This is a genomic window from Aeromonas sp. 62-46 (assembly GCF_001898585.1).
Taxonomy (GTDB): Bacteria; Pseudomonadota; Gammaproteobacteria; order Enterobacterales; family Aeromonadaceae; genus Aeromonas; species Aeromonas caviae.
Window position 1 is genome coordinate 1 of the sequence record NZ_MKUI01000040.1, and the last position, 57,671, is coordinate 57,671.

Sequence of the window (57,671 nt, forward strand, 5' to 3'; positions counted from 1 at the left end):
CCGGCTGACCGGATTGCGGATCGGTCGGCACGGTGACGACGTGCTGGAACTCTTGTACCAGCATCTCGTCTTCATGGCCCTGCACGAAGATGTTGCCGACGGAATCGGAGGTGAAAGCACCGGCAGTGATGTTGCCCTGGGTTTTACCTTCGATGCTGATATAACATGGGGTTGGCATGGAATTGCTCCTGATGGTTGAACGGTTATGACACTCGCCCGAATCCGTTAGCAGCGTCCATGCCACTCTTTTTACCCATTACATTTCAATCAGTTATAAAAAACACCCCCATAAGGCAGTACGCTTGGCGCAATAAGTTGTACTTTTCAACACGTTTGACCATCAGTCATTGCACTGGCAGTTCAATCTTCTGGTATGTGCGCAATTTTTTGCGCCAATCCGACGGGAACACTACTGCTCATCCACATTGGCAACGGCGGCCAGCTCTACGTTCAACCTCACCACCCCCTGTTTCAACGCCCAGGAGATCGCCTGGCACTTGCTGCTGGCCCCCAGCTTGGTGACCACATTGTTCAGATGAAAGGTCACCGTGCGCGGGGTGATCCCCAGGATCTGCGCAATATCGCTCGTCTGCTTCCCTTCCGCCGCCCAGCGGCATACCTCCAGCTCGCGCAGGCTCAGGGCATCATGAGAGGACTCCCCTACCAGGCAGACCCTCACCACCGCCTCGAAGATATGCATGGATAACCAGCTGAGAAAAGGCACCGCAGAGAGCCACTGCGCTCTGGTGCGAGGTGTGCTGGTGATCAGGGAGAGCAGGCCCACATGACCGTTGGCCCCGTGCCAGGGAAACGTAATGCCGTCGCGCAATCCCGCCTGCTGCGCGAGCAGCATCACAGCAAGGCGCTCATCGTCACAGACCCCCTGCACCATGAGATCCGCCCACAGGATGGGGGTGCTCTGCTCCATGCCGCGCTGGACGACGGGATCGATGGCAAAGAAGTTGGCCTGGGTATAGGCGTCAACCCACTCCTGAGGACAACCATTGAAGATGGTGACATCCGGTCGCTGTATGGTGCTGGGAGACATCAGGGCCAATCTGAAGTAGTCAAATCCCGCCTGTGTCGTCAACTGGCGCAGCAACGCCACTATGGTGTGCTCATCGTCGGCCTGTTCGAACCGGGAGATGAGATCTAACGCGTAGCTTGTATCCATGTTGTCGAATTGTTTTCAAATGGTGTCGGCATTGTTTTTCATGAAACCCAATGGGAGCTGAATCACGTGCCAACAAATAGAAACGGAACCCGTGAAACCCTGATCTCAGGGCCCGCCACGAGCCTCGGGGGCTCGCTCTCGGCGGGATGGAGGGCATGGCGCAGAGCGAAATACCAATAACCAGAACTTAACTGCATTAAAATCACGAGTTTTTGCAAAAAACATCGCAATCATATAACAGCACTCGGCGGGGAAGGGATAATAAACTTTCCAGATGAGACCTTGATCACTGACAGGCCAATCGTTTTGTGTCCCATCTCCCCGTTTCTGGCCCTTTCGGGCTTCCCCGGCCTGGCACCGGCTGTTAACATGCACCCCTTATGCCTGTTATGTGCTCTGGGGTGGCCGTCACGCCGCCCTGACCCTGCCCTGTGCGGCCTCTGCCACCTGACTCCGGTTATGCCGACCGGCCGGTTTACCGGCCATCAACAGCCAATCCAATCCTGTGATCCCCGCCATTCCCCCTGATTTGCGGGCCTGTGGCCATGGATCCTCATCGAGCGAGAAAATCCCCATGCTGGAACGTACAAGACAAGAGTGGTTCTCCAACATACGGGGCGATCTGCTGTCGGGCATCGTCGTCGCCCTGGCGCTGATCCCGGAGGCCATCGCCTTCTCCATCATTGCGGGCGTCGACCCCAAGGTCGGCCTCTATGCCTCCTTCTGCATCGCCGTGGTCATCGCCTTCGTCGGCGGTCGTCCCGGCATGATTTCTGCCGCCACCGGCGCCATGGCGCTCCTGATGGTGACCCTGGTCAAGGAACATGGCCTGCAGTATCTGCTGGCAGCCACCCTGCTCACCGGCCTCTTCCAGATAGCGGCGGGCTACCTCAGGCTCGGCAGCCTGATGCGATTCGTCTCCCGCTCCGTGGTGACCGGCTTCGTCAACGCCCTGGCCATCCTTATCTTCATGACCCAGCTGCCCGAGCTCACCAACGTCACCTGGCAGGTCTACGCCATGACCGCAGCCGGGCTTGGCATCATCTATCTGTTCCCGCTCGTTCCCGTGGTGGGCAAACTGCTCCCCTCCCCCCTGCTGTGCATCGTCATCCTGACGGCGGTGGCCATCACCCTGGGCATCGACATCCGTACCGTGGGCGACATGGGCGAGCTGCCCGATACCCTGCCGGTCTTCCTCTGGCCCGACGTTCCCCTCAATCTTGAGACCCTGGCCATCATCTTCCCCTACTCAGCGGGGCTGGCGGTGGTGGGACTGCTCGAGTCCATGATGACGGCAGCCATCGTCGACGAGATGACCGACACCCCAAGCGATCGCAACCGCGAGTGCAAGGGTCAGGGGATCGCCAACATAGGCGCCGGTCTGCTGGGAGGCATGGCGGGGTGCGCCATGATTGGCCAGTCCGTCATCAACATCAAATCCGGTGGCCGCGGCCGCCTCTCCACCTTCGTGGCGGGGACCCTGCTCATCCTGATGGTGGTCTTCATGGATGAGTGGATCCGTCAGATCCCCATGGCAGCCCTGGTGGCCGTGATGATCATGGTCTCCATCGGCACGTTTTCCTGGGAGTCGGTACGCAACCTGAAGAGCCACCCCCTCTCCACCAACCTGGTGATGGTGACCACCGTCGCCGTGGTGGTCGCGACCCACAACCTGGCACTCGGGGTCTTCGTGGGGGTGCTGCTCGCCTCCCTCTTCTTCGCCCACAAGGTTGCCCGCGTCATGGTGGTCAAGAGCGACAGCGAGCGCAGCGGCGCCGTGCGTACCTATCTGGTGCGGGGCCAGGTCTTCTTTGCCAGCGCCGAGCAGTTCCTGGCCGGTTTCGATTTCAGGGAGGAAGTGGAGAAGGTGGTCATCGACCTGACGCACGCCCACTTCTGGGACATCACCGCCATCACGGCCCTCGACAAGGTGGTCATCAAGTTCCGCCGTGAGGGGAAAGAGGTGGCGGTCATCGGCCTGAACGACGCCAGTGCCACCCTGGTCGATCGCTTTGCCATCCACGACAAACGCCAGGAGGGAGAGCCCCTGCTGGCCGAGCATTGATCCCGGCGCCCCATGAGGGCGCTGCCTGCAAGCCATAAAAAAGCCCGTCTCTCCCCATGAGATGGGCTTTTTTTGGGCTGTTGGATCACAGTCAACACACGCGCCTCGGCGCGCCCATCCCGAGCCGATGCGGCAACGCGGGGTCATGACCTGCCGTCAGGGTGCAAGAGGGGCCAGGAAAGCAGGAACAGGGTGCCGCCCCGCCCGCCGGATTGGCAGACCGCACTGCCGCCGTGGGCCTCGGCAATCGCCTTGACCACCGCCAGCCCGAGCCCGCTGCCGCCACTCTTGCGCGAGCGTGACGGATCCCCCCGGCGAAACGCCTCGAAGATATGGGCGGCGACCTCCTCGCTGATGCCGGGCCCTTCGTCTTCCACGCTCAGGATGCACTGGGTGCCAGAACGATGCAGGCGCACGGTCAGCATGCCCGGCACCGCGTGCTTCTGGGCATTTTCCAGCAGCGCCATCATGGCCTGACGGATGCGAAGTGCATCGCAACAGACCCAGAGCTCGGCATCGAGCTCCCGCTTGAGGGTGAAACCGCTCGCGGCCAGAGGGGTGGCAAACACCTCAAGCACCACAGCCAGCTCGTCGGCCAGCCTGATCTCCTCTCGTTGCAGCTCCAGGTGGCCGCTGTCGTTGAGACTGAGTACCCGCAAGTCTTCGATCAGGTGGGTCAATCCCTCCACCTGACGCAGCAAGCCTTCAAAGAGCGCACGCTCTGGCGGAAATACCCCTTCGGCTAGCCCCTGCAAGCGGCCACGCAAGATGGCCACCGGGGTGCGCAATTCGTGGGCGATGGCGGCATTCCAGAACTCCCGCTCACGGGTCATGCTCTGCAGCCGTTCGGCCATGGTGTTGAAGTCCCGCACCAGTTGCGCCGTCTCCCCGATCGCCTGTTCATCCAGCGGCACGCGCGCATCGAGTTTGCCCTCTGCCACCTCTCGCAGGCTGGTTGCCACCGAGTTGAGCGGGGTCAGGATGCGCCGAGAGAGGCGCACCGCCACGTACAGCGCCATCCCCAATGCAATGAGAATGGTCGAGCCAATCCAGGTCATCTCGACCCTGGAGGGCATCCAGCTCTCGGAGATGCTGCCAGGCACATAGGTCACGGCAATGGCGTAGAACACATAGGTGCCGATCACCGCGAGGCAGATGATGCCGAGCGCCATCAGCCCCAGGGAGCGGATGATTTGCCTGCGCAGACCGGGTGCAGATGTCACGCATCGCCCCCGAAGCGATAGCCGACGCCCCAGACACTGGCGGGCACCCCCTGGATGCCGTGTGCCTCCAGCTTCTTGCGCAGCTTGCTGATGTGGCTGTCCACCGTGCGCTCCTGGGTATCCCCCTCCGGCAGGCAGTGGGTCAGCAGTTCGGCGCGGCTGAACACCCGCTTGGGTGCCCGCATCAGAGAGGAGAGCAACTTGAACTCGGTCAGGGTCAGCTCCAGCACCTGCTGCCCCTCATCGCGGCAAATGCTGGCCTCGTGGCTCTCCAGATCGATCTGGAAGGGGCCGACCCGCAGCACCCGGGCCGTGCTCTGCTTCGCAGCCTGGCTGCGTCTGAGCACCGCCTGTACCCGAGCCACCACTTCGGCCGGGTTGAAGGGTTTGACCACATAGTCATCCGCCCCCATGCGCAGCCCCATCAGCTTGTCGAGGTCCTGATCCAGAGCGGTCAACATGATCACCGGCGTGTCGCCACGGGCCCGGATCTCGCTGAGCACCTGCCAGCCATCGAGCTGCGGCATCTGCACATCCAGCAGCAGGAGATCGGGTTTGCATGTCTGGTGCATGGCCAGGGCTTCGCGGCCATCGGCGGCATGCAGGGTGCGCAATCCGTGGCGTTGCAGGTAAGCGGCGAGGATGTCGGCTATCTCGGCTTCATCCTCTGCAATCAGTACCAGTGACTGGGCCGCCGGGTTGGCGGAAGCAGGAAGATACGACATGGTCGGACTCGAAAATGGGGGGCTTGAACTTTATCACCGCCTCCATGGATTCTCCACAAAGCCTCGAATCATTCGCAATAGCCCCTCTCCATAATGCCCGCTCGATGTGCTCTCGCGGCAACACCATGCCAGGGAGACGGTTTAACGAGGTGAGTATGATGTTTGTCAAACAGCGGTATGCGGGCGCCCTGCTCGCCGTCATTGCCGTATTCGGGTTGGCGGGTTGCGATGGGGCGTCGCAAGCGCAAGATGCGCCGGTCCTTCCTCAGGTGTCGGTGATGACGCTGGCAGGTCAGGACCTGGTCATCAGCGAGGATCTGCCCGCCCGGGTGGCCGCGCTGCGCAGCGCCGAAATTCGGGCCCAGATCAGCGGCATCGTGCAGCGCCGCCTGTTCGAGCAGGGCGCCGAAATCGGCGCAGGCACCGTGCTGTTCCAGATAAATCCGGCCCCCTTCAAGGCGGATGTCGACAGCGCCACCGCAGCATTGCAGCGGGCGGAGGCCGTGCTGGCCCGCGCCCGTATCCAGATTGACCGTCTGGTGCCGCTGCTGCGCACCGAGGCCATCAGCCGCCAGACCTATGACGATGCGGTCTCCCAGCGGGATCAGGCGGCCGCCGACGTGGCCCAGGCCAGGGCGACCCTGGCACGGCACAAGCTGAACCTGCAATTTGCCAGCGTGGAGGCCCCCATCGCCGGGCGCATCGATCAGGCCCTGGTGAGTGAAGGGGCCCTGGTGTCCCCCACCGATACCACCCCCATGGCCAGGATCCAGCAGATCGATCAGGTCTACGTCGATGTGCGTCAACCAGCCTCTGTGCTGGACACCCTGCGCCAGCAGGCTGGCTCGACGGCACCGGAACTGGCGGTGGAGATCCTCGGCAGCGACGGCAAGCCGCTCGGCATGCAGGGGCACATCCTCTTCTCCGGCATCGAGGTGGATGCCGGGACCGGCGACGTGCTGCTGCGGGTGCTGGTGGACAACCCGGAGCGGCGTCTCTTGCCCGGCCTCTACGTACAGGCGCGTATTCCCCGTGCCCGCTATGCCAACGCCCTGAGCGTGCCTCAACAGGCGGTGGTGCGCACATCGGGCCAGACCAGCGTGTGGGTGCTGGATGGCCAGGGGCAGGCACAACTGGTTCCGGTCAACACCGCTGAACTGGTGAATAGCCAGTACCGCATCACGTCCGGGCTCAACGCCGGACAGCGGGTGGTGATCGAGGGGATCGACCGCCTGACCCCGGGGACGCAAGTCATTGCCCATCCCTGGCAATCCCCCGCAGTCAGCCAGCAGGCTGACGCCGGTAACCGTTGAATCGGAGACATTTCATGCCGCAGTTTTTCATTCATCGCCCGGTGTTTGCCTGGGTGATCGCCCTCTTCATCGTGCTGGCGGGGGTCATCGCCATCCCCAAGCTGCCCATCTCCCGCTATCCCTCGGTGGCGCCGGTGTCGGTGACCCTCTATGCCACCTATCCGGGCGCAACGCCGCAGACCCTGAACGATGCGGTGGTGAGCCTTATCGAGCGCGAGCAGTCGGGGGTCAAGAACCTGCTCTACTTCGAGTCATCGGTAGATGCCTCCGGCAGCGCGCAGATCACCGCTACCTTCAAGCCGGGCACCGATCCGGAGCTGGCCCAGATGGACGTGCAAAACCGCATCAAGGCGGTCGAGCCTCGCTTGCCACAGGCGGTGCGGCAAACCGGCCTGCAGGTGGAGTCCGCCTCGTCCGGCTTTCTGATGATGGTCGGCATGACTTCACCGGATGGCCGCTTCGATGAGGTCGCGCTGAACGACTACATGGCGCGCAATATCGTGCAGGAGCTGCGCCGCATCGACGGCGTGGGGCGAGTGCAGCTGTTCGGCGCCGAGCAGGCCATGCGCATCTGGGTGGATCCGGGCAAACTCGCCGCCTACGGGTTGACCATCAGCGAGGTGGCGCAGGCCATCGAGCAGCAGAACGTGCAGATTGCACCGGGGCGCCTCGGCGACGAACCCGCCCTGCCTGGCCAGCGACTGACGGTTCCCCTCACGGTACAGGGGCAGCTGACCACTCCCGAGGCGTTCGCCGCCATCGTGCTGCGGGCCGGTAGTGATGGAGCCAAGCTGGTGCTGGGTGACGTGGCCCGGGTCGAGCTGGGGGCGCAATCCTACGCCTTTTCCAACCGCGAGAACGGGGTGGCTGCCACCAGCGCCGCCATCCAGCTCTCCCCCGGCGCCAACGCCGTGCGCACCGCCGATGCGGTGCGCACTCGCCTTGCCCAGCTCTCGCCAACCCTGCCGGCGGGCATGGCCTATTCGATCCCCTTTGACTCGGCCCCCTTCGTCAAGGTCTCCATCGACAAGGTGATCCACACCCTGCTGGAAGCCATGGTGCTGGTGTTCCTGGTGATGTTTCTCTTCCTGCAGAACCTGCGCTACACCCTGATCCCGGCCATCGTCGCCCCCATCGCCCTGCTTGGCACCTTCGCGGTGATGCTGCTGGCCGGTTTTTCGATCAACTCCCTCACCATGTTCGGCATGGTGCTGGCCATCGGCATCATCGTCGACGACGCCATCGTGGTGGTGGAGAACGTCGAGCGCCTGATGGCCACCCAGGGGCTATCGCCCAGGGAGGCGACATCGCGGGCCATGAAGGAGATCACCGGGGCGGTGATCGGCATCACCCTGGTGCTCACGGCGGTGTTCATCCCCATGGCGTTCGGCAGCGGCTCCGTGGGGGTCATCTACCAGCAGTTCACCCTGTCGATGGCAGTGTCGATCCTGATTTCCGCCTTCCTCGCCCTGACCCTGACGCCGGCGCTCTGCGCCACCTTGCTGCGTCCGGTCAGCCCGGATCACCATGAGAAGCGCGGCTTCTTCGGCGCCTTCAACCGGGGCGTCGAGCGACTCACCGCAGGCTACGGCGTTCGGGTCACCCGGCTGGTCGGGCGCAGCGGACGCATGATGGTCACCTTCGCCGCCCTCTGCGCCGTGCTGGCCATCGCCGCCACCCAGCTGCCCTCCTCTTTCCTGCCGGACGAGGATCAGGGCTACTTCATGACTTCCATCCAGCTGCCGACCGGCGCCACCAGCGAGCGCACCCTGGCCGTCATCAAGGAGTTCGAGGCCCATGTGGCCTCTCGCGAGGCGCTCGACACCAATCTGGTGGTGCAGGGCTTCAGCTTCTCCGGCGCCGGCCCCAATGCGGCCATGGCCTTCACCATGCTCAAAGAGTGGGATCAGCGCCATGGTGCCACGGCTGCCGAAGAGGCGGAGCTGGCACAGGCCGCCATGGCCAACAGCAAGGAAGGCACTGTGATGAGCCTGTTGCCGCCCGCCATCGACGAACTGGGCACCTCTTCGGGTTTCACGCTCTTCCTGCAAGACAGGGCCAACCAGGGGGAAGCCGCGCTGCAGGCCGCCCAGGCGCAGCTGCTGGCACTGGCCGCCCAAAGCGAGCTGGTGAGCGATGTCTATCCCGACAGCCTGCCCCCCGGCGAGAGCATTCACCTCGAGATCAACCGGCAGAAAGCCGAGGCCATGGGACTCTCGTTCACCAGCGTGAGCAGCACCCTGTCGGCGGCGATGGGATCGCTCTACATCAACGACTTCCCCAACGGCGGGCACATGCAGCAGGTCATTCTGCAGGCCGACGCCAAGGCGCGCATGCAGCTCGATGACGTGCTCGGCCTGCGGGTGCGCAATGCCAGCGGCGGCATGGTGCCCCTGCGGGAGGTGGTGACGCCGACCTGGCGCCAGTCGCCGCAACAGATGATGCGCTTCGAGGGCTTCCCCGCCGTGCGTCTCTCCGGGAGTGCCGCCCCCGGGGTTTCCAGTGGCGCCGCGATGGCGGAAATGGATCGCCTGGTGGCGCAATTGCCGCCAGGCTTCGCCCTGGCCTGGACGGGACAGTCGCTGCAGGAGCGCCAGTCGGCGGCCGAGGCCCCCCTGCTGATGCTGCTGTCGGCGCTGGTGGTCTTCCTGGTGTTGGCCGCGCTCTACGAGAGCTGGTCCATTCCGCTCTCCGTGATGCTGGTGGTCCCCCTGGGCCTGCTCGGCGCCGTGGCGGCGGTAATGCTGCGCGGCATGCCCAACGACGTCTTCTTCAAGGTGGGCATGATCACCATCATCGGGCTGTCGGCCAAGAACGCCATCCTCATCGTGGAGTTTGCCCGCCTGTTGCACGGCGAAGGACGCTCGCTGCTTGACGCTGCGGTGACCGCCGCACGCCTGCGTCTGCGCCCCATCCTGATGACGTCGCTCGCCTTCACCCTCGGCGTGGTGCCGCTGATGCTTGCCAGTGGTGCCAGCGCGGAGACCCAGCATGCCATCGGCACCGGCGTGTTCGGCGGCATGATCAGCGGCACCCTGCTGGCCATCTTCTTCGTGCCGGTCTTTTTTGTCTTCGTCATCGGCACCCAGGCGCGCATTCAGGCCTGGCGGGCACAGCGAGCACAGCACCGATCATGCTGACCGCTGCGCGGGTTTGCTGGCCCTGGGGAGGCGATGATCATGCAATGCATGCCTGGCACCATTTTGCGTTCCTTCGAAGAGGATGAGCGCGCCATGGTGCCGGGCCTGTGGTTCATGGTCGATGCTGCGGGGCGACCCTATCGCGGGTTGCCTCTCCAGGATTTGTGACCAGCCCTCCGTCACCGGTGCATCCTTGGTCTTCTCCAAGATGGCGATCTGCTATCTGGCACAGGGGGCTTGCACCATCCCGGGTCGGTGCCGACCCAGCAGGAACCCGGCCTCAGCATCGCTCTGACGACCGACTCCCTTGGCCTCATCGACTGCATGCTGTCTGCCATCACCAGTCAAGGCTGGACACTCCTGGTGCCTGAACCGCTGGAGAGGCCCCCGCAAGGTTGATGACAGCCTGAGTCTCATTCAATACACCATGAAATCGAAGTCAATTTAAGTGTTACTCAGAAATCGACACATCGCAATCACCTCCGATACATTGCAGATCTACTCCGATAATTTCCCTCTGATCGTCAGTCTCAAGATAAAAATAAAATAAACCATTAAAAACAACATCATGAGCTCTTTTTATTTAAAGATAACTCTTTCTTGCACATCCCATCAGCTGGTCATCAGGACACGTTTTCTGTGATTTGAAACACAAACTTTGATCATCACAGGGGATAAGCATTGCATTGGAAATCGATTTCAAGAAAATGAAGTCAGCATGATTTGTCTTGGCATCGATTGCATAGCGTCTGTTTGAGTCTTGACGGTTCATCGCGGTGGATATTTTTCCCATTGATTGGAGTGGTCAGTATGAATGCATCAAAAAAAGGACTTTTGGCGTCGTTGATCGCCGCTGCCCTGCTTGGCGGGTGTGGTGGGGCCGATAATATCGACTCGAATAGTGGCAACACCGGTGGTAATAACGGTGGCGACAACGGTGGCACCACGCCCCCTGGCGACAGCACCCTGATCCTGTTCGGGGTCGGTGCCAATGGGGGTACAACCCCCAGCATCCAGTCAGAGAAGGACAACTGGAGCTTGCAACCGGTCACCGCTTCTCCCGTCGCCATGACCAGCATCAGCGCCGTGCTCATCAACAATGCCGGTACCGATGACACCGCCGATGTGCAGGTAGCCGGTGACGGAGATGGCACCTTCATGCTCAAATCCGCCACCCCTCTGAACCTGAGCAAATACGCCTCCGGTTTCATCGAGTTCCAGTTGCGGACCAAGAGCAAGGTGCCGGAAGTGCTCAATGCCTCCATCGACAACGAATATCCCAACCGCAGCAGCCTGCCCATTGCCAGCGCCCTGACCGGTTCCGGCGACTGGGAAACGCTCACGCTGCCCATCAACTGCATGAAGCCCTTCCCCGGTGCCACGGCCATCAACCTCGCCACTGTGGGCACACCGTTCCACCTGGCCACCAAAGAAGCCTTCAACTACGAAATCACCAACATCAAGTACCTGCTCACCACCTCGGCCAAGCCCGTTGTCGACCCGGTCACCTGTGAAGCGCCTGGCGGCGCTACCGACCCGGGCACAGACCCAGGCACCGACCCGGGAACCGATCCCGGTACCGATCCTGGCACCGATCCAGGTACCAATCCGGACACAGGCTCCGGCGTCAACAATGCCCCCGCGCTGGTGGCCACCGATGCCGCACTCTACTACTCCGGTGACAAGAGCCAGGCCTTGGACCGCAGCGCCGATTACCCGGCAGCCAGCTTCGGCGGCACCCTGACCGATGAAAACCAGGTCATCACCATGGACCTGCCAGGCAATGGCGCCGCCTTCCTCGGGACCGACAGCGCCAATGGGGATCTCTCCGCCTATCAGGACGGCGCCATGCTGCTCGACCTGAAAGTCTCCAGCTATGGTGACTCCCCCAACATCCAGATCCGCATGGACGGTACCGCAGGCCCGGACTTTGGCACCTTCTTCACCATGGACAGCAACATCGTGCCCGATGACGACACCTGGTACCGCTGCATCCTGCCGGTCGCCTCTCTCATTCCGGCTGCCAACACAGGCTCGGTGCAAAAGGCGCTCTACCTGAGCGGGGCCTGGGACTCCATGGCCGGTCTGCGCTTCGCCTTCACCAACGTGGCCCTGAAAACAGCCATCCCGGCAGACTTTGACAGCAATCAGCCCTGCCAGCAGATCAAGTGACAAGGCATTGAATCTTCGAGAAATCGATTGAAAATAATTTTCTACGGATTGGAGCAATAAGATGAAATTGAAGTCACTCGCCTTGTTTGTCGGGGCATGTTGCGGGCTGGCAATGCCCGCAGTATCGAATGCCGCCGAGAGTTTTGGCTTCCACGGTTACATTCGTGCCGGCTCGATGTTTGACGCCAAGGACAACTTCGCCAAGGCGGGGTACGAATATGAGATGGACAAGACCATGGGGCGCCTGGGCTCCGAGCTGGACAACAGCTGGGAAGCGGGCCTGAACAAGTTGTGGGATCTGGGCAGCAACAAGTCGGTCAACATCCACTTCAAGGTGGAGTCCGATGCCGACGGCCTGCAAACCCGTGCCGCGCCTCGCGAAAGCGGTGTGTCAGAAACCTATGTGGAGCTGGGTGGCATCACCCCGACCGGGACCATGTGGGGCGGCCTGCGCTATTACGACCGCGAGAACTACATCTGGACCACCGACTATTTCTACACGGACTACTCGGGAACCGGCGTCGGCATCAAAGCCATGGAGATGGCGGGTGGCAAGTGGGACTTTGCCTATATCAACAGCAACGACACCAGCCACTCCGACCGCGCCAATGGCACTGAAGCCACCATGCACACCCTCCACACCAGCGCCCTCTACGGTGCCTGGGACATGGAGATCGCACTCAAGCAGATGCCCAGCAACGAGTTCACCGGCGACAACAAGCAATATGCGACCAAGGGGGCAGAAGGAACCGTCATCTATTCCCGCGACGACTTCTTCTTCATGCCGGGCGGCTTCTCCAAGTTCATCGCCCAGGCAGGACGTGGGCTGGGTTCAGGGGACTTGCTGGGTGCCAACCTGACCAATACCGCCATGTATCGCAAGGGCTCTCTGTATCAGAAGACACTGCAGGACAAGGCGGATGGCTATAAACCCTACCAGTCCAAGGTGATGGAAGGCGATCAATCCTACCGCCTCTTCCTCTGGGGTGGCTGGTATGGCGCCAATATTCATCTGCTGCCGACCCTCTCCTACCAGTACAACGACTACGAGCTGGGTGGCCATGACTCCTGGTATGCCGCATCTCTGCGCCCGGTATTCCCGATCAATGAGTTCTTCTCCATCCAGACGGAAGTCGGATATGTGAAAAACAACCTGATCATCGACAACGTCGAACGGGGTGGCACCTCTCACAAGGTCAGCATAGTGCCGACCTTCACCGTCAATACCGGCATGGGGCCCTCACCGGAGATCCGCATTCTGACGACCTATGTCGATCACAACAACGAGACCCCCTGGCAGGAAGACCGGGAAGATTTCCTGGTCGGTGTACAGGCGGACATGTGGTGGTAGGTTAGGTCGCAATACTTATCTGCACTATAATCTCGGGTCCCTTGAGGGACCCGCATTGCATACGAGGAAACACGATGAAGGGAACGAAGCAGTGTCTGCCTTTCCTGGTCAGTCTGCTGATGGCCGGATGCGCCGGCATGGGCCCGGAGCATTCGCCAGGATCGGCAGTCTCCGCCCTGCAGCAACAGGTTGAACAAGGTCGGGAACAATTGTCGAACAAGGTGGCGGTCGAGTCGTTCAAGGAACTTCGCTTCCAGTCCCTCGGGCAGGAGAGCCGCTGGGTCGATGTGAGCACCGACAGCCAGGTCTATGCATTTGATTCAGGCAAAAGCTATGTCATGGCCTTCTCGCTGCCCGAAGTCAGCCAGGCGACTCGCGTCAAAATAACCATTCCGGTCGACTATACCGTCTTCCTGCCCAGCATCCTGTTGCTGGACGAGCAATACAACGCCGTTCAAACCATTCCCGGTTCCACATTCAGTTATGACGGTCGTTCGTTAATTTCAGGGCAGAACATTCAGGGGGAATTCACCATTCCAGCCCCCATCGGCAGCGCTCGGGCCGCCTATATGGTGATCTATTCCACGGCGAAGGACATGCAGGGCAGTACCCGGCTCAACCCGGACGATCTCCAGCGCGCCATGCAATATGATCGCACCACGGATGTCGCCCGCCTCATCAATGTGGAAGTGCCTCACTCTGCTACCGGACGCCTATATTTGACGCTGGACGCAGAGCCCGCTGCAAATGCGACGCAGATCGCAAAAACCATATCGCCCGTGATGGTCTCACCCGATAAATCGTTGGGTGAACTGGATTATTATCAGCATATTCGCACTGCCGTTCAGAGCAAAAACTATGAGCAGGCGCTCGCCTGGGTCAAAGCCGCCGAGCAAGCCGGTTTTACCAAGGCAAAAGAGGTCTTTTTTGCCGCCCAGCAGTAGCGTTCCCTCCCCTGGCAAGGCGCATCATCGCTTGTCACCACCAGGGGAAACGGGTATCCTAACTTGCTGATTTATTAAGAAGATATTCATATAACACTGGCCATGACCAGGGGTTTTCACAGTCGAGTACGGAGGGGGGATGTCGAAGTCAGCTCAGGAGAAAAAAGCCACTGTCTATGATATCGCCCGCCGAGCCGGTGTCTCGGCAAGCACTGTATCCCGGATATTGAACGGCTCGGCCAAAGTGGCCGCAGATAAACGTCAGGCGGTGGAAGATGCCATTCAGGAATTGAATTTTCGTCCCAACCTGATGGCGCAATATTTGAAAACGGGTCAGTCCATGACCCTGGGTGTTTTGACCCAACATGTGGAGAGTCCATTTTCCAACGAAATGTTGCGGGGTGTTGAACACACTCTTCAGGGCATGGAGTATGTGCCGCTGATTGTCAGCGGTCACTGGAATGCGGAAGAAGAAGTTGAGCGGTTGCGCCTGCTGGTGGCCCGGCGGGTTGATGGCCTTATTATTTTGACCGGCCACGTCAATCAGCAAACACTGCTCGAGTTTTCCCAGCAAATACCGATTGTGGCAACAGGTCACAATATCATGACCGAGCGGGTACACTCCTTCAGCATCAATAACCGGCTGGGTGGCTACATGGCGACTCGCTATTTATTGGATCTGGGTCATCGTGACATCGCCCATATCGTCGGTTTGCCGGATCATAACGATGCCATCGAGCGTCATCATGGCTATCGCCAGGCCCTGGTGAGCGCAGGTATTGAATATGACCCCTCCCTGGTCATCCAGGGGGATTTCGCCGAAGTCGGCGGGCTCAATGCCGTCAAGAAGCTGGTGGAGAGCGGCCGGAAATTCTCCGCCATCTTCTGCGCCAACGATCAGACCTGTTACGGGGCCATTCTGGGGCTCAAGCAGTGCGGCTTGCGGGTGCCTGAGGATGTCTCGCTCATCGGTTTTGACGACCTGCCCTTCTCCACCTTTTCCAACCCGCCATTGACCACGGTACGCCAGCCCATCTACGAGATGGGTGTCAAGATGGTCAAGACTCTGTTGGGTTTGATTGAGAACACGGAGCTGAACTCGGACGAACTGCCCGAGCTGAGCATTGTGGTGCGTGATACCACACTGCCGTACAAGGGGTGAACACAGACCGGGGCAGTTCCCTGCGCAGCATCAGATCCCTGCACAGCATCAGCGCAAAGCGGCCTTCGGGCCGCTTTTCTTTTGTCAGCCACCTGTCCAGCGAGCGACGAGTCCCTGCCGCCACTTCCACCTTGACTCTCTGACATAGCACAGAGACCACACACAACCTGGCGTCCCTCTTCTGCCGGCCCCAATCCGGCCTGGCCCCATGACACCAGCCAAAGCCTGGCAATCACAACCCGATGGACCCGGTCGACCTGAATGAAACAAGGCGCCTGAAGGCGCCTTGGGGAGTGTGCAGATCCCTGCGGGAGCAGGGCCACCGTCAAGGCGCTGCGAAGGGGGATTCCGTCCCGGTGGCCGCGCTGGTTGCCAGCGTGGGGAGAGGCTCGTCCGCTTCACACTGACGGGCTCTTCTCGTGGCCGCCTTCTGGGGGGGATACCAGCTTGCCAACCCCTGCTGGATGCGCGCGGCGGCCGCTTCCGGCGTCATGGTGCCAAGCACCACGGATTGCGATACCTCCGCAAGCTCTGTGGTAAGCGATGGCTCACCCCGGGTGAGGAACTGCGCCCCCAGACGCAAGGTGGAATCGCAGGTATCCCGCCAGCCCATCATGGTGCTCGCCACCGGATCCTTGAGCTCGAAGAAGTGGTTGGAGAGGGAGAAAAAACCGGGCACCGAATTGGAGAAACGCTCGGCAAAGTCGGCGCTTGCCATCCACTCCACCAGTTTCAGGGCGGCCTCCTTGTTCGGGCTGGCGGCATTGATGCCGATCCCCATGTCGGTGTGATCGGTGAAATAGCAGGTGTCCCCCTCCCGCGCGACGGGGGGCGGGAAGGCACCAAAATTGACCTTGCCGGTGAACTGGGCCAGCGACCAGGAGCCCGCCACTATCATGGCGGCCTTGCCCGCAGCAAAGGCATCCACCGCCTGTGCTTCGGTGGCATCGGCAGGATGGTCCCCTATGTAGGGCCGCCAGCTCGCCAGCTCACGAAACGCCGCCACATAAGGGGCATCGGTCACTCGCGCCTGACCGTTGATCAGCGCCAGGCGGCCATCTTCCCCATGCCAGTAATTGGGACCGATGTTCTGATAACCAAGCTCGGAGACCACCCAGCTGTCGTGAGCCGCCAGTGCCAGCGGCAGATAGCGGCCATCCTGCTTCACCTTCTCCAGCACGGCGAAGAAGTCGGCACGGGTTCGCGGCGGTGTCAGCCCAAGGGCGTTGAAGATATCGACATTGAAGTAGAAACCCTGGATCACGGAGGCAATGGGCAGGCAGAAGGTCTGGGCCCCGGAGTCGGTCTGCCAGGCGGCCTTGGCAAAGCTCGGGAAGTTCTCCATCCCGGGCAGGTCCGTCAGATCCAGCAGATGCCCCTGCTGGAACAGCCGCAGGGACTGATCATAAGGACGGCAAGTGATGAGATCCCCTGCCTTCCCCGCCGCCAGCCGCTCGGCAAGCTCCCGATCGTAATCCGCCGAGCGCTGCGAATGCAGCTTAAGGGTGATCTCGGGATGGATCGCCTGAAAACGGGGCAGAAACTGCTCCTTCCAGAGCGCCTCGTCATCCACGCGCCAGGTTTCCAGCACCAGCTCCTGGGATACCGCCGCCGTACTCAGCCCCCAGACCAGCAGGGCTCTCACAGATTTCCACATCGCCTCTCTCCTACACCTTGAAACGGGCCACCAGACTCTGCTGCTGGCTGGCCAGCCCCGACAACACCTCACCACTGCTCGCCGATACCCGGGACGCCTGCTCGGTCTCGTGAGCCACGTCTGCGATGGCCGCCACGTGCTGGGCCACTCCCTGACTCACCGAAATCTGCTCCGCTGCGGCATAAGCCATGTGATCCGCAATCTCCTTGATGGCCTCCATGCGCGAGGCGATCCCCCCCAGGGCACTTTCGACATCCCGGGTCTGCTGCACACTCTGCTGGGTCTGCTCATGGCTCTGGGCCATCACGCTCGCCACATCGCGGGCGCATCCCTGCAGGTTGTCGATCATCACCTGGATCTCCTGGGTCGCCCCTTGTGAACGGGTAGCCAGCGCCCGCACCTCCTCGGCCACCACGGCAAAGCCCCGCCCGGCCTCCCCGGCACGGGCCGCTTCGATGGCCGCATTGAGGGCCAGCAGGTTGGTCTGTTCAGCCATGCCACGGATCACCTCGAGAATGTTGCCAATGTTGCTGCTGTAGCCTTCGAGCTTGCGGGTGATCGCCATGGCCCCGGCGATGTCGGTCGCCAGTTGCTCGATGCCATCCCGATTGGCCTGCATCAGATGACGTCCGCGCCGGCTCTCGTCATTGGCCTCCCCCACCTCCCGACGAACATGATCGCTCGAGCGCGCCACTTCGGTCGCACTGGTCTCCAGCTCGAAGATGGCGGCCGCCACCTGATCGGTCTGGGCCTTCTGCGCCTGCACCTGCGACATCACCTGCTCGCCGATCTCCGCGGTCTTGCGCGTCTCACTCACCAGATACTCAGAGCCGGTCTGGACCTCCATCAGGAGCGTCTTGGTGTGGTGGGCCAGCTGGTCGATGGAGTTCGCGACCTCACCAAGCTCGTTCCTGGCGGGGTAGCGCACCCGCAGCGTCATGTCCCCTTGTGCCATCAAACCGAGAACCCGATTGATCCGCACCAGCGGCACCTGGATGCTGCGGGCCGTACTCCAGGCAACAATGAGAGCGATGAGCACGGAACACAGGGCCACCATCACGATCCAGGTGCGGGCGCTGTCAACCGCGACGTCGGCACTCAGCCTGTCCTCCTGCATGCTCTGGTTGCTGATGGCGATAAGCCTGTCCAGGACCTCCCCCAGTTGCTGGCTCTGCGCCTCCTGCTGTTCACGCAAGCCATGGAGTTGCTGGCTGATTTGCTGACGGCGCACCAGGGTGGCAATCAGCCCCTTGTCGCCAAATACAAGTTGGGGAATGCGCGCCACATGGCGGGTGAACCTGGCCTTGACGTCATCGGGGACAACAATCCGCTCCAGACGCTGGTTCGCAATGTCGATGTCTTTGGCCAGCACCCCCTGTAGCGCCACCAGATCCGTGTTGCCGTCGGCACGCAGGATCAGCTTGAGATCCCGTGCAATACCGCTGGTGATGAGCTCCGCCTTGTTCTGCAAAGAGCGCCGCCCTGCCGTGTAACGCACCAGCAGGTCTGCCGCCGAACGGTAGTTGTCGTCCAGGTGCAGCAGCTCGCTCCGCATCCGTGCGAGCACCCGTTCCAGCTCGACCGACTCTTCGTGCAGGCTCATCAACTGCTCAGAGATGGTAAACAGCCGGGGGGCCTGGTCGGTGACCCGGGCGAGTTGCCGCTCACTCTCGGTATCGAGTGTCAGGGCCGCGAATGCCTTGATGTGCTGCTCATAGCGGACCTTGTCATGGGCAACACGCTGACGGGACTCGGGGAACGCCGACGTCTCCCGGATGGCGAGATGCGCCAGGCTGTCCCTGTCAGCCATCAGCAACGCGGCGCGCAGCCGGCTGGCGGTCAGGGCCTGAGGCGTCGCCTCCTCGGTCACCTGCTGGAAACGACCGTGAATGGAGGTCGTCTTCAGGTAACTGATGGCCCCGAGCAATAGCAACAGGACCAGCAGCAGCGTAAAGCCCAATCTGATCCGCTGTACGATCGACATCCTTCTCTCCCACCTCTCCCTCCGCATCGGGGCGGAGCCGGTTATCAAGGCACCAGGAGCCCGACAGGCATCCTGGTGCATCTGGCTGACGGCTTATCGACTCAACCTGCCCTGGCAATCGAGCCTGACCACTTCCCCTGAGGCCCCCAGCAGAGAAGCCGGTACCCAGCGTACGGTCGCCATGTCGATGCGTGCCTGTCCACTGGTGCCCAGGATGAAGGGGGTATTGACCTTCGCGAAGTCCATGCCCTCTTCGAGGCAGCGCAGGGGCAGACTCAGGGTCACCCACTTCTGCGGGGGCAACTGGCGCAAGGTCGGAGCAATCTCGATGGACTTGCCGCAGGGCCAGCCACACTGCAGCCCCAGCGTCATGTCCCCCGCTGGCGCCTGCTGCACCCGCAGCGTCACCTGCAGCTCGCTCTCTCCCTTCAGGTAGGTGCGACGATCCGCCCCCTTGACCTGGGTGGTCTGCAACTGGATCGTGGCTCCGGAGTCGACACCCGGCTTGTCCGCCCCGAGGAAGGTGACCGCTCGCGCATCCTGCTGGCGCAGGTAGTCGATGGGCTGAACCTTGATGAAGGTCATCTCGGTCACGCTGTTGCCGGAGACTTCAGTCCCCGTCCAGTTGCTGGCATCCCCCATGCGCAGACGGTGTTCTTCACCCGCCTTTGGCCCGAACAGCTCGAGCACCTTGTCAGCGGCGCTCAGTTTGGCGGGGTCGCTCTCGTTGCAGCCGAAGGTACGATTATCCAGGGTCAGGGTATTGAGGTTGCTGACCCGGGCCGCCACAGGGGAAGGCTTGCCGTAGCTGAGCCCGTAGCCATAGGGGAAGAGCGGTGCGTACTCACCCGCTGGATCCTGCTCGAAGGCTGGACGCTGCCAGCCCGGGATATGGGTGGGCGTGCGATTGATGGTGGTGGCGCACTTGCTGAAGGGCCACGAGAAGGAGAGGCGTCCCTGGAAGTCATGGGCCACCTTGCCCTTGGCATCCCTGAACAGCAGATCGGTGATCCCCTCCCCCTCGGTGCCCGGCAGCCAGGCGGCGACAAAGGCGGAAGAGAGATTGAGCTCCTCATTGACGTAGAGCGGACGTCCGGAGAAAAGCACGGTCACCACGGGGATGCCGGCCGCCTTCAGCCGCTTGAGGGTCAACAGGTCCTCGTGATAGCTGCTCTTGAGATCCCCATAGGCAAGGGTCTTGTTGTCAGGAATGTCGCCGAACCACTCGGCATAGGGATCCTCCCCCATGACCAGGATGGCGACATCGGGCTTGGCTCCCGCAAACTCACCGGATCCCGTGCTCACCTGCACATGATCCGCACCGACGGTGGCGGTCACCGCATCCAGCACGCTCTGGGCACCGGGGAAATCACCGCGCCCGTTCTCGCTGCCTTGCCAGGTCAGGCTCCAGCCCCCCACCTGCTTGCCCAGATCGTTGGCGGCGCTCCCAGCCACCAGCACCCGGCTCTGCCGGCTCAGGGGCAGGATCCTGCCCTCGTTCTTGAGCAGCACCAGCGACTTGCGTACCGCCTCCCGGGCCAGCGCCTTGTGCGTCACGGCACCAAGTTCACCCTGCTTGCCCGCCAGCTCACGGGCCGACGGCATGGGTTTCTCCCACAGCCCGGCCCGCATCTTGACCCGCAGGATACGCGTCACGGCATCGTCGATCCGGCTTATCGGGATCTGCCGGCTCGCCACGCCATCGAGCAGGCTCTGGCGAAACTCCATCCAGTCCTTGCGCGCCGTGACCATGAAGATGTCGACCCCGGCCAGCACCGCAGACAGGCAGCTCCCCATGGTGCAACCGGCGATCTCGCTGTGACCGTTCCAATCAGAGACGACAAGGCCATCAAAGCCCATCTTGCCCTTGAGCACGTCGGTCAGCAGATAGCGGCTGCCGTGCAGCTTGCCGTTGTACTCAACCCCGTCTTCTGGCAGCACGTCGCGGTTGAGCTCGTTGTGCCAGCTATTGAACGAAGCCATCACCACCTGGGCACCGGCATCCAGCCCCGAGAAGTAGCCCACCGCGTGCAGGTTGCGCAGGTCCTCTTCCGAATAGAAGTTCTGACCCCGGTCGACCCCGTTCAGGGTACCGCCGTCCCCCACGAAGTGTTTCACGTTCGAGATGACATGGCGCTGGCCGCGCAGATCCGTCGCGGAACCTTGCAGGCCACGCACCATCTCTCCGGCATAGTGATAGACGATGGCGGGATCTTCGGAATAGCCCTCATAGGTCCGGCCCCAGCGATCATCCCTCGGCACCGCCACCGTCGGGGCGAAGGTCCAATCCAGCCCGGTGGCGGCCACTTCCCGCGCCGTCACCTGGCCGATACGGTAGATGAGATCCGGATCCCGCGCCGCCCCCAGGCCGATATTGTGCGGGAACAGGGTCGCCGCGAAGACGTTGTTGTGGCCGTGCACCGCATCGGTCGCCCACATGAAGGGGATGCGATACCCCCTGCCCTCAAAGCCCGCTTCCGCCGCCTGCCAATAGGTGTCGGCCTGGTGTGCCCAGTCCTGGGCCGACGCGTGTTTGTTGTTGCCGGGCCAGCCCCCTCCCCCGTTGAGGACGGAGCCAATCTTGTAGCGCGTCACCTCCTCAGGTGTCACTTCACGAAAGTCGGGCTGGATCATCTGGCCAACCTTCTCCTCCAGGGTCATCCGGGAGAGCAGAGCCTGGATCTGGCGCTCCATCCCCTCGTCCCTGGCAATGGCGCTGTGGATCTGCGGCCAGGTGGAAAAATAGGGCATGGTCGACAACTCATCCGCCATCCCGGCACTCCAGATGCCGCACCCCACGAATAGGCAGGTCATAGACCTGGTGAGACCTGTAGTTTTACGCATTTTCCTTATGACTCTCCGGATGTTCTCGTTCATCGCCTGGACTCATCGTTCATGGCGAGTCGTCTTGAAAAACAGTCAAATTTGAAATCGATTGCAAGAATATTAAATGGTAAACAGAAATCTCTTCGTCATTCCAGCAGTATCTTTGTCATGCCATGACAAAGATCCCGCTGAAAGAGAAAATAGTGATGCAACTCACAAACTCGGGGGCGTGCATCATCAGCAGAATACCCAGGAAGGAACAGAGAGAACGGGTAGGCCCATGTCAGAAAGATCAACAAAATAAAATTAAAACAATAATTTAAATGCAATCCACCACATTGATTTGCCGCATGATCTGCCTGGAACGACACCGATATGGCCAAACGGCCGGGGAGTCAGAGGAATGTTGAAAGGATTCAGTGGAATTCAATTCAAGTGCATGAATATATCAATAAACGAAAATTTGCCGTCTCCATCACATTTCATAAAAGCAAACTTGATCTGCCAAAAAATTTACTGTTACCTGAATCGTGAAATCGATTTCCAATCAGGAATTGTGTGTGAATCTTGACAGTGAAATGCGGGCCGCAGGATGACTCGGTCATTTTCTGCGTGAGTGCGAAAATCGACGCCATTATTTCCGTCTGTGATCAAAGGGGTAACAATGAAAACATCTCGGCTTAGTGCCCTGACGCTTGCCATGTCTTGCGTCATTGGCTTGCATGGCTGCTCCCTGCCCAGCGCAGGGGCATCTGGTTCAGGTACCTCCTCGGCATCTGCCGGGCCTGTGGGTGAATTGCTGACCAATGGGGGCTTCCAGGGAACCGATGGATGGTGGACGGCCGGGGGGACCCTGAACGCCGAGAACCAGATGGGCTGTATCACCTTCACCGAGTCGGGCTCCAATCCTTGGGATGTCATCCTGGGTCAGTCCAATCTCGGCCTGGTGCAGGGGCAAACCTACAAACTCCATTTCACTGCCATGGCCAAGAGCGACATCAACGTCAAGGCCCTGATCCAGCATGATGGCGCCCCCTACACCAACTACATGGTGCAGGACCTCGCCCTCGGCAGCACGCCCAAACCGTTCGATATCCAGTTCACACCTTCTGCCACTGACGAGAAGACCCAGTTCCAACTTCAGATGGGCACCCAGACACCGACCACTGTCTGTATCGGTGAAGCCACGCTATCGGGCCCCTCCTTGATCAAGAAATCGGAGCTGGGCAGCGTGCGCGTCAACCAGGTCGGCTATCTGAGCAAGGCTCTGAAACGGGCGACCATCGCCACCGACAGCAAGGACTCGCTCCCCTGGACCCTGCGCAATGCCCAGGGTGAGACCATCGCGGAAGGCAAGACCACGCCCTTTGGCCTGAATGCCGCATCCGGCGAGAACGTGCAGATTGCCGACTTCAGTCAGGTCACCACCCCGGGCACAGGCCTGGTACTGGAGGTCGCCGGCCAGAAGAGTCATCCATTCAGCATCGGCGATGACATCTATCACACCATGAAATTCGATGCCCTCTCCTTCTTCTATCAGCAGCGTAGCGGCATCGACATCGAAGCCAAATATGTCCAGCGCCCCGACCTTGCTCGCCCGGCAGGACACAAGCCCGAGAACGTAACCTGCTTCAACAAGCAGGACGCCAAGGGCAACCAGTGGCCTGGCTGTGACTTCACGCTGGATGTGACCGGCGGCTGGTACGACGCTGGCGATCAGGGCAAGTACGTGGTCAACGGGGGGATCTCGGTATGGACCTTGATGAACCTTTATGAACGGGAGCAGCTGGCGAAAGAGGGTGACAAGAGCGCCTTTGCCGACGGCAAGGTCAAGATCCCGGAACAGCACAACGGCTACAACGATCTGCTGGACGAGTCCCGCTGGATGATGGAGTTCTTCCTCGCCATGCAGGTGCCCGAAGGCAAGAAGGCCTGGGTGCCGGTAGGCGATCAGTCCAAGCAGCTCGACAGCCTGAAACTGACCGAGATCGATGCCTCCGGCATGGTCTTCCACAAGGTCGCCGACGAAGCCTGGACCGGGATGCCGCTCCCGCCCCACAAGGATCCACAACCCCGTTTCCTGAGCCACCCCAGCACGGCTGCGACTCTGAACCTGGCGGCCACCGCCGCCCAGTCCGCTCGCGTATGGAAGGATCTGGATCCGGCCTTCGCACAGCGCAGCCTGCAGGCAGCGGAACGAGCCTGGAAGGCGGCCAACCGCCATCCGGACGTCTATGCCTATGACAACTTTGTGGGATCCGGTCCCTATGATGACACCAACCTGAAGGACGAATTCTACTGGGCTGCCGCCGAGCTGTTTGCCACCACCGGCAAAGCCGAGTACAAGCAGGCCGTCCAGCAGTCCCCTCTCTATCTGGCCGCCCCCAAGGGGGATCGTAGCGCAAGCGGTGATCTCTACTGGCAGGATCTAAGCAGCGCAGGGACCATCACGCTGGCCATGGTGCCTAACAAACTGGGCAAACAGGAAGTGGAGAAGGCGCGCGCCGCTATCATCGCCGCAGCTGACGGCTACCAGAAGAGCGTGGTGACGGAGGGTTACCTTATCCCCTATCAGGCGACCGAATACCCCTGGGGCTCCAACTCCAACCTGATGAACCGCAGCATCTTCCTCGGGTTGGCCCATGACTTCACGGGAGAGCGCAAATACCTGCAGGCCATGTCCGATGCCATGGACTATGTGCTCGGCCGCAACCCCCTCGACCAGTCCTATGTGTCGGGCTACGGCAGCCGTCCGCTGAAGAATCCGCACCACAGGTTCTGGGCTCACCCCATCGACCCCGCGTCTCCCCTGGTTCCGCCAGGTGTACTCTCGGGCGGACCGAACTCCATCAACTTCAGCGATCCCGTTGCCTCCACCCTCAAGGGCAAGTGTACCGGCCAGACCTGCTGGAAAGATGAGATTGGTGCCTGGACGCTGAACGAGGTCACCGTCAACTGGAATGCCCCCTTCTTCTGGACGGTCAGCGTACTGGATGAAGGTGGATTGACCCGCTGATCACCCTTCCAATGCTCCGTCCCCGTGACGGAGCATTGTTTTACTCCCCTGCCGACCTTGCCCAGGACAGCTCCCGCACCGGTCGCCACCCTCCGCTTTACGTTTCCCTTTTCCCTTTTCCCTTTTCCGTCATCATTCAGAGGCTGACGGCAGCAGAACCCTCTCTTATCGATCATTTCATTGCATCTGACCGCACCTTCGCAACCCTGCCTTTTACATGTCCGTCTCTTGGCCACCTTATTTGCGCATCCACTTGATCCCTCATTTGCCATCAGATTTGCTGACGCCATCTGGGCATCACCTGCTCCCAGCCTCTTCTACAGTGCCCCCCGCGCGAAGAAGGCGGGAAAGCAGGATACCCGGCTCCTGAATCGGGTTTCGTGACCCTCAGCGAGAACCACAAGGCAACCCCAGGCTGAGCCCGCCATCTGAGCAAGACACTGTACAGAGCCCCTTAGCCGCCACCATGACCCCCTGCCACCAGGGGGTGAAGGAGCACGGCGATGGGCTCGGTTATCCAGGATTGCTGGCATGGGCGCCGGATCGGCACCATGCAGAAAGCGCCCCCTGCATCATGCAGGGGGCAGGGGCAGGGGCAGGGGCAGGGGCAGGGGCAGGGGCAGCATGAAAACCACGACAGATTTGAAATCGATATTTCAAAATACCAAGTCGAATAAACATGGCGCAAACCACATTATAAAAACAATTACAATTAACTGATAAATAACGATATTTTATTTTTTCAACCTTATACCAGATATCCATCAAGTGATCGAGATCACAATTACAAAACCCGATTCGTGAAATCGATTTCCCACATTGTTGCATCGATCTATAGTGAGCCCAGCTTAATAACTGAGGAATGATCATGAAAAAAATCATGTTGTGCTGCTCTGCCGGGATGTCCACCAGCCTGCTGGTGAAAAAAATGCTGGTAGAAGCCGAAAAACGGGGCCTGGCTGCCGAGATCAAGGCTTTTGGCGCATCGGAGTTCGATGACCAGATGCCCCATTACCAGGTGGTCTTGCTGGGACCGCAGATCAAGTACATGCAACCGGAGTTGCAAGCCAAGGCGGCGGCTCACGGCATCAAGGTACAACCTATCGACATGATGGATTACGGCATGCAGCGCGGCGACAAGGTGCTGGACTACGCCCTGTCCCTGATTGGTTAAGCGTGCTCACAAGGAAGGACACACACTATGAGTTCACTCTATGGGATGCTGGTCAAGTTGATCGAACAACGGATCGGCCCATTGGCAGGAAAACTGGGCCAGCAACGCTATGTTCTGGCCATCCGTGACGGTTTTATTGCCGCGCTGCCGTTCATGATCGTCGGCAGCTTCATGCTGGTCTTCATCTTCCCACCCATCTCCAGCGAAACCACCTGGGGCTTTGCCAGAGCCTGGCTCGATTTTTCCAACACCTATCGTGCCGAACTCATGTTGCCCTTCAACATGAGCATGGGGCTGATGACAGTCTTCATCTCGGTGGGCGTCGCATCCAGCCTGGCCAAGCAGTACTCCCTGGACCCCATCACCACGGGCCTGCTGTCGCTGATGTCGTTCATGCTGGTGGCGGCCCAATACAAAGACGGCACCATCTCCACCCAGTATTTCTCAGGTCAGGGCATCTTTACCGCACTCATTTGTGCCATCTATTCGACCGAGGTCTACGCCTGGCTCAAGCGCAACAACATCACCATCCGTCTGCCCGAGCAGGTGCCGATGGGAGTGGCGCGCTCCTTCGAGGTGCTGATCCCGGTCCTGGCGATTATCCTGACCCTGCACCCCTTCAACATGCTGCTGCAGGAAACCACTGGCATGATCCTGCCCGAGGCGATCATGTCCATGCTCAAACCGCTGGTGGCGGCTTCCGACAGCCTGCCTGCCGTCTTGCTGGCTGTGCTGTTGTGCCAGATCCTCTGGTTTGCCGGCATCCACGGCACCATGATCGTCACCGGCATCATGAACCCCTTCTGGATGGCAAACCTGGCCAGCAACCAGGCCGCATTGGCCGCCGGCCAAGCCATTCCCCACACCTTCCTGCCCGGTTTCTGGGATCATTTCCTCTTTATCGGCGGCGTGGGCTCCACCTTGCCACTGGCATTCCTGCTGATGCGCAGCCGCGCCGTGCACCTGCGCACCATAGGGCGAATGGGCGTGGTCCCCGGGTTCTTCAACATCAACGAGCCGATCCTGTTTGGTGCTCCCATCATCATGAACCCGGTCTTCTTCCTGCCCTTCATCCTGGTGCCGGTGATCAACGCCATCCTGGCCTGGTTCGCGGTGGATCTGGGTCTGGTTGAGAAGGTCGTGATGCTGACCGCATGGACCACGCCGGCCCCCATCGGCGCCTCCTGGGCGACCAACTGGGCCTTCAGTCCGGTCATCATGTGCTTCATCTGCATGGGGATCTCCGCCCTGATGTATTACCCCTTCGTGCGGGCTTACGAACGCACCCTGCTCAAGCAGGAAGCCGAGACGGCTGAAGCGGAAGAAGCTGCCAGATCAGAAAAAGCAGACACAATCACACCGATTCAGAGTCAGGCGTAAGCGCCAGGCGTGCGGGCGCCACTCCGCCTGCACGCCGGTCATCAAGAGGAAACTGCAATGCAATATACATTCCCCGAAGGCTTCTGGTGGGGTAGCGCCTCGTCGGCCGCACAATCGGAAGGGGCTGCCAATGTGGGCGGCAAGGCACCAACCATCTGGGATCACTGGTTCGAGACGGAGCCACACCGTTTCCATGGTCAGGTTGGCCCGGCCAACACCTCCACCTTCTACGATCGTTATCGTGAAGACATCGCATTGATGGAACAGATTGGCCACAACAGCTTCCGCACATCCATCTCCTGGGCCCGGTTGCTGCCGGATGGCCACACCGTCAACCAGGAGGCCGTCGACTTCTACAACAAGGTTATCGATGAGCTGCTGGCCAAGGGGATCAAACCCTTCATCGGCCTGTTCCACTTCGACATGCCGATGTACTGGCAGGAGCAGGGGGGCTGGGAGAGCCGCGAAACCGTGGCGGCTTATGCCGAGTACGCAGCGCTCTGCTTCAAACTGTTCGGTGATCGCGTCGCCTGCTGGATGACCTTCAATGAACCCGTTGTAGTAGTGGAAGGAGGGTATCTGTATGACTTCCATTACCCGAACCAGATGGACTTCAAACGGGCAGCCCAGGTGGCCTATCACATGATGCTGGCCCACAGTCTGGCGGTGAAGCGTTATCGCACACTCTCCCTGCCCGGCCAGATCGGCATCGTCCTGAACCTGACCCCCTCCTATCCGCGCTCTTCAAACCCGGCAGACTTGAAGGCCTCGTTCATTGCCGACCTGTTCTTCAACCGTGCCTTCCTCGATCCTGCGGTGAAGGGGGTTTATCCCCAGGAGCTGATCGATATCCTGCGCGAGCACGATCAGATGCCCGTGGTGCAAAGCGGCGACTGCGAACTGCTGGCCGCCGGCAAGATCGATCTGCTCGGCATCAACTACTACCAGCCGCGGCGAGTGAAGGCACGCATGACGGCCATCAACCCGGACTCCCCTTTCCTGCCTGACTGGTTCTTCGAGAATTACGAGATGCCAGGCCGCAAAATGAACCCTTATCGCGGCTGGGAAATATATGAGCGCGGTATTTATGACATATTGATCAACCTGCGAGATAACTATGGAAATATCCCAAGCTATATCTCCGAAAATGGTATGGGTGTCGAAGGGGAGCACAGATTCATTGGTGAAGATGGTCAGGTAAAAGACGATTATCGTATCGACTTCATTCGCGGCCACCTCCAGTGGATTCATACCGCCATTGCCGAAGGAAGTAATTGCCGTGGTTATCACCTGTGGACCTTTATTGACAACTGGTCCTGGATGAATGCCTACAAGAACCGTTATGGATTCATCAGCCTTGATTTGGAAAGCCAGCAGCGCACCGTCAAGAAAAGTGGTGAATGGTTCGCCAACGTCTCTCGTAATAATGGATTTTAAGGAGTCATAAATGATGGATCTTGAAGAAGCAGTCATGGGCATCATCGTCAATGCCGGCCAATCTCGCAGTCTCTGTTTCGAAGCCCTGCGTCAGGCTCGTGCTGGCCAGTTCAGCGAAGCGGATGCCTTGCTGCTCCAGGCCACCGACGCGGGGAAGGCTGCCCATGCCGTACAAACCAAACTGATTGAAGCCGATGAGGGCGAAGGCAAGACCAAGATGACACTGGTCATGGTACATGCCCAGGATCACCTGATGACCTCCATTCTGTGCCGCGAACTGGCCACCGAACTGGTCGAGATCTATCGCCGCCAAGCCAGCTGACTTTAACTCATCGGATCGGGAGTCCGTGCTTTTGCCACCGTTATATACGGTGGCTTTTTTTATTCTGGTTATACCAGCCAGCCGTCATGTATTTCATACCTTTCTCAGGCAATTTCAAAAATATGAAACTGTCATGACGCGATACCAGTATAAGTTTCAATATCTGTTTATGGCTATTCTGATGCTGCTTGTAGTCATCAATAAAACACTCATTAATAAACACACAGGAATGTGGATAATATGCGTAAACTTGGACTGATGTCAGTATTGCTGATGGCGGGAGGATTATATTCCACTCAGGCATCGGCATGGTGGTGGAGCAATCAGGATTGGCAGGTCTCTGATGGTTGGCGCAATGGCGGGTCAGAATTCGACTGCACCTGGCGCGCCGCCAACGTCTGGATGGAGTCCGGCACGGCCATCCTCCATGCGAAATCCGACAAAGGGAACAAGAGCTGTGCTGAGCTGCGAACCTACAACTACACCCGCAAGGGTCGTTATGAGGTGCAGATGCAGGCAGGATCGGTGCCCGGCACCATCAGCTCCTTCTTTACCTATACCGGAGATGCAGGCACCAGCTCTCACTATGAAGTCGACATCGAGCTGATGGGGGGCACCAACCTGCTCCATACCAACGTCTGGATCCAGGGGCGTCAGTATCCCCAGGACATCGACCTGGGCAAGTACGGTATCTCCATCTGGAACATGGAGCGCTACGCCTTCAACATCGACGAGGCGGGAGTCACCTGGCAGGTCTTCAGCCGCACCCAGAACAAATGGGTGAGCGTGCGCCGCGAGAGCCGCCCCGTCACCAGCTGGATGCAGACGTTTGTGAATAACTGGATCAGCGCCAACCCGAGCTTCCCGCCCAGTTCCTACAACGGCCAGCCCGTCTACGCCAAATACAAGTACGCCAATGTGACGCCCTGGGAGTGATCGCGATGGTCAACTAAATCCGGGCACACGGCGGCATACCCAAAACCGAAGACACAAAAAAGCCCAACTGAATAAATCAGTTGGGCTATATAGATGGCGGAGGAGGTGGGATTTGAACCCACGGATGGTCGCCCATCGCCGGTTTTCAAGACCGGTGCATTCAGCCGCTCTGCCACCCCTCCGCAGCAGTGCGACGCATATTACCCATGCCCCCAGCCCTTGTAAATCCCCACTCCGTTTGTTTGCCCATTTATTGGGCTATCTGGCGCACAAAACCGGCAAAACCGCTGCAAACCGTGCTTTTTCAAGCGGATGGCTTGACTTGAAAACAGACTCACCCACTATAGGGGCCACTACCACATCCCCAGCAAGATGGACTTATGAGAATCAAACATGCCCTGTTCGCCGCCCTGACCGGCGCGACCCTGCTTGCGGCGCCCGTGCAGGCGAGCGAGCTGACCAAGAGCGATGTCGAGCAGATCGTGCGCGACTATCTGGTCAAGAATCCGGAGATCCTGGTCGAGATGTCCAACGCCCTGCGTGCCAAGCAGGAGAGCCAGCAGGCCGAGAACGACAAGACGCTGATAGAAGCCCATGCCAAGCAGCTCTTCGCCAACCAGGATCCCGAGAGCGGCAATCCCAAGGGCAGCCTGACGGTGGTGGAGTTCTTCGACTACAACTGCGGCTACTGCAAGCGCGCTCATCCCCTCATTCAGCAACTGCTCTCTGAGGACAAGGAGATCCGCTACATCTACAAGCAGTTCCCCATCCTGAGCGAAACCTCCTACTACGCCGCCCGCGCGGCGCTGGCGGTGAAGCTCGGCCAGCCCGACAAATACCAGGCCTTCCACGACAAGCTGTACGCCCATCAGGGACCCCTCTCCGACGAAGCCCAGGTGAAAGACGTCGCCAGAGCCGCCGGCGTGGACTGGAGCAAGGTCGAGGCGAAGATCAAGGACGGCAGCATCGATCAGAATCTGGGTACCAACCGGGCGCTGGCCGAAGCCATGGCCATTTCCGGCACCCCAGCCTTCATCATCGGCGATCAGATCCTGCGCGGCGCACCGCGGGATCTGGCCAGCCTCAAGGCCATCATCAAGGATGTCCGCGCCGGCAAGAGCATTCAGTAACCCGCGCGTTGTTCATGAAAAAACGCCCCGGCATGCCGGGGCGTTTTGCTGTTCAGGCTGCAAACCATCAGGCCTGATGGGCCGTCGCGAGACGCTGTCAGCAAGGCGAAGAGCAGCGCTGGGACCCGAGTCTATATGAATAAATGAGGTTCCCGAGCAGCCCATGACCCTTGATCACGGCTTCGCAGCAGGGCCATAACCGTTCGGGTTCTGGCTTTGCCAGCGCCAGGTATCGATCATCATCTGCTCCAGACCCCGCTCGGCCTGCCAGCCCAGCTCGTCACGGGCCAGGGCCGGTTCAGCCCAGCACTCGGCAATGTCGCCGGGGCGACGGGGCTTGATCTGGTAGGGAATGGCACGGCCACTGGCTGCCTCGAACGCCTTGACCATCTCCAACACGGAATAGCCCTGACCGGTGCCGAGGTTATAGGTGAAGACGCCGGTATCACTCTTGATGCGGGCCAACGCTTTGAGGTGACCGATGGCGAGATCCACCACGTGGATATAGTCGCGCACCCCGGTGCCGTCCGGGGTCGGATAGTCGTTGCCAAAGACCCCCAGCTCCTTGAGCTTGCCCACGCCGACCTGACTGATGTAAGGCAGCAGGTTGTTGGGGATGCCGTTGGGATCTTCACCGATGAGGCCGCTCTCGTGAGCCCCCACCGGGTTGAAGTAGCGCAGCAACACAATGGCCCAGCGAGGATCGGATTTGGAGAGGTCACGCAGGATCTCTTCGACCATCAGCTTGGAGCGGCCATAGGGGTTGGTGGCGCTGGTGGGAAAATCTTCCCGCAGGGGGACCGAGGCCGGATCCCCATAGACGGTGGCCGAGGAGCTGAACACCAGCCGGAACACGCCGGCCCTGGCCATCTCTTCGCACAGCACCAGGGTGCCGGTCACGTTGTTCTGATAGTAGGTGAGCGGGATCTGGCCGGATTCCCCCACCGCCTTGAGGCCGGCGAAGTGGATCACGGATGCTATCCTGTGTTCGGCAAACAGCCGTTGCAGGCAGGCTCTGTCCAGAATGTCCCCTTCCACGAAGGTGACCGGCTTGCCGGTGATCCGCTCGACCCGCTTGAGAGACTCGGGGGAGGCGTTGGAGAGGTTGTCCAGTACTACGACCTGCTGCCCGGTACTAAGCAGCTCGACCAGGGTGTGGGAACCGATGTAACCGGCTCCCCCCGTCACCAGAATTGTCATTTTTTATCCCGTACTTTGCTGAAACTGGGGTTGAGTCTACCCGCACGACCCGCCCGGGAAAAGCTCGGGATACCAATGACGCCCGTCAATACTCCAGGCTCACATCCCCTCTGGCGGTGCAGGAACAGGCCAGCGCCACCCCGTGCTCGAGGTCCTGCGCGCTCAGGGTCATCACGCTCTGTCGCTCGATTTCGCCTTCCGTGGTGCAGCGACAGGCGCCGCACACCCCGGCGCGGCAAGCGGCCATCATGGTCTCCCCCGCCCCCTCCAGTGCCGCCAGCAGGGTCTGACCCGGCAGTATCTTCACTTTCTTGCCGCTCTTTTTGAGGGTCAGCCAGAAGTGGTCGCTATCGGCCGCAACTGGCGCCGCGCCCGATGTAACAGCAGGCAGGCCGAACGACTCCTGGTGCAACTGCGCTGCCGGCAGTCCCAGCTCCGCCAGCATGGTGCAGACTGCGGTCATGTAGGGGGCAGGCCCGCACAGATAGACATGGCGGCTCAAGAGATCCGGCGCCAATTCCTTGAGCATCCCCGGTGTGAGCCGGCCAACCCAGGGATGAGCCGTTGGCGCCTCTTCCCCTACTTTCTCCAGCACTAAAGCATGGCGCACACCGGCATGAGCCTCGGCCAGCGAAGCCAGTTCCCTTGCGAAGATCACATCCCCGGGGGTTCTGGCGCTGTGAATAAAGCGAATGTCTGCATCCGGCCGTTTGGCCAGCTTGTCGCGCAGCATGGCCCACATGGGGGTTATGCCGGAGCCGGCGCTGAGCAGCAGCGGCCGCTCGCAGGGGAGCGCGGTCAGGTGGAAATCGCCGAAGGGGCCGTCTACCCGGATCTCGTCCCCCACTTGCAAGCTCTGGTGCAGATGGTGAGAGACCAGCCCCACATCCTTGATGGTGACCTGCCAGAAAGGATCCTGCGGGCTGGAGGAGAGGGTGTAGGCGCGGCAGTGGGGCTGGCCGTCAATCATCGTGTGCAGGGTGACGCACTGGCCGGCCAGCACGGAGGGCAGGTCGCCAGCCAGGGGTTCAAATTGCCAGCTCGCCACGTCGTGGGTCTCTGCCCGGCGGGCTATACAGCGCAGGCTCAAAGAGGTGGAGGTCATCGCAAGGCTCCTCTTGCTCGGAAATAGCGTTGAAAAAAGGCGAGCCATCAGGCTCGCCAAAGGCTTACAACATGCTGAGCGTGTAAGGCTGTATCTTTGCTCAGGCCGCCAGGATCTCGGCGAGATCCGCGTCTGCCGTGGTGGTTCCTTTCAGGCCGAACTGCTCCTCCAGCACCTTGAGCAGGGCCGGGGTGAGGAAGGCCGGGGCGGTCGGGCCGGTGCGGATGTCCTTCACACCGAGCGCCAGCAGGGTGAGCAAAATGACGATGGCTTTTTGCTCGAACCAGGAGAGCACCAGGGTCAGGGGCAGATCGTTGACGCCGCACTCGAACGCGTCGGCGAGCGCCAGGGCCAGCTGGATGGCGGAGTAGGCATCATTGCACTGACCCACGTCCAGCAGGCGCGGAATGCCGCCGATATCGCCGAAATCGAGCTTGTTGAACTTGTACTTGCCGCAGCCCAGGGTCAGCAGCAGGCTGTCCTGCGGGATCGCCTTGGCAAACTCGGTGTAGTAGGCGCGCTCGGCACGGTCACCGTCACATCCCCCCACCAGGAAGAAGTGGCTGATTTCGCCAGCCTTGACCTTGTCGATCACTGCGGGAGCGGCCTGCATCAGGGCGTTGCGGGCAAAACCGATGGTGATGAAGTGCTCGAGCTCAACGTGCTTGAAGCCTTCCAGCGCTTGTGCCTTGGCGATAACGGCAGAGAAATCTTCCCCTTCCAGATGAGTCACGCCCGGCCAGCCGACGATGGAGCGAGTGAAGATGCGATCCGAGTAGTTGCCCACGTTCGGGTCGATGATGCAGTTGGAGGTCATCACCACGGCGCCCGGGAAGTTGGCAAACTCCTTCTGCTGGTTCTGCCAGGCAGAGCCGTAGTTGCCCACCAGGTGCGGGTACTGCTTGAAGAAGGGGTAGGCCAGGGCCGGCAGCATCTCGCCGTGGGTGTAGACCTTGATGCCAGTGCCCCGGGTCTGCTCCAGGATGAGCTTAAGATCCACCATGTCGTGACCGGAGACCAGAATGCACTTGCCCGGTACCGGAGTGACGCGTACCTGGGTCGGCTCGGGGTGGCCGAAGGCGGTGGTTTCACCGAGATCCAGCATCTCCATGATCTTGAAGTTCAGCAGGCCGATCTCCATGGCGCACTTGAACAGGGGATCCAGATCGCAGGGATCCGTGCCGAGCCAGCTCATGATGCGATGGAATTCGGCGGCGACCCCGGCATCCTGCTGATCCAGCACCCGGGCGTGTTCCATGTAGGCGGCGGCGCCCTTGAGGCCGTAGAGGCAGAGCAGGCGCAGCCCCATGATGTCTTCGTTGACCTCGTTCTTGCCCCGGTTGACCGCGGTCTGCGGCGCTTGGGCAAGCTGGGCCAGCAGATCGGCACCCGGCTCGAAGCGGGCGGCAGCGGGCAGTGCATCGGCCTGTACCGCCAGCGGTGCCAGCTTGGCGGCCAGTTGCTGGCGATAGGCCAGCGCCTGGTTGACGTAGGCGACGATGCGAGCGGAGTCGAAGTTGACGTTGGTGAGGGTGGCAAAGAACGCCTTGGGCACGAAAGCGTCTATTTCGCTGTCGACGATGCCGTGCTCGCGGGCCGCCAGGGCCCAGGCGCTGAGCCCTTGCAGGGTATAGATCAGCACATCCTGCAGATCAGAAGTTTCAGCCGTCTTGCCGCACATGCCTTGTGCATAGGCGCAGCCGTTGCCTGCCGGGGTACGAATTGTCTGTTCACATTGCACACAAAACATCATGTCTCTCCTAATTGGACATTTCAGTTATCTGTTTTGTGGCGATTCTATTCCCCTCCTGGAAAACTTAATAGGCATTCAATTTACCAATTAACATTTCATTGATGCAGATCAAATAGAAAAAAGCCGCCCAAATCGGGCGGCAAGCGGGTGGGAAATCAAGGAGAGACAACTCGGGTTTGCAACAACAGGGGCAATGATACGGGCCGGAGCATGGGCAGCCGGCCCCAGATTCATCAGGCCAGATAGGCGCGCAGCATCCAGACCAGTTTCTCCTGCTGCTGCACATAGTCGGAGAGGATGGACGCAGTCCCTTCATCACCGGCATCGGCGGCCTGACCCAGGATGCGACGCTGGGCGACCAGCAGTTCGCGGAAGCTCGCCAGCAGGGATTCCACGCAGGCACGACCGTCATGCAGCCCCTTCTGCTCGGGGATGGCAGACACCTGGATGTAGTCGCTGAAGCTGTGCAAGGGCACACCATCCAGGGTCAGAATGCGTTCGGCCAGGGCATCGACTTTCAGCAGCAGGTCGTTGTAGATCTCTTCGAATTTCAGGTGCAGCTCGAAGAACTGGTTGCCGCGGATGTTCCAGTGGAAGCCACGGACGTTCATGTAGAGGATCTGGTAGCTGGCCAGCAGCTTGTTGAGCTCGGCGGCCAGGGCTTGTGATTGAACGGTATCAAGACCAATGGGGCTCTTCATGATTCACCTCCAGGTGGTAAGCATTATCGGGAACGGAGACAGCTTATCCAGAAGCAGACTCAAAGGACAATCGTCTGTGCCTTGCCGATCCATAGCCAATGGCTATCGTCGGCAAAAAATGCACCGGCTTTCATTGCTCAAGCCGTTCGATATAGAGGATCACCTCGCCGAGATGAATGCCGAACTTGCTGATCTTCGCGCGGTTGATCAGGCGATCGTCGTCCAGCAGATACATCCAGTCATCAAAGCTCACCCTCACCACGCTCTCATCCGGCAGAGCCAGATCGAGTTGATAACGCCAGTTGAGGGCAAAGCCCTCTGTCTTGCCTACCGCCTCCCCCACCACGTCTGAAGCCGTGCCGCGCCAGTGGCCATCCGCTCCCTTGCTCAAAAACCAGGTGCGGGTCTGCCGACGGCCATCATCGAAGTAAAACTGCTCGAACAGCTCTCCCTTGCCCTCTCGCCAGTGCCCCTGCATCTCGACCCGAAAGCGACTGGTCACTTCGCCGCTGCGGTCCGTCACCAGGCCGTGGGCCACCAGCTTGCCATTGAAGAAACGGGCGAGATCCCAACCCGGCCGGGAGCCGCGATAATCGTCAAGACCCGCGCCGCAACCAGAGAGCCACAGCAGGGGTAGCAACCAGGCAAGACGCCACCAGGAAGAGAACTTCATGGAATACTCCATCAGGATTGGCCGCGCAGGCGGCGTGTCAGGGCGGGATCCCGGCTGTCGTCAGTCAGCCAGATGGCAAGAAACGCGGGGGCGAAGGCGGGATCATCGAGAGAGCCAAGGAGGCGATCTCGCAACCAGAAGTGGCCCGCTCCCTGCTCGTCCACATAAAAAACCAGCTTGTCGCCGGGGGCGACATCCGGCCAGAGCGTGGCCAGTCGAGCCAGCCAGCGTTGGCGCTCACTCTCGCTGCCAAGGCCGAGCCGCTGCCACTCGGCGGCGGTCGCCTCCAGCAAATCCTGGCGCTCGATGGCCCTCGCGTAGGTAATGCTGAGGGCCTGCGGGTAGCGCCCCGGCTGATAGCGGCCGCTCTCGCTGTAGAAGGTGGCGTCATAGAGCTTGAACCAGAGCCAGCGCATCTCCCCCTGTCCCACGGTGCGCAGCCCCTGCCAGGGGGCGGCAACGCTCTGGGCGGTCGCAAACAGTGGCAGGCTCAAGGCCGCCAGCAGCAGGCTAGTTCCACCCCATGTGCCAACGGGCGGGATCCTCCAGTTCATGCCAGTCCATCTCCTGTTCCTGCAGGGTGTTGATATCCTGCATCACCACGCTCGCCAGATGCCCCTGGGCATCGCGCTGGCAGGCCACCACCAGGTAGAAACGCTCGGCCAGCTCGCACTGGCCATCCCTGGTCCACTTGGAAAACAACAAGGTGTCGGTCGAAAAGGTGTTCATCTCGTCTCACCCTCCAGCTTGACCGTTACCCACAGGAGTACGGGTAACCACCACATCCAGATCACCGCCAGCAGCACTGCGCTTGTCCAGATGCCCCAGGGTAAGTTTACTGCCCCCATGGCGGCCCCCGCCATATAGGAGGAGGCGCCCCCCACCATGCCGAACAGCCCCTGTTGCCAGCGCGGCAAGGGGCGAAGCCAGCGAAGGCCGTGGGAGAGGGTCAGGGAGAAACCGCACCAGAGCAGCAACAGCCAGAGCGGAAAACCGGACGGAAAGTGAAACAGGCCGAGGCGCCAGAGCAGGATGTCGAGCAGGCAGCCTGCCAGGGCGACCGGGATGAGGCGCCAGTCCTGCCCGCGGCGGGGGGAGAAGATGAAATGGAGCAGCAGCATCCCGAGCAGCGGGCCCGGTTGCTGCCATGTCACCGCCAGCAACCAGTAGAGGTTGAATCCCAGCAGGTGGGCCCACTGCCACATGATCAGCGACCGCTTGCCGGCAAGTCCCCGGACCAGCCATGGGGCCCCGGCTTGGCAGCCTCCAGTTGCACCAGGCTGATGGCCCGCTCCCAGAACCCCCCTTCACAGTAGGCGAAGTAGAAGTGCCAGAGCCGGATGAAATCCTGGCTGTAACCGAGCTTGGGCAGCTCCGGGGCCAGCGCCAGGAAGCGTTCGCACCAGTGGGCCAGGGTACGGGCATAGTGGTGGCCGTGATCGTGCAGCCGTACCAGCTGCATGTCGGTCTCCCGCGCCAGCAGACCCGCCATCTGGGAGACGCAGGGCAGGCAGCCTCCCGGGAAGATGTAGCGCTGGATGAAGTCCACCCCGCGCAGATACTGGGCGTGGCGCTGATCGGCGATGGTGATGGCCTGGATCAGCAGGCGTCCGCCGGGCTTGAGCAGGCGCGACAACTGGCGGAAATAGTCGGGCAGGAAGGCGTGCCCCACCGCCTCGATCATCTCGATGGAGACCAGCTTGTCATAGCGTCCCTCCAGCTTGCGGTAATCCTCCAGCAGCAAGGTGATGCGATCCCCCAGCCCCTCCCGCTCGATCCACGCCTTGGCATAGTCGTGCTGGGCCCGGGAGATGGTAGTGGTGGTGACCCGGCAGCCGTAGTGACGGGCCGCATAGACGGCGAGACCGCCCCAGCCGGTGCCTATCTCCAGCAGGTGGTCGTCCGGCCCCAGCTCAAGCCGCTCACAGATGGTGCGCAGCTTGGCCTGCTGCCCCTCCTCCAGGGTGGCGTCCGGGTGGGGATAGATGGCGCTCGAATACTGCATGTGATCGTCGAGAAAGCCCTGATAGAGGGTGTTGCCAAGGTCATAGTGGGCGGCGATGTTGGCGCGCGAACCGGTCAGGGTATTGCGATTGAACCAGTGGCGCACCTTGTTGAACGGGAAACTGAGCCAGCCGAGGCGCCGTTCCAGGGCGTCGAGCAACAGCAGATTGCGGGCCAGCAAGCGCACCAGCGCCACCGGATCCGGGCTGGTCCAGAGACCCTCCACCCAGGTCTCTCCTGCGGCGATACTGCCCCCCAGCAGCAGGCGGCGATAAAACACCGGATCCTGCACCACCAGCTCGGCATGCAGGTCGCTGCCCGCCTTGCCGAAACGGTGGCACTCGCTGCCGTCGTGGAGCACCAGCTGGCCCTGCTCAAGGCGCGCCAGCAATTTGAGCAGCAGTTGCTTGGCCCCCTTGTCGATGAAAGAGGCAGAGAGGGTTGATTGAGCAAGTTCCATTAGCGGCTCTCCGAATGGGTCAAGAGTGGGGTCGTTCGGTTGGGATGAACCCGCACCATGGGCTGCTGACAACACCAGGAAGCGGAATTAAACGGGTGTGTCAGCGTCACGGGCGGCTCTCCGGATGGGTGAAGACGGGGGTGCGTTTGATAAAAAGGCGCAGGGCCTGCCAGTAGATCCCGAGCAGCACCTTCAGGGTCATCCAGGGCCAGCGAGCCAGCAGCGCCGCCAGCCCCTTGCGCGACAGCGGCGCGCGGCGCAGGGCCAGGGTGGCGTCAAACAGCTTGCTCTCACCGGATACGGGGTGGCTCTCGATATGGATCAGCGCCTCCTCTTTCGGCGCCCGGATGCGCCAGTGGTAGCGCATCCCCAGCCCCATGAAGGGGGAGACATGAAAATCCTTGTCATGGGGGGAGAGCGCCGCCAGATCCAGCAGGTAGTAGTGGCGCTCGTTCCAGGGGGTATTGGAGACCTCCGCCAGCAGGTAGCGGGTCTCCCCCGCCCGATCGCAGAAGTAGAAATTGACCGGGCTGAAATAAAACCCGAGGCAGCGCACGTTGCCAAGGAGCAGCACCCGCCCGCCGGGCTCCGCATCCCCCCCAAGGGCCGCCACCTTGTCCCAGACCGCCTGCTTGAGGGGCCCTTCGCTGCCCCGCAGATAGTCCTCGCGGCGAAACGAGAGCAGTCCGGCCCGCTCCACGGCAAACCAGCGCCCCTGCTCAAGCCCGGGCAGTTCGTCCAGATCCAGCCCCAGCATGAAGAGGCTGTATGAAAAAGCGTGGGCCCTGGGGGCGAAGCGGCGATGGCGCACCGAGCCTTGCCAGATGGCGCTGATCCCCTCCCCCATTCCCTCGTCCCCCTGCGTCAAGGCCGCGGCGCCGCTCATAGCTCGGCCCCGAAGCGTCTGGCCACGTCCAGGGCGCTGCGCACCCCGTCCTCGTGAAAACCGTTGTACCAGTAAGCCCCGCAGAAGTGGGTATGCTGATGGCCACAGATCTCGCCCCGTCGCTGCTGGGCGGCGATGGAGCCCTGATTGAATACCGGATGATGATAGACGAAACGGCGCAACACCTTGCTCTCGTCCACCCGTCCACGGGGATTGAGGCTGACGCAGAAGGGCGCGGAGGAGCTTACCCCCTGCAGGATGTTCATGTTGTAGCTCACCAGGGGGCGCGCCCCGTCATCCTCACCGAGCTGGTAGTTCCAGCTCGCCCACGCCTTGCGGCGCATCGGCAGACAAGAGGCGTCGGTGTGCAGCCAGACGTCGTTGGCCTGATAGGGCATGTTCCCGAGGATGGCCCTCTCTCCGTCGCTCGCATCCGCCAGCAGGGCCAGGGCCTGATCGCTGTGACAGGCGAAGATCACCTCGTCAAAATGGGCCTCCTGCCCCTGGCTGGTGACCACGACGCCATCCGCCACCCGGCGCACCGCCTCCACCGGGGTAGCAAGGCGGATGCGCGACTGCCAGCCCGCCGTGAGCGGCCCTATGTACTCTCGCGAGCCTCCCGGGATCACATACCACTGGGGCCGGTTCGCCACCTCCAGCAGCCCGTGGTTGGCGAAAAACCGCAGGAAGAAGCTCAAGGGGAAGGCACGCATGTCCGCCAGGGTGGAGGACCAGATGGCCGCTCCCATGGGCAGGATGTAGTGGCGGGCGAAATAGTCGCTGAATTTCCCCGCCTGCAGGAAGTCCCCCAGGGTCAGCTCGGGGGTCAGCTCCCGCTGGCGATGCGCGGCCAGCCAGGCCCGCGCCTCCCGGTTGAAGCGCAGGATCTCGGCGACGAAGCGATAGAAGCGCGGGCTCAGCAGATTGCGGCGCCGGGCGAACAGGGTATCGAGGTTGTGACCGTTGTACTCCATCCCCTCGGGACTCTTGACCGAGAAGCTCATCTCGGCGGGTTGGCGCCCCACCCCGATGCGCTCCAGCAATTTGAGGAAGTTGGGATAGGTGCGGTCATTGAAGACGATGAAGCCGGTGTCGATGGCATAGTGGCGCCCAGCCTGTTCCACCTCCACGGTGGCGGTGTGGCCTCCCAGGGTCGGCGCCGCCTCGAACAGGGTGATGTCATGCAGCTTGTGGAGCAGAAAACCGGCGGTGAGACCGGAGATACCGGAGCCGACGATGGCGATCTTTTTCTTCATGAAGGGCGTCCTTTCGAAACGAGTGTGCGGCCAAGGCGCAGCCAGAGCCCTGTCGGCAGGGCGCCGAGCAGGCGCAGCAGCCAAATGAAGCGACGGGGAAAGTGGATCTGGTGGCGACCGGCGGCAAGCCCCGTCATGATGGCGCGGGAAGCCTCTTCCACCGTCACCAGGCAGGGCATGGGAAAATCATTCTTGTCGGTGAGCGGCGTCTGCACGAAGCCCGGGCGGATCAGGGTCACCCCGATGCCCTTGCTGGCCAGATCCAGGCGCAACGTATCCGCCAGATAATCGAGGGCCGCCTTGGAGGCGCCATAGGCCTCCGCCCGTGGCAGGGGCAGCCAGCTCACCGAGGAGCTGACGATGGCAAGCCGTCCACCCGCCCCCAGCCGCGGCAGCAAGGCGGCCAGGGCGTTGCCGGTGGCAATGAGGTTGGTCTCGATGACCCGGGCAAACAGGGCGCCGTCAAAGCCTTCTGCCGGATCCATGTATTCACAGTTGCCCGCATTGAGAATGAGCAGGTCGAGGGCGGGCAGACTCGCGGCCACCCCGGCCATGGCGGCGCTGTCGCGCGCATCAAATCGCAAAGGGGTGATCCCCAGGTCGGCCAGTGCCTGCAAGCGCACCTCGTCCCGGCCACAACCCCACACCTGCCAGCCGACGCGCCGATAATCCAGCGCCAGCTGGCGGCCGATGCCCGAGGTGGCCCCGGTGATCAGCACCCGGCCGCTCATGTCCCCAGCCTCCCCTTGATGGCACGTACCACGGGCCCCAGCAGCGGCAACTGCTCGTAGAGCATGGCCCCGAGATCGAAGTAGTCCCGGTGCAGGCACACCTTGCCCCAGGAGTCGAACGTCAGCCGGGTGGCACCCTCGACCCTGACAGCCCGGCCACCGGCAATCCTGGGGTGGGAGAAGGTCATGACCCAGGCGAGCCAGGCTTCGTTGCCCGACTGCTGCTGACTCGTTATCTCGAAGCTGCACTGGGCAAGGCGCTCATAAAGGGAGGAAAAGTAGCGGGTGAGCGCGGCCAGCCCCTCTATCCGGTGCGCAGGATCGATGAAGAGCACCTCATCGGCATAGACCTCCGGCAAGCGGTGCAACTGATGCTTGTCCAATTGCAGGTAGAGGATGACAAAGCGGGCCAGCGCGTCATTCATGCTAGTTTTTCTCCAGTTCGCGGAACATCTCGATGGCACTCACCCGTGCAACGGCATGATCCACCATGGGGGCCGGATAATTCTGCCGCCCCTTGAGCCGCAACCAGTCGTGGGGCTCGTGGAGATAGGCAGCAGGCACATCCGCCAGCTCAGTGACCCAGGTACGAATGAACTCCCCTTGTGGATCAAATCGTTGCCCCTGGGTGGTGGGGTTGAAGACCCGGAAATAGGGCGCCGCATCGGCCCCGGTCCCCGCCGCCCACTGCCAGCCGCCATTGTTGGCCGCCAGATCCCCGTCGATGAGCCGACTCATGAAGTAGTCCTCCCCAAGCCGCCAGTGGATGTGGAGATCCTTGGTGAGGAAGCTCGCCACTATCATTCGCAGCCGGTTGTGCATCCAGCCGGTGGCGTTGAGGCAACGCATGGCCGCATCGACCACGGGGTAGCCGGTGCGCCCCTCGCACCAGGCGGCGAAGGCATCCGGATCCCAGCTCCACGGCAGGGCCGCCGTCTCCGGCTTGAAGGGGCGGTTCATGGAGAGGCTCGGGATCAGCACCAGCAAGTGGCGGTAGAACTCGCGCCAGATGAGCTCGTTGAGCCAGACGAAACCGGGTTGGGCCTTCGACTGGGGCCGGTAGCCGAGACGCTGCTGCAGCGCCCCCACGCACTGGCGGGCACTGATGATGCCCGCCGCCAGATAGGGGGAGAGCACGGAGGTGCCCGCCAGCGCCGGAAAGTCCCGGGTCTCGCCGTAATCGAGCACCGCCTGATCCAGAAAAGCGTGCAACCGGCGGCTCGCCTCGGCCTCCCCCACCGGCCAGCGGGTGTCCGCCGTCAGCTCCCCCAGCCCGTCGTCCACCCACTCCCGCTCGGCCAGGGGCAGCCACGGCAACGGCTCGCCGCGTGGTGCGGGGGCACGGTGAATGACGAAGCCATCCTCCTCGAGAGCCTTGAGCCAGGCGCGGCTGAAGGGGGTGAAGACCTTGAACATCTCCCCCGACCCGGTCAGCACCCGACCGGGCGGCAGCACGCAGCAGCCGTTGAACCAGTGGCTGGTCAGGCCCTGCTCCCCCAGCGCGGCGCTGACAGCGTGGTCGCGGCGCAGCTCGTCAATCTCGATGGCCTGGTTGGCGTAGAGCTGGCTCACCCCGAGCTCCCGGCAGAGCGCCGTCAGCGCCGTCGGCACCTCGGCAAAGGTCTCGACCCGCAGCAGATGAAGCGGAATGCCGAGGGCCGCCAGCTCGCGGCCCATGGCATCCACCTGTGCCAGCATGAAGCGCTGGCGGACCGGGGCCAGCTTGTGCGCCTGCCACTGGGTCGGCGAGACGATGAAGAGTGCGGCGACCGGTTCATCTCCGGCGCAGGCGTGGCGCAGGGCCGGGTTGTCGGCCAGACGCAGATCGTTGCGAAACCAGACCAGCCTCATGACGGTGTTCTCCCGCCCTTGCCCTTCGCCTTGGCAGTGCGGGGCGTCGCACTGACCTCTGCCAGGGTGGCGTGCCAGTTGCGGGCACGCCGCCACGGCTCATCGTAGAGGCGTCCCAGCTCGCCAAAGAAGCGGGTACCCGCAGGCCATTCGGCGGCCTGGTCCTGCTTGCCGAGCCCGGCCCCCAGCAGGATCAGCCAGGGGGGGGTGGCGCGCCCCTCCAGCAGGGTGGCATGGCGGGGCTCCACCGCCCCCAGCAGTTGCACCTCATATCCCTGACCGATGAGCTCATACGCAGCCCAGACCAGATCCAGCGGCCCCACCTGCCCCCAGCTTGCCAGGGTGACGGGCACGCCCTTCTCCTGCTCGATGAGGTGGCGGGCGAAGCGGGTATGCAGCCAGCCGAGCCACACCTGTTGCAGCAGCTCGCCATCGGGGCGCTCGCGCCACAGCCCCAGCAGCCGCTCCACCAGGGGCTGCAGCACCCGGCTGCGCACCAGCTCGAAGGGGTAGCTCGCCAGCAGATCGCCAAGCTCGGCCTCCGCCTTGCGCTGGTTGAAGGCGAGCAGCGCCTGGCTGAACTGCTCCAGGGTCTGCTGCCAGTGGTCGCTCACCGGCGCACTCTGGGGCTCGCTCAGCAGCCCCTTCACCTGACCTATGCTCACCCCCCGCTCCAGCCAGCTCAGGATCTCGCCTATCTGGCGGATATCCTGCTCGCTGTAGAGGCGATGGCCCTTCTCGGTTCGGGCCGGTTGCACCAGCCCGTAGCGGCGCTGCCAGGCGCGCAGGGTGACGGCGTTGACGCCGGTGAGGCGGGAGACCTCGCGAATGGGGTAGACGCCCTCGTCGGGGAGAGGCGCGGCTGCTTGTGATTCATCAGACATGAGAGAGTCCATCAAACGTTGGGAAGAGGCCCCGGTCATCCGCCGGGGCCTGCACAGAGGGTTCAGAGCCCGTAGCGCAGCTTGAGCGTGTCGGGATGAAGGTCGAGGTAGGCCTGATCGGCCAAATCCAGCCACACCTTCACAGCCCGTAACGCAATTTCAGCGTGTCGGGATGGGGATTGAGGTACACCTGCTCGGCGAGATAGGGGTTCGGGTACTCGCGCAGGTAGTGGCGGATCAGGGTAAGGGGCACCAGCAACGGGAAGACGCCGGTGCGGTACTTGTCGATGGTGTCGCACAGCTCCTGCTTCTGGGCCGGGGTCAGCACCCGCTTGAAGTAGCCCTGCAGGTGCATCAGCACATTGGTGTGGCTGCGGCGGTTGGCCCGCAGGGTCAGCGCCGCCATCAACCCCTGGATGTAGCTGTCGGCCACCTCCTGCAAGTTGGCCTTGCCAAGGTTGGCGAGCAGGCGCCCCAGCGCCCGGTAGTGGGTGGTGGCGTGGGAGAGCACCAGGTACTTGTAGCGTGAATGGAAGCGGATCAGGGCTGAGGCGGTGATCCCCCGGGCGCAAAGCTGCTGCCAGTCGTGGTAGGCGAAGACCCGCAGCACGAAGTTCTCCCGCAGGATGGGGTCGCACAGGCGGCCATCTTCCTCCACCGGCAGCAGGGGGTTGGCCTCCATCAGCGCCTTGGCAAAGAGGCCGACCCCCTCCTTGGCGCTCCCCTCGTTGTTGGCGCCATAGATGCGCACCCGCTCCATGCCGCAGCTGGGGGACTTGGCGCAGAGGATGTAGCCGGAGAGGAAGTCGAGTTGGCGTGCCTTCTGCTCGCTGAAGGCAATCAGCTTGTCGGTGACGTCGAAGCTGCCGTTGCTTGCCTCGGCCCGCACCTCGCCCTGGCGCTTCACCAGCCGGATGGCGGCGCGGGGAGCCCCCAGGCCAATGGCCATCTCGGGGCAGACGGGGTGATAGTCGAAATGGGCGCCCAGATCCCGTTCGCAGAAACTGGAGCGCTTGTGGCCCCCGTCGAAGCGCACTTCCTGACCGAGCAGACAGGCACTGATACCGACCTTTATCTTGTACATGATGAAGCCCCTTGTATAAGCCTTGAGTAAGTTATAGCAGTTATACAAAAGATTGGAAGCTGTATAACTATTGCGAACTGATACGGCCAGGGGGCGGCGGGCGGATCAGCCCCCATAAAAAAAACCCATGACCGAAGTCATGGGTAAAGGTGAAGACCCTGCAGGAAGGATGATCAGAAGCTGTATTTCACACCCAGGCTGGAGATGGAGCCTTTTTGCAGATCCCAGTTGCGATAGGTGTAGTCGGCGGTGAGGGCCAGGTTCTGGGTCAGCTTGTAGGCCGCCCCCGCCTTGAAGTCGTGCATGTCATCGGTCATGTTGGCGTAGCGATAGCCGGTGGAGAGCTCGACGGCGCCGATGTCGTAGCGCAGGCCCACTTCTCCGTAGAGGCTGCCGCTCTTCTTGCGGGCCAGGGTATCCCAACCGGAATGGTTCACGTCGGAGGCCAGCTCCCGTTCCAGGCTGTAGCCCATCAGGCCGGTTTCACCGTAGAGGTTCAGGCCGGTGCTGAGGGGGGTGTAGACACCCATCCCCAGACTGGAGATGGCCATGCTGTCGTTGCCGCTGCTGCGGGAGGTGTATTCGCTGCCGATCCGGCCATAGACATTGCTGGTGAAGCTCTTGGAGAGATCCAGGCTCAGGCCGCCGAAGTCGCGGTTCTCCCCATCCTTGCCACCGATGTAGTCAGACTTGGTGTGGGCCCAGGTGGCAGAGCCCTTGGCATAGCTGAAGGCATCTTGCGCCAGGACGGAGGTGGAAGAGAGACCGGCCAGAACCAGAACAGACAGTGCGATCTTTTGCATTTTGTTGACTCCATGGGTTGAGTTAGGCGGACCTAACTGGAATGGAGCCATTGTGACGGGCAAAGGGGGCAACGCCGAGGAGCAAGCTGTTGCCAAACCATGTCAGATGTAAGCGGATATTGCTGGCAGTTACCGGTGCAACACTCTGCGGGGGAGCGAGGGCTCCCCCGCCGTCATCCTAGCGGAACTCCACCTCGTCGATCTGCACCCGCACCAGCGGCTTGCCGGTGAGGCCGGCGGGTCGTGCCAGCTCGATGGCCCGGGAGGCGCGAGCCTCCCCCTTGCGCAGGTAGGAGTCAGGCAGGCGGTTCTCCCCGACCCAGAAGCGCACGGGCTCGGTCGAGAGCTGCACCCCGTCGGCGCTGAACAGGGTCAGGCTGCCGTTGACGCGCACCACGTTGCGACTGCCGGTGTTGCTCACCACGAACTGCAGGCTGAGGGGATCGTCCCCCGCCACCTGGTCCAGCTTCACCGTGATGCCGTCCCGGGTCGCCTGGGAGAGCAAGTCGGGATGGGCCATGGCCTGCTCGGTCAGCACCGGGGCCGCGACACTCGCCGTCACTGCCTGACCGGCTACCGTGGCTGCCGGCTTGACCAGCAGGTATTCCCAGGTGAAATCGTCATTGAGTTGCACCTGGCGACCATCCGGCAAGGTGATCTGGTGCAGGGGAGCCGCCTCGGCCAGCAGAGGGCACAGACAGAGGGCGACCAGCAGTCGGGAGAGGGGTTTCATGGGCAGGCACTCGATAAAGGATGCGAAGGGGGCAGTATAAAGAGTCGCGCCCTCCTTGCCTATGACCCCCCTCACGTTACGCCCCGGCTCAGATGACCAGGGGGTGGGGATCCTCCAGCGTGGCCAGATCCAGGGTCACCAGATCGAACTGGGCACTCCTGAGGGCCTTCTGGATGGTGGGCTGCATGTCGAACACCAGGGCCCGCAGCCGTTCGGGCACCCGGATCCTCGCAAGGGTGGTGACCCTGTCACCCAGGGTATGGAAGAAGACCTGGGCTCCCCCCAGCCCCATGTCCACCAGCATCTGCTCGGCCATGTCGACCATCCGCAGGTGCCGCCTGTCCAGGGAGGTCATATCGACAAACCGCCGGCTCAGGCAGGCCTCCCCCACGTCTCCCCAGAGCGCCAGTTGCCGCTTGTGAAAGCCGTAGCGAAAATCCCGGTTGGTCATCCCCTGCTCGGCAAAGATCCAGAGGGTGTTGGCGGGCAGGCTGTGGAATCGGCGCAGGTACTCCCGCTTCTCCTCCACCGAGGCCGACATCAGCAGCGGCGGGCCCTCTTCATGTTCGAGCTGCTGGCAGAGGTAGCGCACCGGGTCAGTCACCTCGGCGAGGTGGCCCAGGTGCGCGCTGAAGATCATCTCGTCGGTCTTGAGCACCTGATGGGGGATGCCGTAGTGCCGGCAGTAGCGCTGTGCCCTGGCCACCGACTGGCGGCTGAGGGTGGGGTTGTCCAGGGTGATGGCGCGAAATCGCACCCCGCTGGCCCGGCACAGATCCATGCTGTAGCAAGATTCCAGTCGGCCGGAGAAGGAGACAAGCAGTTCGCTGTAACCGGCCAGGGTGTTGATGAGCCTCTGTTCCCTGGCTTGAAAGGTCTGATCGTATCCCCGATGCAGCGCAACGACATTGGCATCCATAACAACAACTCCGGATGATGAACTGGATACCATTTTGCCCGCACCAAGCTGAATATACACTTAAAGAGCATGGATAAAGCTGTACGTTATTTGCCCTCAATCAAGGTTTTGCCCACTTTTTTCGCTGCGAAGCGAAACTGGCTCTCCTCAGGCAGGCAACAACCCCTGAGCGATCAGATGCGCCCGGCACCGGGCCGGATCGGTGAAGATCAGCCCCCGCAGACCGAGCGCCTCGGCCGCCGCCACGTTGGCCGGGCTGTCGTCGATAAAGAGGCACTCCCCAGCCTTGAGGTCGAACGACACCAGCAGATAGCGGTAGATGTCGGGCTCGGGTTTGAGCATTCGCACCCGGGCCGACACCACCTTGCCGCTGAAGAAGCGCCAGAAGGACTGATGCTGCTCCAGCCAGTCGATGCTGGCGTGCCCCATGTTGGAGAGGGCATAGAGGGGGTGGCCTGCACCGTGCAATTCTTCGATGAGCGCCACCATGGCGGGATCCGGCACAAGGGAGGACGGCACCGCCTGCAAGATGGCCAGATTCTCCGCCATCGACAGGCCGGTGCGCCCCTGCGCCTGACGGGCCATGGTGTGCAGGGAGAGGGTCCCCCTGTCCACCTCCAGCCAGTCCGGGTGGTTGAACAGCTGCTCCGCGATCGCAGTCGCCCCCTCGGGTCCGCGCACCCCACTCACTATGGCCACCGGATCCCAGCGCACCACCACCCTGCCCAGATCGAAGATCACCGCCATCGTCTCGTCCCCTCTATGTGTTGTTGCCACGGATGTGGTCACGGCGGTTGCCACAAACAGGGACCAGAACGACGCTCACTCCCCCTCGGCAACCCGAGCCACCACCCTGCCCCGTTCAACGCCCCCGGGCAAGTTTTACTTGCATCGCACCGCCAAATCCCTTAATGGTTATGGCGTTACATTCAGGACACGCCCATGAACACACCATTCTTCTTTGTTTTCTCGTTTACCCGGCCCACATGAGGGAAGGCCCGTCGTCACGTGAACCATTCGCGTAAACAGAAACCAAAGACGAATCGAGCCTCCCCAGCGGAGGCTTTTTTTTGCACCACACACCACAGAATCACTGGATAGGGAACCACCATGGCAACGCTCGACGAGATCAGACACGACATCACCCAGTTGGATCAGGAGCTGCTCGCCCTGCTGGCCAAACGCAAGACCCTCAGCATCGAGGTCGCCCGCGCCAAGCAGGCCAATCCCCGTCCCATCCGTGACCACCAGCGCGAGCAGGACTTGCTGGTCGCCCTGATCCAGAAAGGGCGCGCCCTCGGACTGGATGCCCAGTACATCACCCGCATCTACCACACCATCATCGAAGACTCCGTGCTCTCCCAGCAGGCCTACCTGCAGAGCCTGCTCAACCCCCAGCAGCAGGAGCCCATGACCAGCGTCGCCTACCTGGGACCACGCGGCTCCTACTCGAGCCTGGCCGCCCGCAAGTACCTGGCCCGCTACAAGGATCAGGTGATCGAGGTGAACTGCCAGAACTTCCGCGAGGTGCTGGACACCGTGGAGTCGGGCCGTGCCGCCTTCGGGGTGCTGCCCATCGAGAACACCAGCTCGGGCTCCATCAACGAGGTGTACGACGTGATGCAGCACACCACCCTCTCCATCGTGGGTGAACTCACCTATCCCATCGAGCACTGCATCCTCACCGCCGTGCCCACCGAGCTCGAACGCATCAAGACCTTCTACGCCCATCCCCAGGTGTTCCAGCAGTGCTCCCATTACCTCAGCAAGCTGGAAGGGGCGCGCCACGAGATCTGCGACTCCTCCTCCAGCGCCATGATGAAGGTGAAGGAGCTGGCAAGCCCGGAAGCGGCGGCCATCGGCAGCGCCGCCGGCGGCGAGCTCTATGGCCTCGACGTGCTGGCCGAGCAGCTCGCCAACCAGAAGGAGAACTACAGCCGCTTCATCGTGGTGGCGCGCAAGCCCATCGACGTGGCGCCCCAGATCCCGGCCAAGACCACCCTCATCATGTCCACCTCCCAGAAGCCGGGCTCCCTGGTGGAGGCGCTGCTGGTGCTGCGCAGCCACGAGATCAACATGACCAAGCTGGAATCCCGTCCGGTGCAGGGCAACCCCTGGGAGGAGATGTTCTACCTGGATGTCTCCGCCAACCTGCAGACCCCGGCCATGCAGGCCGCCCTGCTGGAGCTGACCAAGATCACCCGCTACATCAAGGTGCTGGGCTGCTACCCGAGCGAAGACGTCAAGCCGACCGCCGTGCCGCCCGTCTTGATGGGAAGCTGATGGGGAGCGGATCCCGCCCCTGCCGCACAAAGGCGAGCCCCGGCTCGCCTTTGTGCTCTCTGCGCCCTCCCCGTGAGACGCGGCCCAGTCCCGCCCTTCCCTTCCGGCGTTAAACCGCCCTCCACCGCCTTCCTCGTGGACCCGGGATCCTGGCGCTGCTGTCTTTCCACTCACCATCAGGCCATCTTCCTCCCGTTGCGGCCCCCTTTTGCCGCCTGCCGGGCCTTTCTATCGTTTGAATTTATTTAACGACATGGCAGCATCGTTAGATTTCCCTAAACAAAAAAGGCCGCCATTCCGGCGCCCGGGCACCTCTTGTTCTACTTCAGCCCCCTTTTTCCTCGCTACAGGCCGGATCCCGCCCGGCACCTCAACCCCGTTTCTCCTGCCGAAGACCAGCTCCTCCCAAGACGCCAACCCCGGTTACCCTCACCGCTGGCCCTATGCCGTCCAAGGCGCCAACCCCGGTTATTCCCCGTAGATCCGAGCCCTTTCCCGACCAAACAAAAAGGCGAGCCTGCGCTCGCCTTTGTCTGTACCGTGATCATCGCCAGGCTCATGCCGGCGCCCCCCGGACCCGCCCTAGAACTGGCCCGCCATCAGCTGGTTCAGGTGATAGAGGTTGCGGGTGTCGAGCTCCAGCTCGGTGGCATAGGTGTTGCCACGGGGATAGGTCGCCACCACCCGGGCACCGCGCACCATGCCCGCCACCGACACATCCAGGGAGTTGGAGGTCTGGGTCAGGTCCTTGTAGCTGCTCTGGCCGCGCACCTGCTGGCCATTGAGCTGCTCCGCCAGCTCCCGGTAGGCGTCCATCTTGGAGGCGCGGATCGCCTGCAACATCTTCTCGGACTGGGAGGGACCGGGCTGGATGTCGATCACCGCATACCCCACCGCCTTGAGCACCGGGAAGTCATCGGGCTTCTCGCCCACGTCATAGTTCACCACCCGGTTGCCACTGCACGCCGTCAGCAACATGGCCATCAGGCAACCCAACAAGATTTTCATCGCTGTTTCCCCGTTTTCCTGTTCACCACACCCGATGTGTCACGGCTCAATGTCAGCCAGCCCGCTTCACGCTTCATGACGCGCCACCTCAAGGGGTCAGGTTGACCAGATGACCGGACGGGCTCTGGCCCCCCCGCATCAGGTAACCGCGATTGATGGAGGCCCGGCCAAAGGAGTTGCTGGCACCGGACAAATATTGTTTCGGGATCAGGCTCTGGGCCGTGGTCTCCACCATCTTGGTGCGCAGATCGATGATGCGGGCGTTGACCAGGATCCCCTGCTGATTGCGGCTGAAGGTGCCGGTCAGGATGCGGGAGATGGGCAGCCGGGACGAGAGATCCTTGTAGTTGCGGCTCATCACGAAGTCCCCCTGCGGGGTCACCTGGATGTTGCCCGTGGTCTTGAAGTCCACCACCACCTCACCGCGCCGGTTCAGCTCGTAGATGAAGCTCTCCTCGATTTGCTGCCCCATCCAGTTGGTGTCCTTCAGGGTGTCGAGATCGACAAAGGAGGCGACCGCAATGGGCTCGGTCAGGGTGGTGAGGGACTTGCGCTCCATCAGCTGATCCGTCATGCGGGCCACCAGCCAGTTGAGCTCCATCCCCTTCGCCGCCTGGCGAGGGTCTCCCAGCTCCCGATTGATGGGGTCGGCCGACCCGCAACCGACCAATGCCAGCGCCACCGCCAGCACCGTGATAACTCTCTTCATGGATACCTTTCCTGTATCTGCACCTGACCTGTTATCGGTCGCAACCGCCAACACTTGAGGCGGGAATGCGCGCAGGATCCTCGATGATCCCCGGGCAAAGGCGCGCACTGTGCCACCGGAGCCCACCGCGCGGGCTCCGGCCAGGGAAGAAGGCATGGTTCTTGCTTTTATTTGGTCACCCGCTCCGGTGCAGACCGGATCTGTGTCCAGGATCCCTGACCCGCCCCACCGGCGGCAGCGGGGTCGCCCACTCAAGGTGTTTGTTATGAAAGTTTCGCTGCTGTTCACCCTGCTGCTGGCCAGCCTGTCGGCCAGGGCCGAACTTATCGAGGCCCAGGGCAGTGCCGCCATTCTGGGGGGCGACGAGGTCTACGCCCGCGAGCAGGCGACCCGGGATGCCCTGCGCCAGGCGCTGCTGACCAGCGGTGCCTCCGTCTCCAGCATCCAGCGCCTGGAAAACGGCAGCCTGCGCTCCGAGCAGATCCAGATCCGCTCCGGCGGCGACATCCGCCAGTACCGCCTCAAGCGCGAAGAGGTGCGCAACGGCCGCATGTACATCACCCTCGTGGCCGACATCCAGGCGGAGCGGCAGATCTGCCAGACCCAGCACTACGCCAAGGATTTGACGCTGGTGCGTCTGCGCATGCGCTACCCGGACCAGGCGAGCACCGGTGCCCTGGACGACATGCCCGCCGATCTCTCCCGCCGGCTGTTTGAAACCCTGGCGACGACGCCCCAGGTGGTCGCACGCCAGTGGCTGGACGAGAACCTGCGCATCGACCCTCTCCATCTGCAACAGGGGGATCGCAGCGCCCTCGAGGAGATCAAGGCCCTGAGCCTGCGCACCGACAGCCAGTATCTGGTGCTCGGCAGCATCGACGACCTCTCCCTCGAGCCCCAGGGCAACGCCCTCACCAGCTGGTATGAGGATCCCGTGCGCAATTTCTCCATGCAGCTCTACCTGTTCGACGGCATCAACGGCAGCCTGCTCGGCCGCAAGGAGTACAAGGGCCGCGCCAATTGGACCTTCTCCAAGCGGGAACAGGTGGGCAGCAGCGGCGGCCAGTTCTGGCAGTCGAGCTTTGGCCAGGAGGTGGGCTACCAGTTGAAGGAGGCGGCCCAGGACATCGCCGCCGAACTCGCCTGTGCCCCCGTCACCGCCCGGATCGTGGCCCAGCACGAGCGCGGCCCCCACATCAACCTGGGCCGTCGCAACGGGGTCAAGCTCGGGGACCAGTTCCGGGTCCAGCACAGCGCCGACTTCGTCGACCCCTATGGCAAGTCCAGGGTGATGCGCAACCCCGCAGACGGTCTGTTCGAGGTGGTGCAGGTGTTTGAGGATGGCGCCATCATCAGCAGTCAGAACAAATATTCGCCGTTCAATGTCCAAATCGGTGACCTGGCCGTATTGGAATAGGAATCAAGGGTTTAAAAGCACAATGCTTCTTGTATAATGCCCGCCACAAGGTTCCCGTAGCTCAGCAGGATAGAGCGGTCCCCTCCTAAGGGACAGGCCACTGGTTCGACTCCAGTCGGGAACACCATACACAGCAAGGGGCTGGCATCGTCATGATGCCAGCCCCTTGTGCGTTTCTGCGCCATTTCCCCCTCATCCCGGGCGCCACATGGCGGGCCTCGGGGAGCGATGACCCTCGCCACGGCCTGTGCGCCATGCCCGCCAGATCAGGCAGGCATCAGCTCGGGGACGAGGTCAGGTCCCCTCAATCCCATCTAGCGCTCTCCGAATGACTCGCTCAGGGTCTTGCGCAGGGGCTTGAGCAGGTAGTCCATCACGGTACGATCACCGGTGCGGATATCCACCTGGGCCGTCATCCCCGGCAACACGTCGATCTCCCTGCCCGTCGTGGAGGTCACGGGGTAGCTGGCAGGCTTGATCCGCACGCGATAATAGATGTCCATGCCGCGACTGGTCTCTTCCTTGAGGCTGTCAGCACTGACATAGGCCACCTCCCCCTTCACGCCGCCAAAGATGGTGTAGTCAAAGGTGTCGAAACGGATCGTCGCTTCCAGACCCGGCACCACACGGGCAATGTCCGCGGTGCTCACCTTGGCCTCAATCATCAGATCGTCGTCGACCGGGATGATCTGCATCAGCTCCTCCCCGGCCCTGAGCACACCGCCCACCGTGGTGACCCGGATGTTCTTGACGATGCCAGGCACCATGGCGGTAAACATGCTGTCCTGCTGCTCCTGCTTGCGCAGGGTCAGGGTCTGCGCGCCCTGCGCCATGTCATCCTCCGCCTTGGCCAGCTCCAGTCTGGCCTCCTCAAGGAACTGGTTGCGCCGGTTCACCAGCCGGGCCTCGGCCTCATTGAGCCCACGCTGCACCCGCAGCAGTTCGGAGCCGCTGGCATCGCCATCAGCATAGAGCTGCTCCACCAGACGCAGCTCCTTCTGGGCCAGTGACACCGCCACTCGCATGGTTCTCAGCTCTTCCCTGAGGCCGGTCTGGCGCTGCTTGAACAGCGCCTCCTCGACACGGGCCGTCTCGGGAGAGCGTGCCAGCAGGTCAGGTGAGAAGGTGAGTCGCGGTTCACCGATGACTTCCGCCCGCAGCCGGGTGGCCCTCGCCTCCAGCGCAAACAGGCGGGCCTCCACTTCTCCGACCGACGCCCCCACTCTGGTCTGCTCCAGACGGGCGAGCAACTGACCGGGGGCCACCCTGTCCCCCTCCTTGACCAGCAACTGCTCCAGCACGCCGCCATCCACCGACTGGATGATCTGCACCCGGCTGCTGGCAATGACCTCGCCCGTGGCACGGGCGACTTCGTCCACCCGAAACCATGAGGCCCAGGCAACAAAGATCGCCATCAGGAGCGCCGTCATCCACAACCAGCCCTGACGGCCCCGGTGAGAGTTCTGCAACTTGCGGATCCGAGCCAGGGTACGCGCATCATCGTCTTGCAGGAAACGATCAGACCACATCAAGCATTCCTCCTTTGCCAGGGTGCGAAGATGCCGCCGGTCGGGCGAGCATCTGTGTCAGCACCCGATCCGGCGTGCCATCTTTTACCACCCGCCCCTGTTGCATGGCGATGACCCTCGTCGCCAGCCGGGCGGCCGCCATGGGCCTGTGGGTCGCCACGATCACGATATCCTCGGGCTGTATCGCCCCTTGCAAGGCCGTCCAGACACGCTGCTCGGATTCGCCGTCAAGGGCCGCCGTCGGTTCGTCCAGCAGCCATACCCTGGGCTGGTTGATCAGGACGCGAGCAAGCGCAACCAGCTGCCTCTGGCCGCCAGAGAGCCCCTCTCCTCCCTCGCTGATCACGAGATCCATCCCCTGAGGGCTGGATGCCGCAATGCCGTCGATGCCAAGCTCGCGGGTGATCTGCAGCAGGCGAGAGTCGCTGGTCACGCCGGTCAGGGCCAGATTGCTGCGCAGGGTGCCCTTGAACAGCTGTACGGCTTGCGGCAGATACCCCACCTGGCTTGCCACCAGTTGGGGATCGATTTCCCACAGATCGGCGTCTCCCAGACGGATGCGGCCTTCGCTGGGGCAATACAGGCCGGCCAGCATCTTGAGCAGCGTCGACTTGCCACACCCGATCGGCCCGACCAGCAATACCCGCTCACCGGATTTGAACTGCAGGCGCTCGATGTCGAGCTGGCAGATGGGCGATTCGGGATAAGCGAAACGCACGCGCTCCAGGGCCACTTCCCTGGGGAGTTCGTCCGGCAGCAGCAGTTGCTGCTCCGGGCGCCGATCCCGCGACAGGGACAAGACCTGGTGCACCATCTGCAACGCCTGTCTGACTTGCTGCCACTGCGCAAGATACTGGACGCTCTGGGCGATGGGGGCGATCACCCGCCCCCCCAGGATGCTGCACGCGATCATCCCCCCCATCGTCAGGAGGCCAGCCTCGATCTGCCATACCCCGACAACCACAGCGGCCACATAGGCCAGGGTTGACAGGCTGCTGGTGCTGACGCTGGAGAAACTGCTGACCGCCTTCTGCTGGATGTTGTAGCCATCGATGGTCGCCGTCACGTCTTGCCACTCCTGTGCAAAACGCCAGCCGGCATTGTTGGCGCGAATCGTCTCTGCGCCCCGTATCGTGTCGACCAGCAACCCCTGGCGCTCGTTGCTGCGCAGCATCTGCTGTGACAGCAAGGCGCGAAGGCGCCACTGGCTGACATATCCCAGCAGCAATGCCACTGGCAGCAGCAGGGTGTACACCCAGCCCACCGCGCCGCCGATGATGGCGATAAATGCCAGAAACAGGGCGGCAAAGGGCAGATCCACCAGTGCAAACACCACGCCGGCACTGAAGAACTGACGCACGGCATCCAGCCCGCCAACCTGGGCCGCCAGAGTGCCCAGGCTGCGCGGCTGCTGATCCAGGCGCAGATGCAGTACATGCTCGAAGACCTGCTGCGAAACCCGCTTGTCGACGGCACAGGAGAGGCTGTCCAGGATCCTGGCCCGGGTGATCTTCAGCATCCAGTCCAGCAGGATGATCAATCCCATGCCGGTTACCAGAGTGGTCAGGGTCGAATAGGCCAGGGTCGGCACCACACGGTCATAGACCTGCATGGCGAAAATGGACGTGCCGACGGCCAGCAGGTTCACCAGCACGGTGGCCACGATGACTTTCCACAGCCAGCCCCGCTCTCGAAAGAGTTCTCGCCACACCAGGCGAGACGCCAGGTTGCCGGAGAAGACACTGTCGGCATCGGCACGTCTGCTCACCGGTGCCCGCAGCCAGACCACCAGGGCATCCTGCAGCTCGCTCTCATCGGCCTCACGGCGCATCCCTGCCCCATCGAGCAGGGTCAGGCGGCCCGTGGCATCCCGCTCCGCCAGCGCCCACTCCCCCTGGGCACAGACCAGTGCCGGCAAGCGGCGCTGATCAAGACGACGCCAGGCGAGTTGCACGGGTGCAAGGTTCTTCAATCCGGCCTGGATCAGTACCTGCCTCAACCACTGCGCGGGCCCGAGGGTGGCAGTGGCTGGCGCCGCTTGCTCCCACGCCTGTGTCAGTGCATCGCGGTCGAACGGGATCTGTAACGTAGCCAACAAGTGTGTCACCAACGCAGATGACATGCCGTGCGGCACCTGCTCGGCGGTTTGCCTATCCATGGGGTTGTAACTCCTCACCGTTCAAGGTCACCAGGGGATCCAGCCCCCCTGTCAGGGCAGCCAATTGCAAGGAGTAAATCTCCCAGTCACTCTTTGCCTGAACCAGTTGCAACTGCTGTTCACTGAATTCGCGCTGGATATTCAGCACATCGAGCCAGCTCTTGGTCCCTGCCACATACTGGCGTTGATAGGATCCCAGCACGGCCCCCAACTCCGCCAGCGACTCAGTCTGTACCCGCACCAGCCCGGCCTGCAGCTCACGGCTGCGTTGCAGGCGACGCACGCTACGCTCCAGCTCGCTGACGGCGTAGGCCAGGTCATCTTCGGCCGCGCTCTGCTGCGCCACCGCCGCGTCTGTCCTGCCACGGGTCGCAAAGCCCATCCCCTCCAGCG

General features: G+C 61.9%; 47 protein-coding genes, 2 tRNA genes, 1 pseudogene and 1 other annotated feature (1 of these 51 running past the window's edge). Of the genes and pseudogenes, 17 read left to right on the forward strand and 33 right to left on the reverse strand.

The window, feature by feature from the left end:
• A pseudogene (hcp1, locus tag BGO64_RS12920) lies at positions 1–178 on the reverse strand (type VI secretion system effector Hcp1); the annotation flags it as partial.
• Positions 179–409: 231 nt separating this feature from the next.
• Positions 410–1,174 carry a LuxR family transcriptional regulator gene (locus BGO64_RS12925; RefSeq protein ID WP_262000092.1) on the reverse strand — a complete coding sequence of 255 codons (765 nt, stop codon included), beginning with the start codon at positions 1,172–1,174 and terminating at the stop codon, positions 410–412.
• A gap of 574 nt (positions 1,175–1,748) precedes the next feature.
• Here BGO64_RS12925 and BGO64_RS12930 point away from each other — a divergent pair.
• A complete protein-coding gene (locus BGO64_RS12930) occupies positions 1,749–3,239 on the forward strand; it encodes a SulP family inorganic anion transporter (RefSeq protein ID WP_286700784.1) in 1,491 nt (496 codons plus the stop codon).
• A 143-nt stretch (positions 3,240–3,382) separates the two neighbouring features.
• Here the strand turns inward: BGO64_RS12930 and BGO64_RS12935 are convergent, their stop codons facing one another.
• Positions 3,383–4,462, reverse strand: a complete 1,080-nt coding sequence (locus BGO64_RS12935; protein WP_286700785.1) for an ATP-binding protein — start codon at positions 4,460–4,462, stop codon at positions 3,383–3,385.
• Positions 4,459–5,187, reverse strand: coding sequence for a response regulator (locus BGO64_RS12940; protein ID WP_286700786.1), 729 nt, complete (start codon positions 5,185–5,187; stop codon positions 4,459–4,461). Before BGO64_RS12940 ends, BGO64_RS12935 begins: the two co-directional genes overlap by 4 nt.
• A gap of 155 nt (positions 5,188–5,342) precedes the next feature.
• Between BGO64_RS12940 and BGO64_RS12945 the strand changes: the two genes are divergently transcribed.
• From BGO64_RS12945 to BGO64_RS12970, 6 genes are all read left to right on the forward strand, one after another.
• Positions 5,343–6,500 carry an efflux RND transporter periplasmic adaptor subunit gene (locus BGO64_RS12945; RefSeq protein WP_286700787.1) on the forward strand — a complete coding sequence of 386 codons (1,158 nt, stop codon included), beginning with the start codon at positions 5,343–5,345 and terminating at the stop codon, positions 6,498–6,500.
• Between the two features lie 14 nt (positions 6,501–6,514).
• A complete protein-coding gene (locus BGO64_RS12950) occupies positions 6,515–9,640 on the forward strand; it encodes a multidrug efflux RND transporter permease subunit (RefSeq protein ID WP_286700788.1) in 3,126 nt (1,041 codons plus the stop codon).
• A gap of 810 nt (positions 9,641–10,450) precedes the next feature.
• Positions 10,451–11,812, forward strand: coding sequence for a putative glycoside hydrolase (locus BGO64_RS12955; RefSeq protein WP_139127908.1), 1,362 nt, complete (start codon positions 10,451–10,453; stop codon positions 11,810–11,812).
• Positions 11,813–11,873: 61 nt separating this feature from the next.
• Entirely contained in the window at positions 11,874–13,163 is a 1,290-nt protein-coding gene (locus BGO64_RS12960) for a carbohydrate porin (RefSeq protein WP_041214661.1), read from the forward strand.
• Between the two features lie 74 nt (positions 13,164–13,237).
• Entirely contained in the window at positions 13,238–14,107 is an 870-nt protein-coding gene (locus BGO64_RS12965; protein ID WP_039041337.1) for a MalM family protein, read from the forward strand.
• Between the two features lie 139 nt (positions 14,108–14,246).
• A complete protein-coding gene (locus tag BGO64_RS12970) occupies positions 14,247–15,269 on the forward strand; it encodes a LacI family DNA-binding transcriptional regulator (protein ID WP_039041338.1) in 1,023 nt (340 codons plus the stop codon).
• A gap of 325 nt (positions 15,270–15,594) precedes the next feature.
• Here BGO64_RS12970 and BGO64_RS12975 read toward each other — a convergent pair whose 3' ends face one another.
• From BGO64_RS12975 to BGO64_RS12985, 3 genes are all read right to left on the reverse strand, one after another.
• Entirely contained in the window at positions 15,595–16,926 is a 1,332-nt protein-coding gene (locus tag BGO64_RS12975) for an ABC transporter substrate-binding protein (RefSeq protein WP_286700789.1), read from the reverse strand.
• Positions 16,927–16,936: 10 nt separating this feature from the next.
• Positions 16,937–18,910 (reverse strand): methyl-accepting chemotaxis protein, encoded by a 1,974-nt coding sequence (locus tag BGO64_RS12980; protein WP_175429513.1) that lies wholly within the window; start codon positions 18,908–18,910, stop codon positions 16,937–16,939.
• Positions 18,911–19,003: 93 nt separating this feature from the next.
• Positions 19,004–21,724 (reverse strand): glycoside hydrolase family 3 protein, encoded by a 2,721-nt coding sequence (locus BGO64_RS12985; protein WP_286700790.1) that lies wholly within the window; start codon positions 21,722–21,724, stop codon positions 19,004–19,006.
• A 712-nt stretch (positions 21,725–22,436) separates the two neighbouring features.
• Here BGO64_RS12985 and BGO64_RS12990 point away from each other — a divergent pair.
• The 6 genes from BGO64_RS12990 (at position 22,437) to BGO64_RS13015 (ending at position 30,001) form a co-directional block, all read left to right on the forward strand.
• Complete coding sequence (locus tag BGO64_RS12990; RefSeq protein ID WP_353743885.1) at positions 22,437–24,752, forward strand: glycoside hydrolase family 9 protein; 2,316 nt, start codon at positions 22,437–22,439, stop codon at positions 24,750–24,752.
• Positions 24,753–25,620: 868 nt separating this feature from the next.
• Positions 25,621–25,926 (forward strand): PTS sugar transporter subunit IIB, encoded by a 306-nt coding sequence (locus BGO64_RS12995; RefSeq protein ID WP_010673339.1) that lies wholly within the window; start codon positions 25,621–25,623, stop codon positions 25,924–25,926.
• Between the two features lie 27 nt (positions 25,927–25,953).
• Positions 25,954–27,306 carry a PTS cellobiose transporter subunit IIC gene (locus tag BGO64_RS13000; RefSeq protein ID WP_010673338.1) on the forward strand — a complete coding sequence of 451 codons (1,353 nt, stop codon included), beginning with the start codon at positions 25,954–25,956 and terminating at the stop codon, positions 27,304–27,306.
• 57 nt (positions 27,307–27,363) lie between these two features.
• On the forward strand, positions 27,364–28,743 hold the full coding sequence (gene gmuD / locus BGO64_RS13005; RefSeq protein WP_010673337.1) for a 6-phospho-beta-glucosidase GmuD: 1,380 nt from the start codon (positions 27,364–27,366) through the stop codon (positions 28,741–28,743).
• Between the two features lie 10 nt (positions 28,744–28,753).
• Positions 28,754–29,065: a PTS lactose/cellobiose transporter subunit IIA gene (locus BGO64_RS13010; protein WP_010673336.1), complete on the forward strand. Its 312-nt coding sequence runs from the start codon at positions 28,754–28,756 to the stop codon at positions 29,063–29,065.
• Positions 29,066–29,305: 240 nt separating this feature from the next.
• Positions 29,306–30,001, forward strand: coding sequence for a family 16 glycosylhydrolase (locus tag BGO64_RS13015; RefSeq protein WP_080560416.1), 696 nt, complete (start codon positions 29,306–29,308; stop codon positions 29,999–30,001).
• A 94-nt stretch (positions 30,002–30,095) separates the two neighbouring features.
• Here the strand turns inward: BGO64_RS13015 and BGO64_RS13020 are convergent.
• Positions 30,096–30,183 (reverse strand) — tRNA-Ser (locus BGO64_RS13020).
• Positions 30,184–30,381: 198 nt separating this feature from the next.
• Here BGO64_RS13020 and BGO64_RS13025 point away from each other — a divergent pair.
• The gene (locus BGO64_RS13025; RefSeq protein ID WP_039041345.1) at positions 30,382–31,131 is read left to right on the forward strand and encodes a DsbA family protein; all 750 of its coding nucleotides are present in this window, start codon (positions 30,382–30,384) and stop codon (positions 31,129–31,131) included.
• 174 nt (positions 31,132–31,305) lie between these two features.
• Here BGO64_RS13025 and galE read toward each other — a convergent pair whose 3' ends face one another.
• The 20 genes from galE to BGO64_RS13125 form a co-directional block, all read right to left on the reverse strand.
• On the reverse strand, positions 31,306–32,331 hold the full coding sequence (gene galE / locus BGO64_RS13030; RefSeq protein WP_286700792.1) for a UDP-glucose 4-epimerase GalE: 1,026 nt from the start codon (positions 32,329–32,331) through the stop codon (positions 31,306–31,308).
• 85 nt (positions 32,332–32,416) lie between these two features.
• A complete protein-coding gene (locus BGO64_RS13035; RefSeq protein WP_286700793.1) occupies positions 32,417–33,436 on the reverse strand; it encodes an FAD-binding oxidoreductase in 1,020 nt (339 codons plus the stop codon).
• 100 nt (positions 33,437–33,536) lie between these two features.
• On the reverse strand, positions 33,537–35,186 hold the full coding sequence (gene hcp, locus BGO64_RS13040; protein ID WP_286700803.1) for a hydroxylamine reductase: 1,650 nt from the start codon (positions 35,184–35,186) through the stop codon (positions 33,537–33,539).
• Between the two features lie 236 nt (positions 35,187–35,422).
• Positions 35,423–35,890, reverse strand: coding sequence for a Dps family protein (locus BGO64_RS13045; RefSeq protein ID WP_010673329.1), 468 nt, complete (start codon positions 35,888–35,890; stop codon positions 35,423–35,425).
• 130 nt (positions 35,891–36,020) lie between these two features.
• Entirely contained in the window at positions 36,021–36,563 is a 543-nt protein-coding gene (locus BGO64_RS13050) for a DUF3833 domain-containing protein (protein WP_080768134.1), read from the reverse strand.
• A gap of 11 nt (positions 36,564–36,574) precedes the next feature.
• Complete coding sequence (locus tag BGO64_RS13055) at positions 36,575–37,117, reverse strand: chalcone isomerase family protein (protein ID WP_286700794.1); 543 nt, start codon at positions 37,115–37,117, stop codon at positions 36,575–36,577.
• Positions 37,074–37,292, reverse strand: coding sequence for a TIGR02450 family Trp-rich protein (locus BGO64_RS13060; protein ID WP_010673326.1), 219 nt, complete (start codon positions 37,290–37,292; stop codon positions 37,074–37,076). Before BGO64_RS13060 ends, BGO64_RS13055 begins: the two co-directional genes overlap by 44 nt.
• Positions 37,289–37,768: a DUF2878 domain-containing protein gene (locus tag BGO64_RS13065; RefSeq protein ID WP_270672239.1), complete on the reverse strand. Its 480-nt coding sequence runs from the start codon at positions 37,766–37,768 to the stop codon at positions 37,289–37,291. The genes BGO64_RS13060 and BGO64_RS13065 overlap by 4 nt, the downstream gene beginning before the upstream one ends.
• 2 nt (positions 37,769–37,770) lie before the next feature.
• A complete protein-coding gene (locus BGO64_RS13070; RefSeq protein ID WP_286700795.1) occupies positions 37,771–39,027 on the reverse strand; it encodes an SAM-dependent methyltransferase in 1,257 nt (418 codons plus the stop codon).
• A 106-nt stretch (positions 39,028–39,133) separates the two neighbouring features.
• Positions 39,134–39,913, reverse strand: a complete 780-nt coding sequence (locus BGO64_RS13075) for a DUF1365 domain-containing protein (RefSeq protein WP_042017709.1) — start codon at positions 39,911–39,913, stop codon at positions 39,134–39,136.
• Positions 39,910–41,169, reverse strand: coding sequence for an NAD(P)/FAD-dependent oxidoreductase (locus tag BGO64_RS13080; protein ID WP_286700796.1), 1,260 nt, complete (start codon positions 41,167–41,169; stop codon positions 39,910–39,912). Before BGO64_RS13080 ends, BGO64_RS13075 begins: the two co-directional genes overlap by 4 nt.
• Positions 41,166–41,900, reverse strand: coding sequence for an SDR family NAD(P)-dependent oxidoreductase (locus BGO64_RS13085; protein WP_286700797.1), 735 nt, complete (start codon positions 41,898–41,900; stop codon positions 41,166–41,168). The genes BGO64_RS13080 and BGO64_RS13085 overlap by 4 nt, the downstream gene beginning before the upstream one ends.
• Positions 41,897–42,325: a nuclear transport factor 2 family protein gene (locus BGO64_RS13090; RefSeq protein ID WP_010673320.1), complete on the reverse strand. Its 429-nt coding sequence runs from the start codon at positions 42,323–42,325 to the stop codon at positions 41,897–41,899. The genes BGO64_RS13085 and BGO64_RS13090 overlap by 4 nt, the downstream gene beginning before the upstream one ends.
• A 1-nt stretch (position 42,326) precedes the next feature.
• Positions 42,327–43,751 carry a deoxyribodipyrimidine photo-lyase gene (gene phrB, locus BGO64_RS13095; protein ID WP_286700798.1) on the reverse strand — a complete coding sequence of 475 codons (1,425 nt, stop codon included), beginning with the start codon at positions 43,749–43,751 and terminating at the stop codon, positions 42,327–42,329.
• Entirely contained in the window at positions 43,748–44,635 is an 888-nt protein-coding gene (locus BGO64_RS13100) for a MerR family transcriptional regulator (RefSeq protein ID WP_042864296.1), read from the reverse strand. The genes phrB and BGO64_RS13100 overlap by 4 nt, the downstream gene beginning before the upstream one ends.
• Before the next feature lie 139 nt (positions 44,636–44,774).
• Entirely contained in the window at positions 44,775–45,719 is a 945-nt protein-coding gene (locus BGO64_RS13105) for a YbgA family protein (protein ID WP_010673317.1), read from the reverse strand.
• A 173-nt stretch (positions 45,720–45,892) separates the two neighbouring features.
• A complete protein-coding gene (locus BGO64_RS13110; protein WP_039041374.1) occupies positions 45,893–46,522 on the reverse strand; it encodes an outer membrane beta-barrel protein in 630 nt (209 codons plus the stop codon).
• Between the two features lie 178 nt (positions 46,523–46,700).
• Positions 46,701–47,255, reverse strand: a complete 555-nt coding sequence (locus tag BGO64_RS13115) for a DUF3157 family protein (RefSeq protein ID WP_042864298.1) — start codon at positions 47,253–47,255, stop codon at positions 46,701–46,703.
• 88 nt (positions 47,256–47,343) lie between these two features.
• Positions 47,344–48,174, reverse strand: a complete 831-nt coding sequence (locus tag BGO64_RS13120; protein WP_045523647.1) for an adenine nucleotide alpha-hydrolase family protein — start codon at positions 48,172–48,174, stop codon at positions 47,344–47,346.
• A 147-nt stretch (positions 48,175–48,321) separates the two neighbouring features.
• A complete protein-coding gene (locus tag BGO64_RS13125; protein ID WP_049637016.1) occupies positions 48,322–48,921 on the reverse strand; it encodes an HAD family hydrolase in 600 nt (199 codons plus the stop codon).
• A 191-nt stretch (positions 48,922–49,112) separates the two neighbouring features.
• Positions 49,113–49,246: a sequence feature (Phe leader region), on the forward strand.
• 38 nt (positions 49,247–49,284) lie between these two features.
• On the opposite strand from BGO64_RS13125, the gene pheA reads away from it, so the two are divergent.
• The gene (gene pheA / locus BGO64_RS13130) at positions 49,285–50,457 is read left to right on the forward strand and encodes a prephenate dehydratase (protein ID WP_286700799.1); all 1,173 of its coding nucleotides are present in this window, start codon (positions 49,285–49,287) and stop codon (positions 50,455–50,457) included.
• A gap of 582 nt (positions 50,458–51,039) precedes the next feature.
• On the opposite strand, the gene BGO64_RS13135 is transcribed toward pheA, so the two are convergent.
• Both BGO64_RS13135 and BGO64_RS13140 read right to left on the reverse strand, forming a co-directional pair.
• Entirely contained in the window at positions 51,040–51,465 is a 426-nt protein-coding gene (locus BGO64_RS13135) for an LPP20 family lipoprotein (RefSeq protein ID WP_010673311.1), read from the reverse strand.
• An 88-nt stretch (positions 51,466–51,553) separates the two neighbouring features.
• On the reverse strand, positions 51,554–52,174 hold the full coding sequence (locus tag BGO64_RS13140) for a FlgO family outer membrane protein (RefSeq protein WP_010673310.1): 621 nt from the start codon (positions 52,172–52,174) through the stop codon (positions 51,554–51,556).
• 265 nt (positions 52,175–52,439) lie between these two features.
• Here BGO64_RS13140 and BGO64_RS13145 point away from each other — a divergent pair, with 265 nt between their 5' ends.
• On the forward strand, positions 52,440–53,591 hold the full coding sequence (locus BGO64_RS13145) for a flagellar assembly protein FlgT (protein WP_201969530.1): 1,152 nt from the start codon (positions 52,440–52,442) through the stop codon (positions 53,589–53,591).
• A 50-nt stretch (positions 53,592–53,641) separates the two neighbouring features.
• Positions 53,642–53,718 (forward strand) — tRNA-Arg (locus tag BGO64_RS13150).
• Positions 53,719–53,905: 187 nt separating this feature from the next.
• On the opposite strand, the gene BGO64_RS13155 is transcribed toward BGO64_RS13150, so the two are convergent.
• The 3 genes in view from BGO64_RS13155 to BGO64_RS13165 are tightly spaced (each overlapping or abutting the next) and all read right to left on the reverse strand, a layout consistent with a single transcriptional unit that may run on beyond the window.
• Entirely contained in the window at positions 53,906–55,120 is a 1,215-nt protein-coding gene (locus tag BGO64_RS13155; protein ID WP_201969531.1) for a beta-barrel domain-containing protein, read from the reverse strand.
• Positions 55,110–57,278 (reverse strand): ATP-binding cassette domain-containing protein, encoded by a 2,169-nt coding sequence (locus BGO64_RS13160; protein ID WP_286700800.1) that lies wholly within the window; start codon positions 57,276–57,278, stop codon positions 55,110–55,112. The genes BGO64_RS13155 and BGO64_RS13160 overlap by 11 nt, the downstream gene beginning before the upstream one ends.
• Positions 57,271–57,671, reverse strand: the final stretch of a protein-coding gene (locus BGO64_RS13165) for a TolC family protein (RefSeq protein WP_214005505.1). It continues 907 nt past the right edge of the window; the window shows 401 of its 1,308 coding nt (coding positions 908–1,308); the start codon falls outside the window, past its right edge; its stop codon occupies positions 57,271–57,273. The genes BGO64_RS13160 and BGO64_RS13165 overlap by 8 nt, the downstream gene beginning before the upstream one ends.

Bases quoted from the DNA above. Each gene is read 5' to 3' on its own strand.
- BGO64_RS12955 (WP_139127908.1), top strand. From the start codon at position 10,451: ATGAATGCATCAAAAAAAGGACTTTTGGCGTCGTTGATCGCCGCTGCC.
- BGO64_RS12960 (WP_041214661.1), top strand. From the start codon at position 11,874: ATGAAATTGAAGTCACTCGCCTTGTTTGTCGGGGCATGTTGCGGGCTG.
- BGO64_RS12940 (WP_286700786.1), bottom strand. From the start codon at position 5,187: ATGTCGTATCTTCCTGCTTCCGCCAACCCGGCGGCCCAGTCACTGGTA.
- BGO64_RS13125 (WP_049637016.1), bottom strand. From the start codon at position 48,921: ATGGCGGTGATCTTCGATCTGGGCAGGGTGGTGGTGCGCTGGGATCCG.
- BGO64_RS13015 (WP_080560416.1), top strand. From the start codon at position 29,306: ATGCGTAAACTTGGACTGATGTCAGTATTGCTGATGGCGGGAGGATTA.
- BGO64_RS13100 (WP_042864296.1), bottom strand. From the start codon at position 44,635: ATGTCTGATGAATCACAAGCAGCCGCGCCTCTCCCCGACGAGGGCGTC.
- BGO64_RS12945 (WP_286700787.1), top strand. From the start codon at position 5,343: ATGATGTTTGTCAAACAGCGGTATGCGGGCGCCCTGCTCGCCGTCATT.
- BGO64_RS13080 (WP_286700796.1), bottom strand. From the start codon at position 41,169: ATGAAGAAAAAGATCGCCATCGTCGGCTCCGGTATCTCCGGTCTCACC.
- BGO64_RS13065 (WP_270672239.1), bottom strand. From the start codon at position 37,768: ATGTGGCAGTGGGCCCACCTGCTGGGATTCAACCTCTACTGGTTGCTG.
- BGO64_RS13135 (WP_010673311.1), bottom strand. From the start codon at position 51,465: ATGAAAATCTTGTTGGGTTGCCTGATGGCCATGTTGCTGACGGCGTGC.
- BGO64_RS13000 (WP_010673338.1), top strand. From the start codon at position 25,954: ATGAGTTCACTCTATGGGATGCTGGTCAAGTTGATCGAACAACGGATC.
- BGO64_RS12990 (WP_353743885.1), top strand. From the start codon at position 22,437: ATGTCTTGCGTCATTGGCTTGCATGGCTGCTCCCTGCCCAGCGCAGGG.
- gmuD (WP_010673337.1), top strand. From the start codon at position 27,364: ATGCAATATACATTCCCCGAAGGCTTCTGGTGGGGTAGCGCCTCGTCG.
- BGO64_RS13090 (WP_010673320.1), bottom strand. From the start codon at position 42,325: ATGAATGACGCGCTGGCCCGCTTTGTCATCCTCTACCTGCAATTGGAC.
- BGO64_RS13050 (WP_080768134.1), bottom strand. From the start codon at position 36,563: ATGAAGTTCTCTTCCTGGTGGCGTCTTGCCTGGTTGCTACCCCTGCTG.
- BGO64_RS12950 (WP_286700788.1), top strand. From the start codon at position 6,515: ATGCCGCAGTTTTTCATTCATCGCCCGGTGTTTGCCTGGGTGATCGCC.
- BGO64_RS13075 (WP_042017709.1), bottom strand. From the start codon at position 39,913: ATGAGCGGCGCCGCGGCCTTGACGCAGGGGGACGAGGGAATGGGGGAG.
- BGO64_RS13145 (WP_201969530.1), top strand. From the start codon at position 52,440: ATGAAAGTTTCGCTGCTGTTCACCCTGCTGCTGGCCAGCCTGTCGGCC.
- BGO64_RS13110 (WP_039041374.1), bottom strand. From the start codon at position 46,522: ATGCAAAAGATCGCACTGTCTGTTCTGGTTCTGGCCGGTCTCTCTTCC.
- BGO64_RS13120 (WP_045523647.1), bottom strand. From the start codon at position 48,174: ATGGATGCCAATGTCGTTGCGCTGCATCGGGGATACGATCAGACCTTT.
- BGO64_RS13055 (WP_286700794.1), bottom strand. From the start codon at position 37,117: ATGAACTGGAGGATCCCGCCCGTTGGCACATGGGGTGGAACTAGCCTG.
- BGO64_RS12995 (WP_010673339.1), top strand. From the start codon at position 25,621: ATGAAAAAAATCATGTTGTGCTGCTCTGCCGGGATGTCCACCAGCCTG.
- BGO64_RS13035 (WP_286700793.1), bottom strand. From the start codon at position 33,436: ATGACCTCCACCTCTTTGAGCCTGCGCTGTATAGCCCGCCGGGCAGAG.
- BGO64_RS13070 (WP_286700795.1), bottom strand. From the start codon at position 39,027: ATGGAACTTGCTCAATCAACCCTCTCTGCCTCTTTCATCGACAAGGGG.
- galE (WP_286700792.1), bottom strand. From the start codon at position 32,331: ATGACAATTCTGGTGACGGGGGGAGCCGGTTACATCGGTTCCCACACC.
- BGO64_RS13060 (WP_010673326.1), bottom strand. From the start codon at position 37,292: ATGAACACCTTTTCGACCGACACCTTGTTGTTTTCCAAGTGGACCAGG.
- BGO64_RS13160 (WP_286700800.1), bottom strand. From the start codon at position 57,278: ATGGATAGGCAAACCGCCGAGCAGGTGCCGCACGGCATGTCATCTGCG.
- BGO64_RS13105 (WP_010673317.1), bottom strand. From the start codon at position 45,719: ATGTACAAGATAAAGGTCGGTATCAGTGCCTGTCTGCTCGGTCAGGAA.
- BGO64_RS13155 (WP_201969531.1), bottom strand. From the start codon at position 55,120: ATGTGGTCTGATCGTTTCCTGCAAGACGATGATGCGCGTACCCTGGCT.
- phrB (WP_286700798.1), bottom strand. From the start codon at position 43,751: ATGAGGCTGGTCTGGTTTCGCAACGATCTGCGTCTGGCCGACAACCCG.
- BGO64_RS12925 (WP_262000092.1), bottom strand. From the start codon at position 1,174: ATGGATACAAGCTACGCGTTAGATCTCATCTCCCGGTTCGAACAGGCC.
- BGO64_RS12975 (WP_286700789.1), bottom strand. From the start codon at position 16,926: ATGTGGAAATCTGTGAGAGCCCTGCTGGTCTGGGGGCTGAGTACGGCG.
- BGO64_RS13085 (WP_286700797.1), bottom strand. From the start codon at position 41,900: ATGAGCGGCCGGGTGCTGATCACCGGGGCCACCTCGGGCATCGGCCGC.
- BGO64_RS13115 (WP_042864298.1), bottom strand. From the start codon at position 47,255: ATGAAACCCCTCTCCCGACTGCTGGTCGCCCTCTGTCTGTGCCCTCTG.
- BGO64_RS13140 (WP_010673310.1), bottom strand. From the start codon at position 52,174: ATGAAGAGAGTTATCACGGTGCTGGCGGTGGCGCTGGCATTGGTCGGT.
- BGO64_RS13025 (WP_039041345.1), top strand. From the start codon at position 30,382: ATGAGAATCAAACATGCCCTGTTCGCCGCCCTGACCGGCGCGACCCTG.
- BGO64_RS12970 (WP_039041338.1), top strand. From the start codon at position 14,247: ATGTCGAAGTCAGCTCAGGAGAAAAAAGCCACTGTCTATGATATCGCC.
- BGO64_RS13045 (WP_010673329.1), bottom strand. From the start codon at position 35,890: ATGAAGAGCCCCATTGGTCTTGATACCGTTCAATCACAAGCCCTGGCC.
- BGO64_RS12985 (WP_286700790.1), bottom strand. From the start codon at position 21,724: ATGACCTGCCTATTCGTGGGGTGCGGCATCTGGAGTGCCGGGATGGCG.
- BGO64_RS12980 (WP_175429513.1), bottom strand. From the start codon at position 18,910: ATGTCGATCGTACAGCGGATCAGATTGGGCTTTACGCTGCTGCTGGTC.
- BGO64_RS13010 (WP_010673336.1), top strand. From the start codon at position 28,754: ATGATGGATCTTGAAGAAGCAGTCATGGGCATCATCGTCAATGCCGGC.
- BGO64_RS12965 (WP_039041337.1), top strand. From the start codon at position 13,238: ATGAAGGGAACGAAGCAGTGTCTGCCTTTCCTGGTCAGTCTGCTGATG.
- hcp (WP_286700803.1), bottom strand. From the start codon at position 35,186: ATGTTTTGTGTGCAATGTGAACAGACAATTCGTACCCCGGCAGGCAAC.
- BGO64_RS12930 (WP_286700784.1), top strand. From the start codon at position 1,749: ATGCTGGAACGTACAAGACAAGAGTGGTTCTCCAACATACGGGGCGAT.
- pheA (WP_286700799.1), top strand. From the start codon at position 49,285: ATGGCAACGCTCGACGAGATCAGACACGACATCACCCAGTTGGATCAG.